This window comes from Niastella populi (assembly GCF_002078015.1).
In the GTDB taxonomy this organism is placed as follows: Bacteria; Bacteroidota; Bacteroidia; order Chitinophagales; family Chitinophagaceae; genus Niastella; species Niastella populi.
Window position 1 is genome coordinate 57,672 of the sequence record NZ_LWBP01000186.1, and the last position, 57,671, is coordinate 115,342.

A 57,671-nucleotide genomic window follows, 5' to 3' on the forward strand; every position below is an offset into this window, starting at 1 on the left:
GAAAGATTGATAAAGTTGATACAGGCAATTATAAGAATAAAAACTGCAATGGCGCCAAACAGCCATACGAATTTGATATCGCTTTTTTCAATATTATCATCATCGATGTTGGCAGAATAGAGATGTATGTCCGTCACAGGCTGAATAAGCACTTTCGCTTTCTGAATAAGTTCATCTGCTAATTTATCACCATCCCGTTTCAGCGCGGGTACGTAGTATTTGATTAGAATATCTTTCAGTTTGTTTTGGAATTGTGCCGGGTCGGTACCTGGTTTCAGCAATACATACGTATTATAATTGCTCGCCATCCATGTTAACTGCTCGCCTTCCCAAAGCTGGTGCCCCTTCAATGTTAAAAGAAAGTCGTAATGAACATGTGAAGTGATGGGAAAATCTTGTATTACACCACCGATCGTGTAAGGTTTTTTTACATCGTCATTGAGGAACATGATCTTCCCGACAGGATTTTCATTGGGGAAATATTTATCGGCTTTGCTTTTTGAAATTACCATGGTATGGGGTTCACTGAGCGCATTTTTCCTGTTGCCATATACCATAGTCGGCTGCAATATTTCGAGCATGTCGGGGTCTGCGTAACAAAAGCCTTTTTCGTAGGTATTTTGAGTTGCTTCGGCCCGTCTTATCTGGTTGCTGCCGGCACCTGAAAAAAGCGGTGCATCCAGAAAACGCCCTGCCTTTTCCACTTCAGGATAATCTTCTTTTAACACTTTGGCCATGGGCGCGGGCCATGAAGTACCGGTTTCAATTTTGCCATTATCATTAAATTCGTTCGTTATCCTGTATATACGGTCGGCATACGCCCAGTTACGGTCATAGCTTAACTCGTCTTTTATATACAGGGCGATCAGTAAACAGGCTGCAATGCTCAAAGCAAACCCGCCGATCTTTACGGCAGCATACATTTTTTGTTTTGAAAGTTGTCTTATAGCGATCCTGAGATAATTTTTAAACATAATAACAGTTTGAAGTCAGGTTTCGGAATGCACACGCATAGCTCACCTCAAAAGGTGTTCAACCGTTGTGCCAGATATAAAACGCTTTGCTGGTAAAGGTTTTATAAGCTGCCGGCTGCTGTAACTGTTCGAAAGCGGACGTTTTTTGTTCGTACCCGGACAGCCCCGCCTTTCCCAATAATTATATATTATTGGAGAAGGTCACCTGTTTTGTTCCTTAACCCCGCCCTCAGCCGGCTTCCGCTCAGTGGATTTATTCCTTTTCCGGTATTCTTTTGGCGACATGCCCATCAGACGCGAGAACATGCGCGAGAAATAATACTGATCTGAAAACCCTAGCTCGTCGGCGATCTCTTTTATGGGTTTCGATTTGAAGGCGAGTGTCTGGCAGGCCTGCTGCACTTTCAAATGATTGAAGTATTCTATCGGTGAAAAGCCGGTCTGCAATCTGAAAAGGTTACAGAAATGCGTTACCGACATATGCGCCGAACCGGCCAGGTGGCTCAGGGTAAGGTTGGTGTTGATCTTTTCTTTCATCTGCTCTATCGTAAGCGTTATCACATCTTTTGAAGGCGCTTTTCCCGCCTGGTTATATTTCTCCTCATATAAAAGTGACGATAGAAAATGATAAAAGATCATATTCACATACCGAAGTGTGTCGGCGCTGTACCCCTGTTCAAAATGAAAACAGATCTCTTCAAAAAGTTTTATCCGGCTCTCGTTATAAGAAAGATAGGGTAAATAATCCTCGCCGTGCCGGGTGATCAGGTTCATTACATAGGTAGCGATGTCGCCTTTGAAATGCACCCAGTAAATGGTCCATGGGTCCGGTTCCATGGCGCCGTATTTATGCGGGGTGTTGGCGGGCAGCACTATGAAATGTGATGGTGAAATGTCCATCTTTTGTTTATTGATGCTTACCCAGCCCCTTCCTTCCACACAATATATGATGATATGCTGGTTGATGCCGTGGGGGCGTTCAATATAGTGATGATCGGCCTTGGGGTAGTAGCCTATATCTGTAATGTATATCTGTTTTGTGATTGCGTCTTTCATCAAAAATCCGGTGGCGATCTTTTTGGGCACAACGATCAGCTTTTGTCCTTCGAAGCCCTGGCGTTTTCTTGATTTTTTTTGTGTCATATGGCAGCACTTAAAATACTGTTTAGTGTATAAAAGTCCATCAATTTCCTACAATTTCCTATTTCTTTAGAAAAACTTTAATGCGACTTTTGATATCGATCCACGTTGCTTCAGGCGAACAGAAGGTGTGCCACACCTGTCGGTATTTTTACAAAACGAAAAACGATTGCTATGCAGAAATTGACCCTTCTTCTTTTTTTATCCATTCTGGCCTGCACAGGCATACGGGCGCAAGACCGTGTACTTAAAGGAAAAGTGCTGGATGCTGATAATAAATCGCCGCTGGCCCTAGTTTCTGTGCGGGTCATTGGAGAAAATTCCTCCCAAATGACGGCGAATGACGGCACGTTCTCCATCTCTGTTAAAGGAAAACCTATTCTGGTACTAAGTTATACCGGTTACAAAACGCAAAGTATCAACATCGCCGAATCACAAACTACGCTCGATGTATTGCTGCAAAGAGAAACGGGGGCATTGGACGAAGTGGTTGTGATCGGTTACGGAAAACAGCAGAAAAAAGATGTTACCAGCGCTATCTCCAGCATTTCGGGAAAAGAGCTGAAAGAACTGCCGGTAACGAATATCAATGCGGCGCTGCAGGCCCGTATTCCCGGTATGCAGGTTACCAATGCCGGCCACCAGCCCGGCGCCGGTACCAATGTGCGCATCCGCGGCATCAATACCATAACACAGGGCACCGGGCCAATTTATGTGGTGGATGGAGTTGTGGTTACCTACGATCTGCGCGAAATAAATCCCAATGACGTGGAGTCGATCGATGTATTGAAAGACGCTTCCGCCGCAGCCATCTATGGCTCGCGTGCCGCCGAAGGTGTAGTGATTATCACTACCAAAAAAGCAGGCTCGGGTAGAACAACCATCAATTACGATGGGTACTACGGTATTCAAAAAATGATAAAGACCTATGACTTCGTTGATAATATCGATGATTATGTAAACCTGCGCCGCCAGGGGCTTAGTGATGAAGACCCTGTGGCATGGCCAATGGGACCGGGGATCGACACTTTGTTGTTCAATGGCGATGAACGGCGCAATATGGCCGCCGGTAAATGGACCGATTGGGTTGGTATGGTAACGCAGACCGCACCACAGCAAAGCCATACGCTCAGCATTTCGAATGGCGTGGGAAAAAATAAATTGTACCTGAGCGGCAATTACCTGAACCAGGATGGTATTATCAAAGGTTCCAGCTTTACCCGCTATTCAGTGAAAGTGAATGTGGAATCGGAGATCAATGCCAAATTGAAAATGGGTGTGAACTCCAACTTCTCCCATATAAAGAACGATGTTACAAGTAATGAGGTTTTTTACAATGCGGTAACCATCAGCCCCCTGATGTCGGCCTATGATTCGCTGGGCAATCCCTCGGCCAACTTCGATCCTTCGAGCGGTAACCTTTTATTCAATAACCCGGTAACCCTTACCCAATCACCGGTACGTAATACCGATGACCGTTTTTTGGGGAACGTCTTTGGCGAATACAAGATCATCAAAGGACTTACCTTCCGCAGCAGTTTTGGGCTCGACGTTTATAAAAATCAGCGCTTTGAATATTATCCGCGAACCACCAGTACGGGTTTTGCCAAAAAAGGCATTGCCAGAATACAGAATTTCGGCTGGCGCGATTATTTATGGGAGAATACGCTTGCTTACAGTTTTACCCCTTCCGCCAACCATGTATTCGATCTCCTCGCGGGCGCCACTTATCAGCAAAGAAGACAGGAATGGAATTATGAAGAAGCCTCAGGCTTTCCAACCGATGATCTCACGTACAAGAACATGAGCCTTGCCAGCAACCGCGACAATATTTCCAGCGATTATTTCAACTGGTCGGTTGCCTCATTGCTCGGTCGTGTTATTTATAAATTCAGGAACAGGTACATTATTAACGGAACTATCCGCCGCGATGGTTCATCACGCTTTGGTTCCGATAACAAGTATGGCTATTTCCCCTCGGTAAGCGCCGCATGGCGGGTGATAGAAGAACCGTTCATGGGATTGAAACTACGGTCGGTAATAACCGATTTCAAGATCCGTGCAGGGTATGGTGTGGTGGGTAACCAGGAAATACCCATCGATGCGATCTATACCCGGATGAACCCCGCCGCCTATCCCTTTACCGGAACCACGCCGCAAACCACCGGTTTTCAGTTAGGAACGGGTACACAGGGCAACCCTGCACTGAAATGGGAAAGCCAGAACCAGTTCAATGCCGGTTTCGACCTGGCATTCATGAAATCGAGGGTCAGATTAACCTTCGACTATTATGATAAAAATATCAACGACCTGTTGCTGAACAATCCTTTAGCGCCATCGCAGGGTTTCGACAGCAAATGGATCAATATATCGCAGATGAACACCCGCGGGATTGATATCGGTCTGAAACTGCACCTTATTCAAAACCAGAATTTCGACTGGCAGATGGACCTCAACTGGTCGAAGTTCAAATCGAAGGTGACTGAACTGCTGCCGGGTGTAGATTCATTGAGCCCCTGGCTTAAAGTGGGTGAAGCGCCCAACAGCCTCATCGTTGATTATGTATATGATGGTCTGTACCAGAAAGGTGATGATTTTTCGCTCGACTCCAATGCAAGGCCCGGCGATGTGCGGGTAAAAGACCTCGATGGCAACGGAAAGATCAATCAGTACGACCGCACCATTGTGGGGCGCACCGTTCCTAAAGGCTGGGGCGGCATCTGGAGCTATTGGCGGTATAAACAATTCGCCATGACCATTTTTGCCAATTATACGTATGGGCACGACATCGCTAACAAAGCCTACCAGGATTATTTGTATTACTCCAGCAAAACAGCTACCCGCACCATCAAAGACGGTTTGAATTACTGGACACCCGATAATACCAATACCGATGTGCCGCGGCCTAACCAGTTTGGCCGTTCGTTAAGAGCGTTGCAATCGGGCACCTCGAGCTTTATGGTGCAAAAAGGCGATTTTATCAGGATAAGAAATATCACACTTTCATATGATTTGCCATCGAAGCTGTTGTCGAAGGCAAAGATCAATTCATTAAGAACTTATGTGCAGGTAACAGAACCATTCCTGTTTACAAAATACAAAGGGGTCGATCCGGAAATAGGCGTTGGGCAGTATGATGTATATCCCAGGTACCGTACGTTCCTTTTTGGTATGCAATTGAGTTTTTAAAAATTAAATAATGATATCATGTTTGCTATAAAATATTTAATTAAACAAGGCCTTACGGCATCCCTGCTGTTTATGTTGCTGGTGGCCGCAGGGTGCAGCAAAAAGCTGGATATTACCCCTGAAACCTTTGTATCGCCCGAAGACCTGTACAAAGATGAACAGGGGGCCATTGCCGGTGTTACCGGTATTTACCGCAAAATGCTGGAGTTGAATAGCGGCGATTATTATTTCCTGGGCATTGTAGGTACCGATGAAGGTAAAACAACATCATTCGTTCCTACCTGGGGCGGGTACTGGCAGCACTATGATGGTGTTAACAGTTACAATGGGTTGTTAAGCGCGCAGAACCAGTTGGTGCAGGGCGCCTGGAATTCGCTTTATAAAGGGGTGGTGAACGCCAATAACGCCATAAAATATATTCCATCATCAACCGCTTCACAGGCGGTAAAAGACCGGTTGCTTGCAGAATCGAAGTTTTTGCGGGCCGTGTTCTATTTCAAACTGGTGCAGTTGTGGGGCGCCATACCCCTGCCTACAGAGGAAGAAGATGCGGTGGCAAATGCCAGTGGCGGCAAACCCAGAAGCAGCGAAGACGAGGTGTATGTCCTTATCATTAGCGATCTGAGTTTTGCAGCTTCCAATTTGCCGGCAAAAGGTACCGCGGATGTGGGGCGTGCAAACCAAGAAGCGGCTCAAACCCTGTTGGGCAAAGTGCACCTTACCCGTAAGGATTATGCGAACGCCAAAGCAACACTGCAGCCATTGATGTCGCTTACCAATGTGGCCCTGATGAGTAAATATGCCGATCTGTTCAATGAAAGTAATGAGAACAATATAGAATCGCTTTTCGAGATCCAATATTCCAATGAGAACGGCAATACAAACGGGCAGGCCAATACGCTCGGTGGCTGGCATATTTCGAATGTCGATTCGGGCGGGGGCGGCCATGTAGTGATACCTACCGATTATTACAGCAATAGTTTCGATGATGGCGATGACCGCAAGAACGCATCTATCCGGTATAAATTTTACGATGCCAGCGGGAATGAGGTTGATTACTGGTGGTGGGCCGATGTTACCAAACCGCATGTGAAGAAGTTTGATATCACCAAAGGTAAATCGCTGAACGGCGGTCTTTCATCGCGCAACCTGTATTATTTGCGTTATGCCGATGCCATTCTTATGTATGCAGAAACGTTGAATGAGCTGAACGATGGCAATGCCCTCACCTACCTGAATAAGATCCGTACCCGTGCAAAGCTGGCCAATTGGGAAACCGTATTGGGCCATACGCCTACGCAGCAGGAGTTACGCGATGAGTTGTTGAAAGAACGGATGCGTGAACTGGGTTTTGAAGGCTGGCGCTGGTGCGATCTGAAAAGAACGGGTAAACTCATCAGCCAGGTAAAAGCGAACAACCCCGATGCCGCACCTTATGTGTCGAATAAAAATTTATTATTCCCTGTGCCTGCCCGTGAGTTTGAACTGAACCGTGCGTTGAAACCCGGCGATCAGAACCCGGGTTTCTGAGGGCGGACGGCCAAATGTGAAACCCCCGACTCCATCGGGGCAGGCTGTGAAACGGCAAACCTCAGCACGGCGTTCGTCGGCAAACGGCAATTCGCCTTCGCCAGACTACGGCGAACAAGTCGGCATCCGAAGCGTAAGCGAAGGCGGAGGCAACCGGCTCGAATTTCGGGCGGCGCAAGGTCGTAAACAAATTCCAAATTTCGCGAGCCCATTCACGTTTCACGTTTGCCGTTTCACGTTTCGCGAGCCCATTCACGATTCACGGCACAACAAGACGATTTTAATTTCTAATGATGACCAGCAAAAAGAATATACCACACAAAACCCTGTCGCTATCGCTCCTGTGTTTACTACTTGTGCCATGTTTGGCTGTTTCCCGGCAAAAACTGGTAGCAGCCGACAGTATAGTAATAAGTAATGACTATGTAAAGGTTGTCGCGGATCTTCAAACCGGCAAAGTGCATTACCGGTTTACTTCCGGTACGCAATTTGAAAACACGGTGGCCTATGTGCAGGATGTAAAAACCGGTATGTTGACGTCAACTGCTTTTGGCGGTCACCAGGGTTCTGCCGATGAACTCAGCGATCCCCTCGGAAAAGCCATTTGTCTCAACCTGGTACATGAAGATGCTGCACAGCCGCTTCGCCTTACACAGTATATAACAGTTTACGAAAAGCAGCCGTTTATCTTACTAAGCGCTATAGCAACAGCCAAAGCCGGAGGCGCAATGGTTGAAACGCGGAATATTTCTCCATTAACTGTTCTGCCTGCGGCACAGGGAAAAATTACAACCCCTGGTAAAAGGGTATTATTTACCGATTACCCGTTCGATAACGACAACTGGGTAGATGTGATCTCGCGCCCCTGGGGAGAGGCCCCGGTTTCCGGCATCAGCTACGAACTGGCATCAGCATATGATCAACAAACAAGGAATGGGTTTACTGTCGGCAGCCTGGTGCATGATTTCTGGAAGACCGGTATCAGGTATGGTACAGGTGCGGTTAGTAACCGGATAGATTCTTTTATCGTCTATGGCGGCGCCGCTACGAAAGACGATCCATCATTACCTGATTCCTATGGCGGTAAAGATGGCACGCATGATTATATACAGCATGGCACCCAAATGGGTGGAGCAGTTGCTTCGCCGCTTATCTATTTCTCTGCATCGGAAGATGTGCGCAACGACCTGCTGCAGTTTGGGAAAACAGTAAAACGAATAGCCGGCAGCCGAAACTGGACGAAGGCCGTGCCATTTTACTGGAACAGCTTCGGGGTAGAAGGGGTGTTGGGTTATGAAAAAGTAATGATGCCCGGCGATGTGGCCAAAGTGTGCGACTTTCTTCATTCACTGAACAATTTCAATAAGAGCACGCAGCCGGTATTGAGCATCGACTCTTACGACCAGGGTATTTATTCTACGGAAGTATTACAGTCGGTAGGCCGTTATGGAAAGAAGAAAGGCCAGCAAATGGGTTTTTATTTTATTCCCTTTGCCTTGTGGACCTGGAAAAACAATATCAACAATGCCACGCTCACTAATACCAGCCATGCATTGAAAGATGTGATACTGCTCGATGATAATAATAATTACGTTCCGTATAAGGATGGAGAATGGGGCGCCTTCCCGCTCGATCCCACGCATCCCGCTACAAGAGATTATATCATAGGGCAACTGCAAAAGGCCAAAGCCATTGGTGCGAAATTTATAAAGATCGATTTTCTCTCCGCCGGTGCATTGGAATCTTCCAGGCGATACCACCCGCAGGTTCGTTCAGGCATCCAGGCCTATAACTATGGAATGAAAATGCTTAAACAACTGGTAGATTCGATAATGGGACCTGATATTTTTATTACGCAGGCTATCTCGCCCCTGTTCCCACACCAGTACGCGCATACGCGTTTTTTATCAACCGATGTGTATTCGCATCTGCGCAATGATCAGTCGGGGTTTCCCCATTATGGCAGTACCTGCGCCTCTATGATCAGCGCAACGCATTTCTGGTGGACGCAAGGCACTCTATGGCCCTATACAAATATGGATGTGGTGGTAATGAAGAACTTTCAGAAGAATAAAGACCTCACCGAAACGGAAGTGAAAGTGCGGCTCTTCTCTATGATGGCACTGGGAAGTATTTTGGGCGATGGCACCGATTTCAGAAATAAGGAATCGGCAGCAAGGGCCCGTCGATACTTAAACAATGCGGCCATCTGTGATTTTTTCAGCACGCCAAAAGCGTTTACCCCACTTCATTTTCCTGTAGGAAACGGCCAAAGCCAGCAGTTGAGTTTTTATTTGCCCGGCGATACCCTGCTCGTTGCGGCATTCAATTTCGATGATGCGAAGCCGTTCACGGAAACCTTTGAACGCACTGAACTGCAATGGCCCGATAAAGCATATAGCTTACGCGATCTGTTAACAGGGCATGAAGTAGGGAAGATCGCCAAAGGCCAGACCGCCTTTACGCTAAGTGTGCCGGTAAAAGACGCCCTGATGATACAACTTGTTCCGGCTGAAAGATAAACCAGTTTTGAAGACGATAAATTCGTACATGCTAATAACCAAACCAACAGTAACGGGCACAACCGTATGGCAGCATGCCGGTAAGAAAAGCGAACCACCTGCAACCGTTATTTTGCAGAACAGGGAAATTACTATTGAACTTACAAATATCGGTTGCGCCATTACCGCCATATATACGCCCGACCGGTATCATATAATAAAGAATATTGTAGCGGGATTTACCGGTCATGAATTATATACAGTAAACAAAGACTACCTGGGTTGCGTTGTTGGCCGGTATGCCAACCGCATCGACCAGGGAACATTTAACCTGAATGGAACCACCTGGCAGCTCAGTGTGAACGATGCGCCCAACCATTTACACGGCGGCTGGAGCGGGTTCAGCCACAAAATATGGCAGCTGGCTGAAACGGTTGAAAACGAGACCGAATGCGGGGTGGTGTTTACGTATGTAAGTCCCGATGGGGAAGAAGGATATCCCGGCAGGGTTATGGTATCGGTGCAGTACATTTTAAACAACGATAACCAGCTGCATATGGTGTACCGGGCCACCACCGATAAAAGCACACCGCTTAACCTCACCAATCACAGTTATTTTAATTTGACGGGTTTTGCAGATCATAATATTCATAATCATCACCTGCAGATACTGGCCGGTGAGTACACTGAAAAATCATTGCGTAATACCCCAACAGGAGTATTGAAAAAAGTGCACAACACTTCGTTGGATTTTACAAGTCCCCGCCTTATCGGAAATGACATTCATAGTTTTCCCGTCGATATGGGGTACGATCACAATTTTATCTTAAGCCATACCGCTGCAAACAAAATAAAAAAGGCTGCTGTATTAAGTGAAGGAACAACCGGGCGTACGCTTACAGTTTATACCAGCAAGCCGGCCATACAATTGTATACGGCCAATCACTGGGATGGCAGCATTATTGGCCGCCAGGGTATAGCGTATAAGAAACATGGCGGTGTTGCCCTTGAAACACAATCATGGCCCGATAGTGTCAATCACGCTCATTTCCCCAATACCATTTTACATCCCGGCGAAGAGTATAATTCTACCACGGTTTTTGAATTTGGGGTGATGGATTAAACCGGATCAACAGGCATTTCAATTTTGGAACAGATCAATTTTGTTTTGAACCGGCCATTTCGAATTGAAAAGGTGATCTGTGCGACAAAATTGGGGCTGTTTTATGCAACAAATAGTTTATAGCAGACATACAGCATGGCCCCGGCAGGCAAACCCGGGCCACAAAAAAAGGATCGCGTAAGCGGTCCTTTTTTTGTGGTTTGTACAGGTGTTGCCGTTATTTTACAAACGTAAAAGTGATCGTTTTTGAATTTCCGGCAGTGCCTTTTGCATCATCTTCGGTGTAAGGCGTGGCTTTTAACGTATAAGTGCCGAGTGCCGGCGGGTTCCAGTTGCCATAGTAATAATTGCCATCGTCATCGTCGCCATGTAACGCATAGGGCGATTCACTGTCTGTATATTTCCTGCTTTGTTCACCGCTTAATTCCATCTTTACACTGGCGCTGGGGGTAGTGGTAGTTACCCTGATATTCACTTTGGTTAGTCCCAGCGCGCTCAGGCTGATGGTTTGTCCGTTGGCGATCGACATTACTTCTTTTTCTGTGTCGGAGTTGACGAGCCTGAAATCGGTAATGCTCATAGTGGAGGCCGATATGGCAGGCGATGTAGGTGCGGAAACCGGATCGGTGGTGGAGGAAACAGGTGTATTATAGTTCGGCTTCGGCGCCATATCTTCATAGGTTGCCCATTCATTACCTATTTTGATGTCATCATAATAAAGTACCCGCAGGCTGGTTTCCGTTGTGCTGCTGCCGTTCCAGTCAGATTTATAAATGCCCATTTTCAGGTAGGGATAATGAAAATCATCATCTTTGAGGCTATACATGTTGGGGCCACTCCGGTTCAGGATCTTTACACCATTGCGCCAGAACTCGATCAATCCGTCGGAGCCGGAGGAATGTTTAACATGCATAACATAGGCCTGCCATTTATCCTTTTCAAAAACACCCAGGTCGACCCAACTGCCCAGTATTCTTATATACAACCGGTCTTTCCTTACCCTCAGGCAAAGTGCAGGGGTTTCGCCGCCGCCCTGGTGCCACTGGGAAAGTACTTCATCGTCTTCATCGTACTTATATTGAGCCGATGGTGCGTACAAGGCATAAGAATACCAACGGTTAAGGCCTGTAATAGGGGGGAAACTTAGTTCGGCTCTCGTGCCGCCATTGGTTTCACGGTCGCCCGACCTTAACTCAAAGCGCGCACATCTGGAGCCCTGAAAAACAGGGTCAGTTACAGCTGTGATTCCATAGGAGGTGGATGTTTGCCTGCTTACCCCAATGCTTAGCCAGGTGAGCAATTCGATATTGTCGGCCCAGTCAAGGCTTTGTAACGAACTGATCCGTGCCGTTGATTTGCTGTTCACCAGCATTGCATCGTCGGCTGGGTCGGTTATTTCTTTTTTACAGGATACGAGCAATGCTACGATCAAAGAGGTGGCCAGCAACCGCCGGTTGAAACGGAAGGAATTGTGTGATTTGTACATTAGTTTTTCATTTGAGGTTATCAATTAGAAAATATATCCCACTCGCATCATCAGTGTATTTTAAGACTGTGATACGTTAAATAATTTTTCTCCCGGGCTAAACAGGTGTTGTTTCCATAACCTGCCTGCCCGGCCAATATGTATTGATTTTTGCCGGTGCCGTGGGAAACTCAATAAAAATACCAGGAATGAAATCAGTCGGCCGTTTACCTGGACTTTACATGTTTCTGTGAAAAACAAAAACTGTTGGGATGCGTCAGTTTTGACGCTCCTGTTACTGTTATACTTACGGTGTAGGGGGAGGGGTAATTGTAGTTTGGTTTGGTTACACGGAAAAGGTAAGAATGATCAAATATAGGGGAACAGGAATTGAAAAGAAAAAGAAAAAGCCTTTACAGGTTGGAAAAGGCCCGCTGTGAGGAATACGTATGCTTGCATAAACTGGCAAAAACACCTGCACCCCTTAGTTATTTGTTGTAAATAATCAATTTTTTTTAACTGCTATCAGTGATTAAGCGCGCTTACATGGCTACTTTCCAAAACGTATTTTGCTTCATATGTAAACTATATCGCATGTTTAGCCGATGCATACGACAACATAAAAAAAGCTGGATAGACATCCAGCTTCGTGTAAATCAGACCTATGAAAGCGTTATGAAAAGTTATTTATTTAATAACTGCGAGTTTTTATCTTATAAGGTTTAAGCTGCCTTTTTTAGTGATTGTTCTATTATCGTTCAATCGCAATGTGGCTACGTACACATAGATGCCAACCGGTTGCGGTTTCCCATTGTAGGCGCCATCCCAGCCGGCGCCCGGGTCGCTGGTTTCAAATACTTTTTGTCCCCATTGATTAAAGATCATCAGCCGCATGGTCTTCACTACATTGCTGTATACTTTGAACACGTCATCCTGTCCGTTGCCATTTGGTGTGAACATGTTGGGGAAGAATACCTGGTCGTCGAGCGTCTGGCTTCTCAGGCGCTGGGAGAATACCGGCGGGCAATCATATCTTGTACCCAGGGCCTGTACAATGAGGCCTGTGGTATCGAGGCCCGATAAACCGGTTACGATATGGGTAGTGCCCGTTTTGCCGGAGGAAGGAACATCCCAGTTTGTGCCATTACGCGAAACCAGATAACCGGTGGCGTTAGTGACCGCATTCCATTTAAAACGAAGGGTATTTCCGCTTACTGAGTCAACTGTAAGCTCCAGCGCACCGAGCGGGTAGCAAATGGTGAATTCATATGCACCGATATCGGGTCGTATCACACTTCGGGTACTGTCGTTGATATCGCGTGGAATAGTTGTTACCGGCATACCGCGGTTTTCGAAAGGTACCAGACCTGGCGTAAGATCGCCGCCGGGTGCATTGATATAGCCGGGATCGATGCTTACCGAGTTGGTATCTTTTTTAACCGCAAGCCAGTCGCTCAGCTGTGCATAGCTTTTTCCGGCCATGATGCCGGTATTATTGATACCGGTTGAAGCAGCTATGAAGTAGTTGTTGTAATCAGCTTTAAGGTCGTTATCGGTTCCGTTTATAAAAATGCCTGTTTTTGTTCCGGCGCCGCCTCTCCTGATGGTAATACAATTATTCCTGAACTCTGAGCCAACGGTGGGGTTACCCATTAAAGCAATACCACCCGTCATAATACCGGCATTGGTAGTACCGGTTGAATCGTCGAGCGAAACGGTGTTGTGATATATTTTCAGGTGGTTCGAGTTCCTTGTGTAAATACCGTACTGACGGCCTACGCCGTAAAAGTTATACATCGCATTGTTGCTGACGATACCGGGTGAGGCAGCCATACCGGCCACTGTTTCAAAGTGAATACCGTGTGCTTCTACCGTAGCCACTTTGCCGTTATAGATCAGGTCATGCACTTTGTTCCTTGAGATCTGCATGCCATGCGACGTAACCCCAAAGGAATACGATTGCCGTACATAAATGCCATTGAAGTTGGTAAATACAGTTCGGGTAGGCTGGCTGATGTCATTACTGTCAACCACACATTTTGAAACGCCATCGAGGTAAATACCGGCGGCGCAAACATCCTGTATGGTATTTCCAACAAAAACGTTGCCTGCAGGGATATACGAAGGCGGCAGATAAGTGCGGGATGTATTGGTTATACCATAGTATCCGCCGGTGATCCTGTTGTTGATAAAACAATTGCTGTCGCTAAGAGAAGCATTGGCAATGTCGATCGCATTGGTTGCGCTGTTATTTATAACAATACCTGCAAAACCCGAAGTGGTTACATTGGTACCCATGGTTATGCTGCAATGTTTTATGGTATTGTGGTCGGCATCGCCCATCAGGTGTACGCCATAACCATATGATGCGCCGGTTACTTTTATATTCAGGCTGTCGATGGTAATGTAGTCGGTGCCATTTAGTTTTATTGCCGCCCGGTTATCATTGCTGGTTGCTGCATATGCCATGGTATCGCCGTTGCATTTAAAAGTAACCGTTTGGGTAGGCGAGGTGTTCATGGCCGGCAGCGATAACTGCTCATTATAGGGCCCGGTATTGGGTGCTACATTGAATACTACAGGGCCGGTTACACCGCATTGCATAGCCAGTGCGGCATCGCTGAACGAGGTGAAATTGATACCGCCGGTGGGCTGGGTTGAATTGATGGTATATACGCCGCCGGGTAATTTGGTGTGAATGATAACTCTGATAGGCGCTGAATACATGGTATGGCCAAGACAGGTTACTGCCGCGCGGTAGTAAGTTGTTGTAGCCGGTAAGATATCCATAGCAGGGTAGGCGAGGCCGGTGCTGATATCGTTATACGTGCCATTTGCCGTGCTTGCGCTTTGCCACGTATACGTTTGTCCCACACCCCAGGAATTGCCTTTCAATCCCAATGCGATGGTAGGGCCAAAACATAAAACCGAATCGGGCAATACGGTGGATACGCCGGGTTTAACCGGTGTTTGGCACAGTGGGGTTACAAACTCGTAACAACCGGGATCGGGATTCAGCGTACTGCGGGTGGCATTGATGATATCTGTAGTTATGTTCACGAAAAACGCCATGTTATCTATCGGCTGCGCCCTTGGTACAAAATTGAAAGCCGCGAGGTCGGTATACATGGGGTCTTCATATACCGAGGAGAAATCGAGGCCGGTTACCTGTTGCCAAAGGGGTAACGAGTCCAGCACCTGGTTGGCAAGCGAACCTACCGCATTGATAAAATCTGAACCGGTGACATTATAAACATTCCGGTTACAGTTAAAGCGGGTCATCGTTTTCTCCAGCGTAATACCATAGTTCCAGTCGCTGGTTAATCTTGAAATGGTAATGATATTGTTCAACACATTCACATCGCTTACATTTTCGAAGTATAGTCCATCGCTTTCCTGGCCATAGATGGTCTGATCGTCGATTGAAATGGTGTTGTGGTAAACATTGAAGAAGGAAGCAGCCGCAAAACGCGAAGCTATTCCATACTGTATACCGTTTGAACTGAAATCGTAAATAAGATTGCTGGCAAACAGGTTTACATTACCGGCCGCTCCCTGTGCAGAATTAAGGATGCCATATATGAAACTTCCCCAAATGGCATTACTGATATGGAAGTTGTGAATTTTATTATTGATGATCTTTACGTTCTGGTCGAATAAGTTGAGATAAACGCCCGAGACCTTTGAATTGGCATGGGGCCCGCCCTGCAGATCGTTCCCGTTTGCCACCGTGCCGTCGTTATAGCTCAATTGAATGCAGGTGGTATATGAATCGGAAATAGTATTGTTTGAAATTATGTTGTTCTGCATCAGTACGGGTGAACCCGACACCGGCACGCTGCTTAGCGTAATCCCCGTGTTCCCGCCCGAAATAGTGTTGTTCCTGATCTGGTTGTTATCGCAATTGCTGTTACCTGCCGCGGTAGCAAAACCATGGTTGCCGTTGATCACGATGCCTTCATTGTTGGCAGGTGTGGTAGCGTTGGTGGGCAGAACGATCTGGCAATTCTGAATAGTATTATTGTCTGCGTTATTCAGCAGGTGAAATCCATAACCGTATTGGCCGGCCGCCTGTGGTGTTATGCGAAGGTTGTTAAAAGTTACATAACTGGTGTTCTCCAGTTTTATACCGGCCCGGCTATTGGTATTGTTTGAGGTGAAGGAAAGTGTAACACCGTTACAATTGAAGGTGATGGTATTGGCAGCGGATGTACCCGTCAGGCTGTTGAGATGAACCTGCTCATTGTACGGGCCCGTTCCTGCCGCTACGTTAAATACGATGGGGCCGCTTAGCCCGCTTTGCATGTAAGCAACTGCATCATTGAACGTCTGGAAATTGGCGCCGCCTGTGGGTAATGTTGAGTTGATGGTGTAGGTGCCCGAAACCTGGGCTTTTGCGACATTGTAGGCGCAGAGTTGAGCGCAAAAGAGAATTGGGATTACCTTTCTGAATAGTTGCTCATGCAAAATCGCTGGCATAGCAGAGAATGGTTTAAAATAGGTTATGGGATGATTTAGGTAAAGGATAAGGGTCAGTTAGTTGCGAAACAATTACAATTACATCAAAGAAAGGGATGGAGCACCTGTTCGTGAGTCCATCCCCTGTTAAGTTTATTTGGTCAAAAGCATCCTGTTCACAAAGATCTCATTACCCGATAACACTTTTATCGTATACACCCCCCTTGCCCATGATTCAAAGCCGTTCATTTTAATAGTTGAATAACCTTTCTGAACATGGGTATTGGTGGTTCTCATCAGTTTGCCGGTAACATCGTATATAAGCACCTGCACCTCTTTATCGGTATTTGATGCGATGTTGATCTGCATAAAGTTGTTAACCGGGTTAGGTACAACCGTAACAGCGGAGAAACCATTTGTAGATAATGAAAGTTTAACCGTTTTACTGTACAGTACCTCGCCACTGGCGCCGTTTATTTTGATGCGGTAATATACATTGGCGGCTTTTATTCCGAACAACTCATCGGTTGATTGATACTTGCTGAACGTGGAGGACGTATTGGCGGCCTCTACTTTTCCTGCATAGGTAAAATGCACGCCGTCGAAACTTTTTTCAATGGTGAAGTATTTTACTGTGTTGTTTGCCGTAACCGACCAGTCGAGGCTGGCCAGCCCGTTATTGAGTACGCCGTTAAGGCTGATCCTGTTGCTGGTAAGTACGGTACAGCTTGGATCGTATGTAATAACTGCCGTATCGGTCGAAAAGATGGGGCAGCCATTGTCAAGCGTTTGTACTACAATGTAAGTGCCGGGCGAATCAACGGTGATAGAGGTACTGTCGGTGTCGGATGTTACAATATGCCCATCGGCTGTTTGCCATGAATACCTCGATGTGGAATAAGGATCGGTAACCCAGATATTGCTGATACCTGTTGCACCGCAAAATACGGGTACATCGGCTGCGAGGTCTGCCGTAGGTGGCAGGAACAGATCGAATGGAGCAATAAAGTCTTTTAACTCCGAAGTGAACGAAGTAGATGAGCGGGTCTTTACCATTACTTTACTGAAGGGGATACCGCAGGGAGTGGTTCCCATCAGGCTGGTAGGGTTTAAGCCGAGTGCGGTTAAGTTCACGGCAAATTCCATAAACTGACCGGCTGCATACTGCGTAACGATAGAATTATTGGCGCGCGCTACCCTGAATGGCCCTCCCCATGTAGGTCCGCTGTTTTCCGTACCATAATAAAAAGGGTCGCCGAATTTCGGCTGAATGCCGGCATATCCATATTGCGCACCGGGTGTGGCGCCGTCAAAAGTACCGGTCCAGTCGAACGTAGCCGGCGTTGACAAAAGAGCGTTCCGGTTTACCCATATACGGGCCTCGATGTCGCTGAGGCTCCCGCCGCTGTAATTGGCGGCAAAAATGATATCGCCGGCCTGGGTGATATTACCTGAACCATCGAATACCCAGGAGGTATGCCCGGCATCGGGACCGTAACCGGTAAAACGGGTAGTGCCGCGTGTATAAAAGATATCTGTCTGGTACATTTCAAAATCGAAATACCGGTCGCCGGTAGTGCCTTCCACGGCAACGGCGCCAAACAGCCATAGCGGATCCGAAGTATTACCGTTAGGCCCCTGCCGTCTTAAATGGCAGTACACATCGAGAATGTCATTTTTTGCAAGGATGTTTTTTGTATCGCCCCGCCAGTTATCGGGGCTGTCGCCGTTCTTATTTGAGCCATCGACAAACGCAGTTTGATCTGTGCCGTGATAGTCACGTACAAAGATCGCGTCTATTAATGTTCTTTCACCAGTTTGATAAAAAGCGGGATATCGCATCTTGCGGTAAAAGGGAACGTTTGCTGTAGCCGCGGGATTCGCCAGGTAACCGGCAACGATATCGCTGGCGCCGGTTGTGTCAATTACAAACAGGCTGCTGCCGCCTGTAAGCATCTGGTCATACCACCAGTCGTCGCAATCGCTGCACGGATTTGAGGAAGCAATGAATATGTTCGACTGCGCATCGGCATCTACCCCAAATTTGCCTTCAATAGTCGGCGTTACTACCTGTGTAAACCCACCATAGGCATAAAAAGCCATCAATAGGATGAGTACAATTTTTTTCATAAATACGGATTTGTTACAAAAGACTAAATCATCAATATTCAATACTGCGGAATATTAAACCGGATAAGTATCTCATTGCCGGTTAAAAGCCCGGCCGCTTGCATATATTGAAAAAATGATTTTCGGCTGTAGTTTCGCCAGGAAGCAGATCGCTTGCACGCTGTTAACTTACTTTGCAGAGTGTTTCCTGGGTTACTGATTGATATGCCTTTCCCAAATTTAATATCAGGAATTACAACAAATTTATCTAAAAAATATAAGTATCAAAATATATATGAATAAATAAATATTGCTTAATTGTTGTGAGCAAGTACCGTATATATGTTATTTATAAGCGTTATCACTTATGGGCCCGGTGAGGGATGCAATTAGTCAGATTCATGCAAATGATTGCATTTCAGGTAACTGGGTAAAATTGCCGGCGCTTTGGCGGCAGTTGCGGCAGGGAGGTTTATGTTGAAAAACGGGGTGGGATTGTGCATAAAAAGACCGCCGGCCGGGGTGGTGCAGGCGATAAAAAAAGCCCTGAAATCCGTAGATCTCAAGGCATTTGTTTTTCAGGGTTTTCCAGGGATACTTAATCTGGTGTCATAAAAACGATCAGAAAAAGGAACGGGGGTACAGGATATTGGATCAGAGCAATATGTTTACTTTATATAAGCGGATAGTTTTTCGGTAAGCCCTTCGCCCCTTAGGTTCTTGGCTATGATAACGCCCTCGGGATTGATGAGCAGGTTTTGGGGTACGGCATTGATACCATATTTTACCGCTACCTCATTTTGCCAGCCCTTTAGATCACTCACATGGATCCACGGCATACCGTCTTTTTTTACCGCACCTTCCCAGGATGATTTACCCTGATCGAGCGATACGGCTACTACTTCGAAGTTTTTGTTTTGCGCTTTCAGTTCTGTATACGCTTTCAGCAGGTTGGGGTTCTCTGCGCGACAGGGTGCGCACCAGCTTGCCCAGAAATCGACCAGCACATATTTTCCCTTCAGCGACGATAACGTAAAAGGTTTATCGTTGAGATCGTTTTGGGTGAAGTCGGTGGCCTTTACACCGGTAGCTCTTCTGCTGCCCGCTTCAAGCCTTTCAACAATACGCTGGCCCAGTTCCGATTTTTGCAATTCGGGCGAGAAGCGGCGGAACAGCGGTTCTACTTTGGCGGTTTCGAATTTACTGTCGAGCACGTAAACGTTGTACGCGTACAAGCCCATGAAGGAATTCAGGTGCGTTTCTACAAATTGCACGTGCAGGTCTTTAATGGTCTTTACCAGTTTGGTAACGCTGTCGCCGGCCCATTTGCGCCATACCGTATCATTTTTCTTCGTATCGAATTCGTTGTTCAGTTTAAGGATGATATCAGTGAGTGGCCTCACGGGCGCCTGCATTTCCTGGTTCTCCTTTTCTGCTAAAGAACCTTTGATGGTCGCTTTTTTTATAGAATCGGTTGCCGTTACAGCGATCTTTGAATTCTCGAGGAAGAACACTACATAATCTGAATTTCTTTTTTTCGATGCATCACTGCTGCGTTTCACCGCTACAAATGCCTGAACGGGCTCCTTTACCCTTCCTTTGAACATAAACCGGCCGTTCTTTATTTCGGCTGAATCTTTAAATGCATCATTACCCCGGCCATAATCGAGGTAGGCCTTTGCCGGTTCTTTCAGGTTGGTTAGCTTACCTGTTATAACATAACCTTTCTGCGCAGCCGCCAGCAGGGGCAGCGCCAGGAACATAGAAATAACTGTCTTCTTCATATTGTGGTATTAGTAATTATTATGGATTAATAATCTGAAATGAAGTGTGCCACATTTGACATTTGCGCCGGTATCAAATGTGGCACCCCTGTTAGTTGTTGATGTTGGGATTTTCTCCAACGATCTTCGGCGGAATGGGGAAAGCCATTTGATCGGTATTGGTGAGGGTGAATGTTTCTTTTATGTCGCCCGTTGCATCGTACACGTTATGTTTAAAGTTGATGGTATTGCCGAACAATGGGTCAACCGAAAGCCGGCGCATATCGAACCAGCGGTAGCCAGTAACCGCAAATTCGCGAATGCGTTCTTCCATTATGAATTGAAGCAATGCCATTTTGGATGCCTGGGCGGCGGCAGGTACAACGGCATCTGCGGCCGGCATGCGGTTCTTGCGTAAGTATTCCAGGTCGCTAACGGCGCCGGCGAGGTCTTCATCCCTTGCTTTTACTTCAGCCCTGAATAAATACAGCTCAGGCACGCGCAGGCCCCAGAAGCTTACGGAAGTGGAGCCTCTTCTATAGAGCTTCAAACCATTGGGGAATGTGAATGAATTGGCGAAATACCTGGTGAACCGCAGATCTGTAGGGCCATATAAGGCGGCGGTTTCAGGGGTAATGTATACCAGTGTTTGTGATGCGGTGATATAGCCATTCGTCATGTTTTTGGAATACACATTCTCTATATCGTTTACTGTAGTGGGATACCCTGGATTGGTGGTGTTAAAATTATAAAAGGTGGTTGACAGGGTCGATTGCCCCAGGTTGCTGATCGACTCGTTTAACAAGGGGAGGGCTTCTGCATACTTACCCATGAAGATGTATACTTTGGCCAGCAAACCCTGTGCTGTGGCTTTCGACACGCGAATGCGGTGTTGAACACCTGTATTTATGAGGTTGGGTATCGCCGTTGTAAGGTCGCTCACAATTTGATCATAAATGGCCTGTACGCTGGCTCTCCTGTAATCACCGGCGTTTACATCGGCTTTGGTGATCAGCGGAAAGCCGGGGTCGGTTGCCGCGGTAGCCGGGTTGTAGGGTTTGCCGTAATAATTAATGAGCAGGAGGTACGTCCAGGCGCGGCCGGTCAATGCTTCGGCCTGTAATGACCTTTTAACCGTTTCACTGCCTTCGGTCGATGTCATCACTTCCTCAATGATCTTGTTATAAATGTATAACCCTTTTACCGGTATCAGTGTTTCTGTGGCATCTACCTCGGGGGTATAAATGTCATAGTCCCACCTGAACAACTGCTTCTCCCTGAAGCTGGCGCCGCTCCAGGCGGGGTCTTTCATTACTACCTCATCGCCGAGGATGTGTTGGGCATTGGTGCCTATGTTTATCAGGTCGAGGTTGTTCAGCAACAGATCATAATCGCTGGTTTTCGTGGCTATAACTATTCCCTTGGGTTTTATTTCGAGGAACGATTTTTTACAGGATGCAGTAACCGCCAGTATCAATATGATCGTGGTATATTTATAAATTCTTCGCATGATAGTTCAAATTGATGATTAAAAGGAAAGGTTGGCGCCTAATGTCAATGTCTTTTGATTTACAGGAATTATCAGGTCCTGGAACTCGGGATCGATGCCATATTTGTTGGCCTTCCATACCAGTATATTGCTCATTTGCACCCTGAGTGTGATGCCCTGCGCATGCACCTTGTTTATAAGGTTCCTGGGCAGATCGTAAAACAGGGTGATGTCCCTGAGCTTTACAAAAGAAGCATCCACGAAATTGATATCGCCCCGGGTAAAGTATTCAAGATTGGTCAGGCCGCTATTGGGACTGGCATTTGTGAGGTAAGGGGGAATATCGGTAAACGCTTCATCACCGGGGTTTCTCCACCTGTTCAGAAAATCGGGTGAGACGTTGCTTGTCAGTCTGCCGCCAAAGGACAGGTTACGGAACCTTTGCATTACATGGCCCATCTGGTATACCAGATTAGCAGCCAGCCTGAAGTTTCCGTACCGGAAATTGTTGCTGAGGCCGCCGTTCCAGATGGGTTGGTAGGAGCCCATAAATACAATGTCTTCAGGTTTGGTGATGGATCTATCACTTGTTTCTTTACCATCAGCCAGCCTTACCAGCGGCGCGCCGGTATTATCAAGTCCGGCATAGTCATAGGCAAATGCGGCTCCGGCTGCGTAGCCTTCTACATAGGTCTGTGCTACCTGTGCGGCGCCTGTTGTTATAGGAGAGGCTGCGGTAAGTTTTGTTATTCTGTTCCGGTTGTAGGCAAACGTCAGGAATGTTTCCCAGGTGAAATCGCGGGTTTTGATATTCACCGAATTCAGGCTCACCTCAATTCCTTTGTTGCTGATGCTGCCCTGGTTACCTACAATGGCCGGCCAGCCATTTAAACTGTTGGGATAGATCAGCCCAAGCAGGTTATCCGTTTCCTTATCATACGCATCGATGCTTCCCGTGAGGCGGTAACTGAATAATGAGAAGTCGAGGCCAAGGTTAAGGGTGCGCGTGCTTTCCCAGGTTAATTTGGGATTGCCGGGTGTGGTTATGCGTATACCCACATTGTTGGGGAAGAAGGCGCTTCCCAATGGGCCGGTGATATCTTCGGAAGCGGCTGTGCCCGGGCCCGGCGAGTTACCAGTAATGCCATAAGTTAACCGCAACGCCAGTTGTTTTACCCAGTTCACGGGTTGCATGAACTCTTCATTACCGGCCGCCCATTTACCGCCGATACTCCATACCGGTTTGTTCTGGGCGCTTTTGTCTTTACCAAACAGGTTGCTCTGGTCAATACGCCAACTGGCGTTCAGCGTGTATTTCCTGTTGTACGTATATGCGGCATTGGCGTAATAAGAAGTAAAACGCGATGTGGTTTCGTTGGTGCTGAAAGCGTCATAGCCGAGCGTACTGGCCACGCCGCCATAATTGGGCCATACGGGGCTCATTATAAAACCACCCAAAGCTTTATAGTCAACCGCCTGCGATGTTAGCAGGTCTTCATCGAAACCTCTCACGCGGTTGGTGGCGCTGGTAACGAACTGTTCCTGCGCTTCCTGACCGGCCAGTGCGGTGAACTGGTGCTTGTTCCATGAACGGTCATACATCAACTGGTTCCTGATGGTCCAGTTGCGGTTGTCGCCGTTGATGGAGGTAAGCCGGCCGCCATTGGTTGGCAAATAATAAGTTGGTACTGTTGCCGGGGTCGGCGCTACTGTAAAGCTTACGATCTCTTTTCTTACCGTATAACTTTGCAGGCTTTCAAAATCGCGTTGTTTCCTGTTGCCTTTTATATATCCGTAGTTGCCTACAAAGCGCAAACCTTTAAAAATGTCCACTTCAACGCCGGCGTTCACCCGCGCCTGCATGAATTCGAATTTGGTATATCCGCGGTTGAATTCATCGAGCGGGTTATACTGTAAACTGATCCGGCTGCGTGCCTCCCACGACGCAAGTACAGAGTCTGATACGCCGTTGAGGTAATTGATATTCATATTTTTCCCGTCTGCATCCCGAAACAACTGGTAGGGGAGGAAGGAGTAGTTGGTTGAATAATTTCTTTTAGATGAACTGTTGTTGCTGCTGAGATCGGTAATAAGATTGAACCTTATGAATTTGGCAGGTTTAAAGTCCTGGCGGAAGTTGATCTTAAAATTCCTGTTCTTTTCGCCGGGCTGATCGGTTTTTGTATTGGTATAACTGAAGGAACCGTAGTAGGAATATTTGTCGCTGCCGCCGCTCAGCGACAGGGTATGGTTGCTGAGAACGGCTGAACGATAAAAGAGATCGCTGATCTGGCCATGGTTGCTGATATTGGCCAGGCTGTCGAGGCTGGCATTGGCCTGATCGTCGCTGATTAAACCACGCGCCTGATTGTATAGAATGATTTCATGGGGAGGAAGAATGCCGCCGCCATTGGGATACGAGTGCACGGTGCTCCAGGGGTATTGTGCCTGGTAACCCGGAGTATTGAATATTTCTTTGGCTGCATCGATGAACTGCCGGCTGCTCAGCACAGGCCTGTAATCAAGATCGGGCCGGCCCTGTATATTGGTGAACCCGCTATAGTTTACGCGCGTTTTGCTGTTGAATGCGCCTTTTTTAGTGGTTATTACAATTACGCCATTGGCTGCGCGGGCGCCCCAGATGGAAGCGGCGGTGGCATCTTTCAGCACCACGATGCTTTCAATATCCTGCGGGTTGATGGAGCTGAGACCGGGCATCAGCAATGGATCATCCTGCGGGTTAGGGCTTGCGAGGTCGGCCATTACCAGACCGTCAACAACAAACAAAGGCTGGTTGTTGGAGCCGCTGCGGCCCGCCGTACCGTTTGGATTCGGCGCACCGGTGGTGGCCAGACCGCGAATCAACAGCGGGGCCCTTGCCGGCGTCTGGTTCACTACGAGGCCGGGCACCAGCCCGTCGAGGCTTTGCAATACGTTCATAGATGTAGTACGGTTGCCTACCACGGCCATATCTACTTTGGTAAATGAACCGGCGCTTCTTTCCTTTGCAATGGTTTGGTAACCTGTATTGATCGTTACCTGTACTTCGTCTATGGTGGTGATCTTCGGCGCGGCGGTCAATACGGCGAGATCATTTCTTTTGTTCACTTTTACTTCAAAGGTTTCGATACTCACTCCGCTGAAGATCAGGGTGGCTTTTTCATCTATGCCCCTGAGCTCGAATGAACCGTCTTCTTTTGTGATCGTGCTCCTTTCCCTGCTGCCTTTTATTTCCACGGTTACCCCAAATACCGGTTTGCCATCGGGGCCTACCACTTTTCCTCTTACATCGATAGGCGGCTGCGGTGTTTCCGTTTGTTTGGGTGCGGCAGGCGCAGGTTTTACGATAATGGTTTTGTCTTCCATTTCCCAGGTGAGGGGCTGATTGGCGAAGCAGATTGCCAATACATTTTTGAGTGGAACATTGCGCACTTCAATATCTACCGTGCGCGATTGTTTCAATACTTCGCTGGAGTATACAAAGACATATCCGGTTTGCCGTTTTATTTCCCGGAAGATCTTTACCAACGGGGCATTTTTCTCCTGAAGTGTAACTTGCTGCGCATTCACCCCTGCGCTTGCATGCAGGCAGGCTACCAGTAGCATAACTGCAGTTAATTTCATCGTCATGAGCAGTTGTTTGGTTAACAGGGCAGGGCGTACAATTCCCATACCCCCACAAAGAGCAATTTTCATACTTTTGTCTTGTTTGGGTTTTACGTTAAAAAGCAGTCTTGAACCGATTGTATATAACAGGTTAAATCCAGGCTACTCACCGCTTCGGCTCCTAACCCGAGGCGGTTTTTGTTTTGGCTAACCCCTGATAAGGCTAATATTTTTTAACGGTCACTTTTTTGCCCTCGATAGAGAAACGCAGTCCGCCCGTTTTTTCAAGCATGTTCAGCACCTTCGATACATTCACCTGCCGCTTTATAGTTCCGTTGAAGTGTTGGGTAAATGCGCCGTCAAAAACCACCTGCACATCATACCATCTTTCTAATTGTTTCATCACGGATTGAATATCAGTTTCGTTGAACTCGAAAAATCCGTTCTTCCAGGCCATTACCTGGTCCATATCAGGTGAATGGTCAATGGTGAATGGTGAATTGTCAAGAGCAATTGCCTGTTCACCCGGTTTTAACATTGACCATTTACCATTGACCATTGACGCCACCCGAACGCTTCCTTCAAGCAAAGCCACTTTTGTTTCCCTGTCATCATCATAAGCACTCACATTAAAGTGTGTGCCCAGCACCTTCACCTGGGCCCCCCCTTGCCCCCCCGGCCGGGGGGGAACAGTAACTATGAAGGGCATTTTCTTTGCCTCCCCTCCTCCGGAGGGGGTTGGGGGGAGGCTTTCGTGCGCCACTTCAAAATAAGCTTCCCCGTTCATGTTCACTTTTCTTTCCCTGCCAACAAATGCAATGGGGTAAGTGATCGAACTGCCTGCGTTCAGCCATACTTTGCTACCATCGGCCAATGTGATATCGATTACCTGGCTGCCCCTCGGGTTGGTAAGCGTATTATAGGCAACTGTATTGGCGGCCCCAGAATAAACGAGTTTGCCATCGGCCGTTTTTGTGAGCTGCACATTGTTCTGTGCCAGGGCGGTAACACTGTCGAGCGCAATTGTTTGGCCGTTGGCCAGGGTAATGGTGGCCCTGGTTGCCTGCGGCGCAGGAACATCGTTCTCCACCGGTTGTACAGCGGTCACTTCGCCGGCTGGTTTTTTACCGGTCTTGAAAAAGAACAGGTAACCGCCTACACTTACAGCGGCGATAACAGCGGCGGCTACAGCTATTCGCTCCCATTTACGCGAAGGGTTCATGGGAATAACAGGGGTGCTGCCGCTTTGCGGCTTTATGGCCGCATACAATCTTTCCGATTGTTCGCTGTTGAGCCGAACGCTTCGGTCAACACCCTGGCGTATTGTTTCAAGTGCCTGTTCTACAGCGGTTTTTTGGTCGTCGGCCTCAATGATCTCCATCAATTCTTCCAGTTCTTCGGGCGTTTCCGTACGGTCAAGGTATCGTTGAAACAGGTATTCAATTCTTTCCTGATTAAGCATAGTTGGTTTGATTAGATATAAGCAAAGGTTTAGTGCGGCAATACATACCTATAGTACTGACGCATGGGAGAAAATACAGGGCGACACGCCCGTAATATTTTTTTATTAATTTTTTAAAAGGAAGGAGAGCAAAATGGTGGCAATGGCGAGGCGCATTTCAAGATAGGTCCTGATGCCTGTCACCGCGCGGCGAAGATGTTCTTTAACGGTGTTGCGGCTAATGTTCAGTTCGGCGGCTATTTCTTCGTAGGTTAAACCGGCTTCGCGGCTGAGTTTATAAATGCGGCGTTGCTGCTCAGGCAGTTGATTGATGGCGGCATTCACCAGGTCGCGGTTTTCGCGGGTGATGAGGATGTCTTCGGCAGTGGCCACCTGCTGGCCGGTTTGTAATTCGTGCGCGGTTTTCGCTTTGCGGTCGAGCGCTATTTTGCGCAGTGCGGTATAACAAAGATTGCGGGTAATGGTAAAGAACCAGTTTTCAAATTTCAGGATCTCAGGCAGTTCGTCACGATGCTGCCAAAGTTTCATAAAACTGTCCTGCACAATTTCTTCGGCCAGTGGAACCAGCCGGGTAATGCCAAGGGCAAAAGCGTACACTTCATCTTTGTGGTGGTCATATAACTGCCTGAAGGCGCTTTCGTCACCGCCGGCCAGCCGGTGAAGCAGTTCCCTTTCATTATATGTTGTGTTTTGTTGCAAAAGCTTATATGCCGACAATATAATAAATATGCATAAAAATATGTAAAATCAATATTTGACCAATGTATTTGATGCTTATTGTATAAAAGCTAAAAGGCTGCCTCTTTTCAGAGACAGCCTTTCGTCCTTGTTATGAAAACACCTGTTCTACTTTACAATTGTGAATGTGATGGTTTTTGCTGTACCTGCCGTAGTACCAGCAGAAGGGGTAGCCTTCAGGGTATAGGTTCCGGTTGCAGGCGGGTTCCAGTTACCATAATAAAAGTTACCAGATCCATTATCGCCATGCAGGGCGAACGGAGCAGCATCGTCTGTAAATGTTTTGCTTTGTTTGCCGCTCAATTGAAACTTCACATTTTTTACATCTGTTGTAACAACCGCACGGATGTTCACTTTCTTCAGCTTCAATTTGCTCAGGCTGATGGTTTGTCCGTTTACGATCGACTGTACATCTTTTTCCGTTTCTGAGTTAACCAGTTTGAAGTCAGTTACGCTCATAGTTTTCGATGGCGTTAATGTCGTGGTGGTTTGGGTAGTTGTATCTGTTGCCGGCGGCGGAGGTACAGTACCGCCTGGTGTGGGCGCCATATCGGCATAAGTAGCATTCTCGTTGCCAATTTTGATATCATCAAAATAAAGTACCCTTATATTTGTTTGAGTGGTGCCGGTGCCATTCCAGTTTGATTTATACACACCCATTTTTATATTGGGATTGTGAATATCACCGCTTATCGCATACATGTTGGCGCCTGAGCGGTTCATGATCTTAACACCATCGCGCCAGATCTCAATTAAACCGTCAGAACCCGAAGCGTGTTTAATGTGCATAACATAAGCATGCCATTTGTCTTTATCGAAAACACCCAGATCGAACCAAGTGCCCAGGATCCTTATATATAATTTGTCTGCTTTTACCCGTAAGCAAAGAGCCGGTGTTTTGCCACCGCCCTGGTGCCATTGGGTAATAACATCGTCATCGGTGTCATATTTATATTGAGCCGCAGGCGCATACATCGCATAGGAATACCAGCGGTTCAGGTTGGCTGTTTCAGGAAAACTGATCTCTGTTCTTGTACCATTCTTAATTTCAGGATCGGTATCCCTTAATTCGAAACGAGCCGATTTTACGCCCTGGTAGGCGGGGTTTGAAACAGTGGTGATACCGTAAGAAGTAGCTACCTGTTTGCTTACACCGGTACTAAAGAAAGAGGCGCCTTCAAGGTTGTCGGCCCAAAGAAGGTTGCCAATGGCTTTGGTTGAAACAGGCGCATTTAACGCACGCTCATCATAGGTTTGTTCTATTGTCGCTTTTTTGCACGATACGATAGAAGCCATTAACAGGGAAGCAGCCAGTAAGCGTTGGTTGGAACGGATAAAATTGGTTGTTGTACGCATTGAAGTTTTCATTTGAGGTTATTGATTGAATTTTTCTAAGGATACGTGATGATTTTTTTATTTCGTCACTACAGCATAATAACTCACCATGCGAGGGGATTGTTATGTGGCGTTTTATTCGATTCCGCGAATTATGCAGTAATTCTTACTGCCCGCAGGGAAAATGCTTAACGTTTTTGCCGAAGGATTTCTTAGTTCCCGTTTAAGAGTGGAAAAGACAATTTTACGCAGGGTCGCAATATTCATCTTTCAACGGAGTGGTTTACCCTGACAGGTGAGAGAAAAATAAGGCCAAATACCGCATAAATCAGGGGTTACTGCTTAGTGCGTTCATCGGCTTATGCACGGTATAAAATAATTTGAATTTTCTGTGACGTTTTTTTCTGCAGGCAGGTTCTTAAAGTACTATAATAAATAATAAACAACGATGAAAATTGTAAAGGTAACTTACACAGTTAATCCGGGTGTTGTAGCAGCCAACCGGGAAAATGTAAAAAAGTTTGTAAATGACATCAGGGCGCTGAACAATTCCGCCATCAGGTATATCGGTTACCTCGCCGGCGATGGCAAAACATTTATCCATATCGGTGCATTCGATAATGACGAGGCGCAAAAACAATTGCCCGACCTGCCTTCTTTTAAATCATTTTAACAACAACGAAATGCAGTGGGCCGGAGGCGCCGGAAAATCTGGAGATCATTCAGGTGGTAGCAGCATCGTACCATCTTTTTGAGTAACAGGCAAATGCAAAAAACGGGCTACTACTATAAAGGTTACTTTTGTGGCATGGAACGGGTTTTTTAATAGTTTACCTGAGCTGGAAACTGCCCATTCAGCATTCAGCTGGCCTAAAACCAATTTTATGTCAAAAAGAGAAGCTATATTTCTGATCACCATTGTAGTAGTCGTTATCGGCGGGTTCTATTATTATATGAAATATGTTTTTGAGCCGGCGCCGAAACAGCCTGCCGATGTGCTGGTAGCGAACACGGATGCAAAACCTGCCCCAAAGCCGAACAATAATGAATGGCGCTTGCCGGGTGTACTGAAAGAGATCTCGGCAAACGTTTTCAGTGATAATGATCACATGGCCTGTATACAGGACAATGATGGAATAATTTTTATATATAACCTGCAAAGCAGGCGCATAGATGGTAAAATTCCTTTTGCCGGAAATGGTGATTATGAAGGGCTGGCCAAAGTGCAAAACAGCTGGTATGTATTGCGGTCAGATGGTTTTTTGTTCGAGGTGCAGGAGCAGTCCGGCGCAAAACCGATAGTTACAACCTATGATCTGCCCCTTACTGTAGAAAATGAAACCGAGGCTTTATGTTACGATAGTGCGAATAACAGGCTGCTCGTTGGGGTTAAAGAAAAGGACCTGACGGAAAAAGATAAAAAAGGCGTTTATGGTTTCGATCTCAAAACAAAGAAAATGAGCACCGACGCGGTTTTTTATCTTGAATCGCCAAAAAAGGAGAATGATAAGGACGGGAAGAAAGACAGGGACGACGATGATAAAGGAAAAGAAAAGAAAAAGAAAAAAGACAGGTCGGGCATCAAACCGTCGGGTATTGCCATCGAGCCCGGCACCGGCGACCTGTATATCCTCGATGGTCCGTCATCGCGGCTGATTACAGCCGATTCAAAAGGCAGGATCAAATCCAACGTTCAACTCGATAAACACACATTTCCACAACCCGAAGGCTTGTGTTTCAGCCCGGGCGGCGACCTGTATATTTCAAGCGAAGGCGGCAAGAACGGGCAGGGGGTAATTGTAAAATTCAAACCGGAGGTTACGCCATAAGTAATACTGAATGGTGTTTTTATACCCATACAACACGGGCAAAGGCGTACATCTTTGCCTGCACAAAAAGCAAAATGGCGTACCGCCCCGGAATTCGAAGTATTGAGAAAGCGGATAAAAAGCGGGTTGCCGCCGGTAAACTGACCGGTTATTTTATAATGCCTTCAGCCCGTTTCCGGATATACTCCCAGTTGATCACGCTCCACCAGGCAGTGATATAGTCGGGCCGTTTGTTCTGGTATTTCAGGTAATAGGCGTGTTCCCATACATCGAGTCCCAATACGGGAATACCTTTTATGGGTGCTACATCCATCAGCGGGTTGTCCTGGTTGGGAGTAGAGGTAACCGCCAGTTTTTTATCGTTGGTATATATCAACCAGGCCCAGCCGCTGCCGAACCGGTCTTTGGCGGCATTGTTGAACTGGGTTTTAAATGCTTCGGGCGAGCCAAAATCCCGCGTTATCATGTCAGCCAGCTTACCCGAAGGCGCATTGCTGCCGCCCGGCGCTTTCAGCGATTTCCAGAATAATTCATGATTATAATGGCCGCCGGCGTTGTTACGCATTTTATCGGTGTATCTCGAAACGTTGTTCAGTAACTTTTCTATGGATGTTGAGGCCGTATTCACCTGTTCCGCTTTTACCGCATCGGCCAGGTTTTTGGCATACGTAGCTGCATGTTTGGTATAATGAATTTCCATGGTAAGGGCATCTATGGCCGGTTCAAGCGCCTTATATGAATAACCCAACGGCGTTTGCTGCCAGCCGATATCGTTCATGTCGGCTGCGAAGTTTACCCGAGCGTTCTCCCCGGCCAGTGAGGCCAGGGCAGGCATAGCCAGCACACAGCCCAAACCGGCTTTTCCGGTATTCATTAAAAAGCGGCGCCGGCTGAAAGTATTTTCATTTTTCATAATGCTATATGGGTTTGAAGTAGAACCAAATGCAAAATTCAGGCCCCGGGTTGCTGTTCGTAAAAAAATAAACCTTGAAATTATTCTGTAGAATGCTGAACAGTTATATTGCCTGTTTATGACAGCAACCGGAATAAATAAGAACGTGTTTAAGGTAGCGCTGGTACTGGGCTGGCTGCTGGTATCGGTGGTGGGGTTTATGGTAAAACTTCCCCGCGGCTTCAGGCATTACGACAAAGAATTACATGCCGCTTTTTATTTTATGGCTGCCGCCTTTCTGAACATCCTGTTCACGAATGGAAAGTTCACCAGGCACATTCTTATTTTCGGATTGCTATACCTGTTCAGTATTTCAATAGAATACGCACAGGAATATTCGAACAAACTGTTGCATAAACGGATCCACGGCCGGTTCGACCCGGAAGACGTTAAATACAATCTTCGCGGGTTGATCGCCTTTTCCATATTATGGGCGCCTTACCGGCTTGTTATGTCGGTTTACAACAGGTTTAAACTGAAGGATACCCCTGAACCCGGCGCGCGGGAATGACCGGTTCATTGCGAGTTCACTTCCCCGGTATTTCCTGGGCTTATTTCTTCCTGCTGACATAAGGTTGTCACTGCGATGGCCTTACTTTGTACCATTCAAACTCAAAAAGTATGTTGCCGTTAAAAGAGCTGTATTCTCCTGCATTTTACGACCAGGTAGGGGATGTTTTTTCAGAGATAGTTCCGGGGTTCAACAAAGCGGTTTTTATAAAAAAGATCTATTCTTCCGGCTTTAAAAAAATGGAATTGAAGGAGCGGATGCGCCATACCACTTCGGTATTGCACGAATTTCTGCCGGCTAAATTTCCCGCTGCCGCCAGGATCATAAAAAAAGCCATCGTGCAATTCAGGAAGCGGGGTTGGGGTGAAGGCCGGCTTGAGTATATGTTCCTGCCCGATTATATTGAGGTATATGGTATCGATGATCTTGATGCGGCAACGGATGTTATTGAGTATACAACACAATTTGTAAGCTGTGAGTTTGCCGTACGGCCATTTCTTTTGAAATATGAAAAACCCATGATCGCTCAAATGCAGCGCTGGGCAAAACATGAAAATCATAAAGTGCGCAGGCTGGCCAGTGAAGGCATGCGGCCCCGGCTGCCATGGGGCATGGCGGTACCCGCGCTCAAAAAACAACCGGCGGAAGTACTGATCGTACTGGAGCAGTTAAAAACGGATCCTTCTGAATGGGTGCGCAAAAGTGTGGCCAATTGTTTAAACGACATTGCAAAAGACCACCCCGTGCTGGCTGTAAGCACAGCAAAGCGCTGGATGGGAATCAGCCGGGAAACCGACGCCATTGTAAAACATGGCTGCAGAACGCTTTTAAAACAGGGACATGTGGAAGTGCTGGGCCTGTTCAGCCTTGCACATAGCCCCAATATAAAATTGCTGAGTTATAATTTGTCTACCACGAAGGTGCGCATTGGAGAGAACCTGCAGTTTACGGTAAGCATACATAACAAAGATGATCGTGCGCTCACCGTACGTTTGGAATATGGCATCTATTACCTGCGAAAGAACGGAACGCATTCAAAGAAGGTGTTCAAGATCAGCGAACGGCAGTTTATGGCCGGTGAAAAAGCCACCATCACACGCAAACAAAGTTTTAAAATAATTACCACCCGCAAATATTATCCGGGTAAACATAAAGTATCGATCATTATCAACGGGCGCGAACAAAAGACGGAATTTTTTGAAGTGCTTTCATAAACATAACTGTTACACTTCGGCAGCAACTTTCGCATATTTATTACGGTATTCAATGGGTGTTAAACCGGTTACCCGTTTGAAGATATCGCGGAATGCCTTGGTATCGGTATAACCCACATCGAGCATTACTTCCAGCACGTTCTTCTGCGATCCTTCAAAATATTGCTTGGCGGCTTCAACCCGAACGCGTTGAATATATTCCTTCACGGTGTTGTTGGTAGCCTGTTTGAACCTGCGTTCAAAAGTGCGGTGACCGGCATTGATCTTTTCGGCCAGTACTTCTATCGTCAGCTTTTCGGTATAATTCTTTTCAATAAAATCCTGCACGCCGAGAATATCGGAATCGTTATGGTTTCGCTGGCCTTTGAAAATGGCAAATACATCCTGGCTGTTCCTGTCAATATCCAGTGCAAAATGTTTTGAGATCAGTACCGCAAGATCGCGGTTGGCGAATTTTTCTACCAGGTAAAGAACCAGGTTCCAGAGGCTGGTGGCGCCGCCGCTGCTATAAATGTTATCAATCGCGGTTATGATAGCGCCATCCACTACTTCTATTTGCGGGTATCGTTGTTTGAATTGATCTATAAAGTTCCAGTGTGTTGAACATTTTTTACCATTCAGTATGCCCGATTCAGCCAGTATAAATGCGCCCAGGCATAAACTTGCCACGCTGCTTCCCTGGTTATATAGCCTTTGAATATACGGGATGGCGGCTGCATTGGCATTGATACCGGCAACGATATCGCCATAGGCCGGCGGAATTACCAGCAGATCGGTTTTGGTAACATCCTTCAGCAGCCTGTCTGTTTTTATAGAGTACTCCCCGTCATTGGCAGATACATATTCGTTGAGGCCAACGTATTCTACCTCGAAGGCCGGTTGTTTACCAAATGATACAAGGAATTCATTGGCAGTTTTGAATGTGCGGTAGGCGGGAGTAAGCGCCTCTATGACTGCGGTTTCCGGAACAAAAACAGATACTTGCATATCGGGTAAAATGTTTAATGTCAAATATAATAAACGATTTGTCACGAACAACCCCTGAACTTGTCGTTTTTGCCCTCATTATCCTGTAAGGGGAAGACTAATTTTGGGTATTCTACTATTGAGTAATAAAACTAATTGGTGATGACGGAAGTAAAACGGTCGTTTATCGTATTTCTTACCTTCAGTGGTCAGTGCCGGCAGGCATTGGAGCACTACCAGAAATGTTTTGGCGGCGACCTGGAACTGCAAACGTTAGGCGATGCGGCCGGTTGCTGGAAAATGGATAAGCGCATTCGTGATGTGGTAGTATGTGCCACCCTTACCAATGATTATTTTAAACTGGCGGCATCCGACCTGCCCGACGATGCTGGTGTTGTTATCGGGAATAACATCAGTATATTGATCGAATGTGGCTCAAACAGTGAGCGCGACAGGTTACATGCGCTTTTGTCTGAAACGAAAAGCGTGCGTAAAAAGGGCAGCAATAAAATGATAACTGTGGTTGACAAATATCATGTGAACTGGATATTAAGCGTTGATTGATGTTGCTTTTTGCAGCTTAGGCGCCATGCCACGCAACTATGCAGATCGAATAAGCAGTTCCTTTTTTATTGGCCATTGACCACTCGCCATTCTCCGCTGCATCCCTTATACAGTCATATTAATGTAAAAATGACGTATATTTATTGCCATGAAACGATTTGCCATTACCGCCATGATGGGGCTGCCTTTATTTACAGCCGCCCAGGGCCCTGTTGCCACATTCAAACCCACGCAAATTCAACTGCAACCCGGCATATTCAAAGAGGCAGAAAATACAGACCTTAAATATATTATGTCGCTAAACCCCGACCGGCTGCTGGCGCCTTTTCTCCGCGAGGCGGGCCTGACGCCCAAAGCGGCCAGTTATCCCAACTGGGAGAACACGGGGTTAGATGGCCATATCGGCGGCCATTATCTATCAGCCCTTTCTTTAATGTATGCTTCCACCGGTGATAAAAAAGTGCTGGAGCGATTGAACTACATGCTTACGGAATTAAAAAAATGCCAGGATAAAAACGGCGACGGGTATATTGGCGGTGTGCCCGGCAGCAAAACGTTCTGGGCCGAACTGGCAGCCAATAAAGTAACAGTAGGCAGTTTTGATATCAATAAGAAATGGGTACCTTTTTATAATATTCATAAAACCTTTGCCGGTTTAAAGGATGCCTGGCTGCATGCCAACAGCGGGCTGGCTAAAAAAATGCTTATTGCTTATTCCAACTGGCTGCTGAATACAACAAAAGGGCTCAGCGACAGCGATATCCAGCATTTGCTGAGGTCGGAACATGGCGGTATGAATGAAGTGCTGGCAGAAGTATCGGTCATAACCGGCGATAAAAAATACCTTGAACTGGCACGCAGGTTTTCCCATCAAATTATAAAAGAACCGCTTGCTAACCGGCAGGATAAACTTACCGGCATGCACGCCAATACGCAGATCCCGAAGATCATCGGGTTCGAACGCATTGCCGGTTTAAGCGGTGACAGCACATATCATATAGCTGCCCGCTTTTTCTGGGAAACGGTAGTAAACAACCGAACTGTGGCTATTGGCGGACATGGCGTGCGCGAACATTTTCACCCACCAGATAATTTCTCATCGATGACCACCAGCGAGCAGGGACCGGAAACCTGCAATTCATATAATATGCTAAAGCTGTCGAAAGCATTGTATGAGTCGGAAGGGTTGGCAAAGTATATCGACTATTACGAAAGAACGCAGTACAATCATATTCTCTCAAGCCAGCATCCGGAAAAAGGTGGTTTTGTTTATTTCACGCCCATGCGGCCCGGTCATTACCGTGTTTATTCGCAGCCGGAAACCAGTTTCTGGTGCTGTGTAGGGTCGGGATTGGAGAACCACGCCAAATACAACGAACTTATTTATGCGCATACCGCCAATGCGTTGTATGTAAACCTTTTTATTCCGTCAAAAGTGAACTGGCAGCAGCAGGGGGTAGTGCTTTCCCAGCAAACCCGCTTCCCCGATGAAGAAACGACAACCCTCACGATCGATGCAGTTAAGAAACCTGATTTTACATTGAAGGTTCGTTACCCGGTTTGGGTAGCGCCCAATGCAATGGTAGTTACCGTGAACGGAGAGAAAGTGAACTATAATGCCCAGCCGGCTTCCTTCATAGCTATAAAAAGAAAATGGAAAAAAGGCGATAAGATCACGGTTACGTTGCCAATGCGTACTACAACGGAGCAAATGCCCGGCGGCTCAGATTATGTGGCCGTATTGCATGGGCCCATTGTACTCGCGGCTAAAACCGGTACCAGTGATCTTACCGGCATATACGCCGATGACAGCCGCGGCGGACATATTGCCAATGGTAAAAAATACCCGGTACAACAAATGCCGATGTTTGTAAGCCCCAATGCAAATATCGCACAGCAGATCAAAGCCGTTCCCGGAAAGAACTTTACCTACACCGCATCGGAGCTCATCTATCCGGAAAACGCAAAAGCATTGGAGTTGATTCCTTTCTTTCGTTTGCACGATGCGCGTTATGTGATCTACTGGCGGCAGTTAAGTCCGGAAAAGTTACAGGTAGAACAACAAAGGATAGCCGAAGAGGAAGCGGCAAAACAAAAACTGGATGCCATAACGCTCGATATGGTAACAGCAGGGGAGCAGCAGCCAGAATCGGACCACTTCATTGAAAGCGAGCACTCCGGCACCGGAAGCTTTAATGATCGTCACTGGCGCGATGCCAAAGGCTGGTTCAGTTATAAATTGACAGACAAAGAAAAAAAGGCCGACCGCTTACAGGTAACTTATGCCGGCCGGGATAAAGACCGCAGGTTTACCATCCTTGTGAATAACCAGCCGGTACAGGAGGTTACATTAACCGGTAACAACGACAATTCTTTCTATACGGTAGATTACCCCCTGCCGCCCGCCCTTGTGCAGCAGGGCAACGGAACGCTCACTGTAAAGTTTCAGGCAGCCGCCGGTTCGGTAGCGGGCGGGGTGTATGAAGTAAGGTTGTTGAAAAAGTGATCTTTTCAAAATAACGCGGTAAAACATTGAACGGCCTTTCGGAGTGAAAACCGAAAGGCCGTTTTTTCCTGTACGATCCTGAACTATCTTCTAAAGTGATTGTTTAAAACTAATAGGCCAACCTGCCTGTTCCTGCCTCTTTCCTGCCGTTCGAGCCTTTATCCAAACACCTCAGTTCTGTACCGGATGTAAATCAAACTTTTAAAAATAACATCTATGCGCTCGATGTGGAAAGGGTCGATCGGGTTCGGCCTGGTTAACATTCCTGTGAGAATGTATGTGGCAACGGATGAAAGCTCCATTTCCTTTGTACAGCTCGACAAAAAAACGCATTCCCGCGTCAAGTATAAAAAAGTGAGCGAGCTTTCGGGAAAGGAGTTGCACCAGGAAGATATTGTAAAAGGTTACCAGGTAGGGGACGATTTTGTGATCGTTGACGATGCCGATTTTGAAAAGGCCGCCCCCGAAAAGATCGATCACCTTGAAATTACCCAGTTCATCGATGAAAAGGAAATCGACGCGGTATATTATGAGAAGCCGTATTACCTTGAACCCGATAAAATGGGCGCAAAAGCCTATGTGTTATTGCGCGATGCATTAAAGAAAGAAGGGAAGGCGGCGCTGGGTCCATTGGTGTATCATAATAAAGAATGGGTTTGTTTAATAAAACCGCTTCGCAAGGTGCTGGTCCTGCACCGGCTTCGTTTTTCCGATGAGATCAGGAGCGAAGCGGGACTGGTGGTGCCCGACACCCCGGCAAAACCTGAAGAGCTGAAAATGGCCAGCATGCTAATTGCCCAGCTTACCAGGCCGTTCAAACCTGAAGATTACCGCGATACCTATTCTGAAAAACTGATGAAGGTGATCGAGGCGAAGGCAAAAGGAAAATCTACCGGCAAACCGCTTAAAGTGGTGCACAATGCTACCACCAGCGATCTGATGGATAAACTGAAAGCAAGTCTTAAATCAAAACCGGCCAGTAAAAAGGCCTCATAACCAGGTTCCACAAAAAAATAGTACCGTGTTGCCACGGTACTTATTTAATAGAAAACAACCAAAAACGGCATTTACGGCTGCGTTAAAGCAACAATGATCTTTTTGCTGATAAACGTCGATGATTTATGTAAGTTGATGGTGTAAGACCCCGAAGGTATTGACCCCGGAATTGAAATATACACCTGCGTATTTGTTCTCAGGTTCACTTTGCCGCGTTGCACCACTTTGCCATGCATATCATAGATGCTGTAATCAAAATCACCCGATAAATTTCCTTTTGCGGTAAGCGCAATCCTGTCTCGCACCGGGTTGTTTACAAGCACCTGGTTGCCATTTTCAGTTTCAGTTACCCGCACAATGTGCGATAAACCGGAAGAGCCATCCTGGTCGGTACTTTTTAACCGGTAATACGCTATGGAAAGAAGCGGCTTGTCATCAAATAACGAGTAGAGTTCCGTACGGCCGGCGTTCCTTGCGCTCACTTTTCCAATAGCATAAAAGTTTGTTCCGTTCTCGCTTCGTTCTACGGTGAAATGGCTTACGTGTTGTTCTTCAGCGGTTTTCCAGGTTATTTCGGTAATGGCATTTTTTCTTTTTGCATCAAATTGCAGCAGGGTCAATGGCAATGTGGCTGAAATGCTGCCGAATGTAAACAGGTTAAAAGACGAAAGTATATCGGAAGTAATTGTACCTGTGGTGGCCACGCTGCCGCTTGCGGTACCGCCCTGCGAGGCCCATACGCTTCCCTCATAAGCGGCTACCCTGATGTCGGGTTCAATCCACGATGGCATTGCCACTTTGCTATTGTCCCAGTTTAGCGTAACGCGGGCGGTTCCGCCCGACACCCTGTTAACCTCCCAGAATTCGTTGGGGTCAACCGTCACAAGGGGCGATTGCATTTGAGTTGTATTTGGAGTTGCCGCGTGGTATTTCACCGCAAACACACTGCTCTCCGACAGGTTATTTATATTGATCGGTCTTTGCATGGCGCCATTGCCAACAGGATAAATAAATCCGGTAGTGCCGGTTTTTCTTACCCAACCGTTTACATGCCGCGTGTCGGCGCTTCCTGAATACGATGCGCCCGCTTCATACGCCAGGTAAGCCGGCGTAGCCGCGGTAGTGATCACCCCGCTGTTGAAGCTGTGGGCGCCGCTGACGTAGAGGTCGGTATTAAGATATATGCCTGCACTATTGCCGGTTACCAGGTTGTACGTTTTAAATGGCTGGCCGCCAATGAGCGTTTGCAATACAGCGCCATCCAGGTATAAGGTGCCTGATCCGCTGCTCATCGCCGCCTGGTTTGAGGTCAGGTCTCTTTTGATATACAGGTTGCCGTCATTGACGAGGCTGGCAGAGGCCGCATTATTGAAATGGCCATGTACGGCCAGGTTGCCACCACTATGGATCGTTAAATTGCCGTTATTGGTAACAGTGTGTTGTGCTACCAGGCTTTCGGCAACCGGAAGCAGCAACATACCAAACAGTAATCGTTTCATATAACCAGTTTTTTTGAGGTAGAGGATTATTTCATGTAAAGCGTCGTGGTGCATGCGCTTCATACGTGTTTTCTACGGCACACCCGAAGATGCGAAGATCAGCTCCTGTACACTGCTTCCAAAATCTATGCGTCCCAATATGGTAATTGTAAGTGATTTTCTGTAATACTGTAAGGAAAACACGTTAAGGTGCTTCGCTGTAAATACCAGTGAGTATTTCTTTTGGAGCCTTGCCGCTGTTACACCATTATATTTTACGGCGGGGAAGTGTAAATAAATTTCCCAAAAAGAAGTGTCATTCTCTACACTTCTGCTGGGGTATTGCCTGTATGTATAAGAGTACAGGCTGGCATAACAAATGAAGTTTTTATTTTGAACTAACACTTAATGTTATGAAAGTAATAAACACCAGAACCCATGCATATCTCGACTACATCATGGGTGCATTGCTTATCGCTTCGCCATGGATCTTTGATTTTGCAGGGAACGGTGCTGAAACATGGGTACCGGTTAGCCTTGGTGTTGCAACCATTGTTTACAGTATGGTGACGAGGTATGAACTGGGGGCATTTCCAACCATTTCCATGCGTACGCATTTAATGCTCGACACAATAAGCGGTATCTTCCTTGCGGTTTCGCCGTGGCTTTTTGGCTTTGCCGAATTTGTATGGCAACCACACTTGATTTTGGGTGTACTTGAATTGTGCGCAGTATTGATGACGAAGACCGAGCCCCGACGCACGCCTGTAGAAAGAAATATGGGCCGTACCTTCACTGCACATTAGCAATTGGGATAAAACAACAATGAAGAAACCGGCCGCAGTTATTGCGCGCCGGCTTTTTGCTTTGCTTATAATGTTTATGTATAAATACAGCTTAAACCGATTTCGAAGGCATCCTGCTTTTTAACCAATAATTAATAATGGTCATAAACGTGCTTTTTAACTGATCGAAACTGGAGTCTTTGATAAACAGCCCATGCGCTGAGAGGTTATACGCTTTTTCAACCTGTTGTTCTGAAGCCTGGGTCGTCCAGAAAATAAAAGGAACGCTGGTGAATCTTTTTTGATGTTTTTCCAGCATGAGCCGGCGTAATTCAAATCCATCTATTCCGGGAAGGTTCAGTTCGCATATGATGATAAAAGGAGCATGATCCACATGTTCAAGAGTCTTTATCACCTGATCTGCGCTTTCGAGAAAGACCAGCTCATTTGAAAGCTTCAATTCCTGCCAAACATGTTTGACTACTTCCTGATCGTCCAAATCGCCATCGATGATCCATACGGCCTGGGATTGCATGCGAAAATTTAAAATATCTGCTCATAAAAATCATGCCAGCTATTTTGGGAAAAAAGCTTTGTTTTTTGACGGGCTAAGTGTTCCTAATAAGTTAATACAACGTAATTTACATATCGCATGAAACAGGATAATCCCTTTGCAAACAGGTATGGAGAAACCCAACACGATAGCATGGCGCAACCGGCTTCATAATACCATCTACGAATCAAATACAACTGCCGGCAGGGCCTTCGACGTGGCCCTGTTGGTATTGATCATTTCGAGCATCATTGTGGTAATGCTCGATAGCATCAAGGAGTACCACCAACGCTACGGCAACCTTTTTTATATCCTGGAATGGATTTTTACCGGGTTGTTTACGCTCGAATACCTGCTGCGTTTGATAAGCATCAAAAGCCCTTTGAAATATGTGTTCTCATTCTTTGGCCTTATCGACCTGCTGGCCATCATTCCCTCTTACCTGAGTATCCTGTTTACAGGCGCGCAATCGTTGCTGGTGCTGCGGGCGCTGCGGTTATTGCGGGTGTTCCGCATTTTCAAACTTACCCACTTCTTAACTGAAATGGAATTCCTGAAGGCGGCGCTCTTTACCAGCCTGAAAAAGATCACGATCTTTATGCTGGTGGTGCTCACACTCGTTATCATCCTCGGTTCCGTTATGTATTTGGTAGAAAATGGAGAGAATGGTTTTATAAGTATTCCCGACAGCATCTATTGGGCTATTGTTACCATTACCACCGTGGGGTATGGCGATATAGCGCCGGTAACGCCCACCGGTAAATTCATTGCCTCTGTAATGATGTTCATTGGGTATGGTATCATTGCAGTACCTACCGGCATCATTACAACCGAAATGGCCAATGCGGCGCGCCTGAGGAAACATGGCCATGAAACCTGCCCCGGCTGCGGCCGGGAAGGGCACGACAAAAATGCCGTGTATTGTAAGTATTGCGGAACGTTGTTGTAGTAAGCAAATTATTTCGCAAGCCCTGCAATGATCAGCAACGGCGGCCTGGGTTTGCCATTTACGATCTTATAAGAGAACATATTGGTGCGTTTAGCGGCTATTTCCTGTTGCAACGCAACCGGAATGCTCGATACCTTATCATAGTAAACTACCTGAACCGTGAGTTTTTGCGATGCTTTCTGGCTGCCGTCATTCAGCTTGTACCTGATCTGCACTTTTTTTGTATCGCCGTTCTTCGGGTTTTTACCAAAAAGACCGTCATCGAACGATTTTTTCATATTGATAAAGCCGCTTTTAGTGCGCACCCGCAGTTTCTGGTCGTTGGCGCGTTGCCCCGGTACATCGTCATCGAATACACATTTGTTGTTGCCATTACCATTGTTATCGGGATAATCGGTATCGTCACTGTCATCACAGATGGAAGAAGAGGAGGGGTTGGCGTTAAACACCGGTTTGGCCAGCGTGTCGTTCTGTTCCAGCACATAAATTGCATCCATATAGGTTAAACCGCCTACGATCAACTGGCTTACGCAGGTATCGGTAGTACCTTTCTTTACAAATGCAATATTATACCGTACGCCGGTTTCACTTTGCGAAAGATTGATAGTTCCTGAGTTCTTATTGATCTTAAGCCCTTCGGGCCAGCTTAAATAAGTTCCCTGTACACCAATATTGTTAAGCGGGTCTAAAAAGAAATCGCCGCCGTTCTTTGGCTTTAAATAAACAACGCTGTCGCCATAATTAGGCGCAGTGGGGCAGAAGGCTGCATTCACCGACAGGTTATTGCCGTTGAAGGTTGAATCGGTTGTGTTGGTTGAATCGATTGTGTCAGTGTCATCGCCTGCCTGATCGCCTTTGTTACAGGCAAAAAATACCAGCAACAATACGAACGGCAACAGCAGAATACGAGTGCAGGGTTTGCTTTTCATGTAATTTTCGGTATTTAACACGGGAATTCATGTGCAGAACAAGGTTGGTTACATGCTACATACCAGCGTGTTTTCACCGTAATACAAACGGGGTACGAACGACAAATATTCAGTTTTTGATTCCGCTTGTACAAATATTAATAAAGCAGAAATTTATTCGGTTGATATTCAGTGTGGATATCCCTGTAAACATCCATAGGCCACAGGCTAAAAGCTATATTGAGGAAAGTTATTGCGCCCAAATCAGCGGTTATGGTACCCGGTTGTATCAGTGTTGAAGCAGTTGTATTTGAAAATTACTATATGTTATTTCAATCCGGTCGTTATTGTTCAATATTGTGCCCGGTACAGGCAGGGTGAGCAGGCGGTCATCGATAAGTACAATGGCGTTACCCTTTTCATCTAATGAAATAACGTTTCCGGTTAATTTCGAGGCTTCGTTGCCATTGCCGAAAAACCTGGCGGGGCTGGTTTGTTCGCGGAAACTGCCCTGTTCAAGATGAATAACGGTATCGGAAAGTTTGATGATCTCGTTCGCATTATGGCTTACCAGGATGGTGGTTAATGCATAACGCTTGTGAATTTCCAGTAAAGTGTACTGCAGTTGATCACGCATAACATTGTCGATGGCCGACAATGGTTCATCAAGCAGCAGCATGGAAGGTTTTTTGGCAATGGCCCTTGCCAGCGCTACCCGTTGCTGCTGGCCGCCCGACAGCGTTTGTATTTTCCGGGTTGCGAGGTTGCTTAAACCGGTAACCTCCAGCAGTTCGGTCACTATCTGCCGCGGTTCATGCTTATCAAGTGCAAATGATATATTATCCCTTACGTTCATATTTGGGAAAAGGGCATAATCCTGGAATACAAAACCTATTTTTCTTTGCTGCGGTTCAAGATGGCTTTTCCGTCGGCTGTCGAACCAAACCGCGTCGTTTACTTTTATAAAACCGCTATCGGGTTTCATAAACCCTGCCAGCATCCGTAAAATGGAAGTTTTGCCGGCGCCCGATGCACCATACAGGCTCACGAACTGCCCGCTTTCAATTTTGGCGGTTACATCCAACTGCATTTCGCCTTCTGCGGTATGTAAAACTTTTTGTAATGAAAGATCGATCATAACCGGTAACTATTTTACGGTATCAATAAAACTTCGCCTGCTGCATTTTACGGTTATACGTATAAAGCACCAGTAATATGATGAACGATACGGCCAGTAAAATGCCCGCATACACATTTGCCGTATGATAATGGAATGCATCCACCTCATCATAAATGGCAATGGAAGCAGTGCGTGTTTTGCCGGGCATATTGCCGCCGATCATCAGCACCACGCCGAACTCACCAACGGTATGGGCAAATGTAAGCACGATGCCGGTAAGCAGTGAAGGTTTTATATTTGGCAGCAACACCTTTGTAAGTGTTTGCCATTTGGTTTTTCCCAGCGACCAGGATGCTTCTTTTAAACTCGGCGATAAGGAAGAAAGACCCGACAGAATGGGGTGTACCATAAACGGCAGACTATAGATCACCGAAGCGATCAGCAACCCCGTGAACGAGAACACCAGGCGGATATTCAGCCATTCTTCGAGCCAGCTGCCAAAAGCATTGGCCGGACTGAATGCCAGCAATAAATAAAAGCCGATCACAGTTGGCGGCAGCACAAGCGGCATGCTTACAATAGCCTGAACGATTATTTTAAAGATGTCTTTCCCCCCGGCCAGCCAGTTTGCCAGCGGTATGGAAATAACAAACAGGATAAGGGTAGTGCTCAGTGACAGTTTCAATGTAAGCCATAAAGGCGACAGATCGATCATTTTACTATATACCCGAATTTGTTATAAATGGCTTTTGCCTTTGCAGAATACAGGAAGTTATAAAATTTTCTGGCTGTGGTGATATTATTTTGCCGGGCGAATTTCAAAAGCGCCGCTGATTGTTCAATGGGTGGATAATCCGCTGCATTCAATTCAACCCAATTTCCTCTGCCTTTCATTGCACCGGCGATCACAATTGATTTTGCCGTAAAACCGATATCCGCATTTCGGGTGCCAATGAACTGGCTGGTTTGCGAAATGCTTTCACCGGTTACCAGTTTGGAAGCCACCTTATCGTACAATGCATATTTCTTCAGAATAAATTCCGCAGCGCTTCCATAGGGTGCGGTTTTCGGATTGGCGATGGCAATGCTTTTTATGTTGGCCCCCAACAGCAGTTTCAGGTCGCGCGAGGGCTGAATGTTCGGCTTCGCACTCCACAATACCAGCAAACCCTGTGCATATACTTTCGGCGGTTCAAGGGTGAACTTATTGCCGGCCAGCTTTTGCGGGTATTCTTTATCTGCAGAGATGAAAATGTCGAATGGAGCGCCGTTCTGGATCTGCTGGGTGAGTTTACCCGATGCGCCAGGCACTATATCGATCCGGGTCTTATCTGTTTTGTTGAACTCGGCCACCAGTTCCTGCATGGCGTATTGCATATTGGCAGCAACCGCAACGGTTAGTTTTAACTGGGCCTGTAATAGTAGAGTATGCAGTGCCAGTAAAACCACTAAACAGATTTTTTTCATCGTCTACTTTCAGTTGGTAATTGGCAAAGCTACCTAAAATAAAAAAGAAAGGCTGCGCAATCAGCACAGCCTTTCTATCCAATTTTACTTATGTGACTATTGATATCCCGGGTTCTGGTAGGCAGCTTTTTCTTCTGCAGTCAGTGCCATACGGTCCATCTGGTCCTGCGGTATGGGCCGCAGGTAATGGGTTGGGTTAATGGTTCTGTTAAACGTTTGCGGTGTATGGTTGCCGTAAGCTGCGCCGGCAATTTCATATGAACCGGCGAGCTCATTCCACTTTTGGGTACGCACCAGGTCGAACCAGCGATGGCCTTCCCCAAAGTATTCGCGTGAACGTTCTGCAAGAATATAATTGATATCTATGGCGGCCGGCGTGGCAGCAGTCATGGCAGCGCTGTTATCGGCAACGAATGCAGCATTGTCCCTGTTACTGAACTTCCACTTCCCGGCTCTTGCACGAATTACATTGATGAGGTCGCGGGCGCTTTTACCGGCTACAGTTGTGGCGCCTTTTACAGCTGCTTCGGCAGCTATAAAATACAGTTCAGAGAACTTGGCGATCTTGAACGGCCGTGTGCTCGTAGCGTTTGGCTGGCCAAGACCTGAACCATTATCGGTTCTGTAAACCCCCAGTTTCCATAAATTGGGAAATACGATCCGGCTGATAGCGCGGGGAGTGATCACAAAATCGGCCCTGCCCGGTATTTCACCGGCGCCGATATTATTGACGGCAGGCCGGCCGGGGAAAGTGGCGCCTGAAGGATAAGTAATAGTGGGGGCAAGCGTTTCATCGGGCAGGAACGTGAGTATAGGCTGCCCGGGCGTTACCGGTAAACCGTTCGCGTTATAAAGGGTGGCGTTGGCAGTTCCGCCCTTAGGCCAGTTACCCCTGAAAACGGAGGTGAAAGTACCATCGTACCTTGAGTCGAGCGTTTTATCGGCAAAGGTGTTCGTAAAAGCACCGATTGTTGGGGCCATACGCGTATACGGACGGCCTAAAGCCTGGGCCGCTTCGCGTTGTACTGAGCTTATACCGGCCCCGGTACCGGTGGCATCGGGTGAACTTCTGATAACGGTGTAGTTGAAGGTCACCATCCAGGAGGCGCCGTTCCTGCCATTGCCGCTCTCCGAATCGAAGCAGGCCAAACAGGCGCCATTATAAAACTCGCTTTCCTGGGTATGATCTGCATAAAGCAGCATTTCCCTGTTGCGGTCATTGCCGCCCACATGCAGGTCGTAAAAGGTATTTTCAAGACCAAAATTACCGGGGTTGTCGATAGCCTCAACAGCTATGTCATACGCCTTTTGAAAGTACCATTGCGCATCGTGGCCATCGGGGTCGGTTCTGGCCGTTTGCGGATAGGTAGGAATGTTGTTGGGGTTTTGCAGCCACCAGCCATACGTCAAGTACGCTTTCGCCAGGTAAAGGCGGGCAACCGTTTTTGTAACGCCGCCGGTTACCCTTGGTGCAACGGGCAGTTCATCGATCGCCTGCACCAGGTCGGGGAAAACCGCTTTTGTATATACTTCCGGTACCGTATTACGTACAGATAATCTTGAAGGAGCTGTGTTGAATTTCAATTCGCCTGCTCCAAGGTCCAACGGCACGCCGCCAAATGTTTGCACCAGCAGAAAATAATCGAAGGCGCGGAAGAACCTCGCTTCAGCGATCAGCGAAGCAGGGAAGGTACCCGCCAGGGCGGCATTTTCAATAATGCCGCTGGCTGTATTGATGTTTGAGAAAGCGGTTCCCCATAATACATCCGAACGGCTGCTGGCCGGTGTCAGATTACCTACGCCGCTCATGTCCGCATCCTTGAAGTTGGCATCGGCGCTCTGGGCCCAGGTATATTCATCGGTACCCGTTTCGAGTGAATTATAGAAATAGGGTTGCCCGTATATGAAACGTAAATGGGCATATTGTGATGTTATACCGCCCTGCACCCCTTTTTCGGTTTTGAAGAAGTTGGGGTCATAAAAACTGCGCGGCTCTTCTTCCAGAATTTTTTTACATCCTGAAGATACCAGCATGAAGCAGGCTGATACTACAATGGATTTTATAAACAGATGTTTCATATGCTGAATGATTTAAAATGTCAGGTTAACGCCAAGAATATAGTTGCGGGTCGCCGGGGTATTATACCCTACGATAAGGATGCGTCTCAACAGATTCTGGTTTGAACTGATGGCTCCGGTTGAGGACACATTTTCATTACCGAATGAATTGGTTTCAGGATCGAGGCCCGATTCTTTATGGAAGGGCGAAAACATGACAAACGGATTTTGAGCGGTAAAGTACATCCGCATTTTCAGATTCGAATTCTTCATCAGGCGCTGGTTGAAGTCGTAGCCCAATGTGATGGTGCGGATCTTCATGAACGACCCATCGAAGTAACTGAGCGTGCTGCCGTATTTCGGGTTGTCGCTGCTTACGATACCGCCGGGTTTGGGATATTTTGCATTGGTGTTTTCCGGCGTCCAGTAATCGACATTCAAATTGTTGCGCCGGCCGCTCAGCATATTCAGGTAACCGCTTGATCCGTGAATGGTACTGAAAAGAATGCCGCCTTTTCTGAAAAAGCCTACCACACTCAGGTCGAAACCTTTGTAAGCCACGCGGGTATTGAAACCACCCTGAAAATCGGGGTCTACATCTATAACCTGTCTGTCGGCAGGCCCTATTGCGCGCTCGGGCGTTCCATCGGGTTTATATCCGCCGGTATATTTCACTTTGATCATACCCACATTGCCACCCGGCTCCAGTGTACTCAAATACGGATCGTCTTTTTGCCATAAGCCCTGCCGCTCATAATCATAAATGGCGTTGATATTATGCCCCACAAACCACCAGTTCCCTTCATCGCGGGTTTGTCCGGATGCAAGTGATACCAGTTTGTTTTTGTTTACATAGAAGTTAACGCCCGCATCCCAGGTAAAGCCATTCAGGTTATCGAGAATGGTACCGTTCAAACCCAATTCGAATCCTTTATTTTCCGTTGCTCCGATGTTGGCTGTATAGCTGGTTACACCAGAGGTGGGGGGCAGGTCGAGCCCCAGCAGAATGTCTTCGGTCTTTGTAATATAATATTCGATAGTACCGGACAAACGGTTTTTGAGTATGCTGAAATCAATACCGAAATTCCAGGTCTTGGAGAACTCCCAGCCTAAATTGGCGTTTGGCAGCTGAGATACATACAGCCCGGTCGCATAGTTCGAGGGGCCGAAATTGTAAGGCCGGGTTGCCAGTTGTCCCAGCGTTGCATAAGGAGCGATAGCCTGGTTACTGGTTTGCCCGAACCCGGCACGCAGCTTCAGTTTGTTGATGATGGCCAGGTCCTGCATAAATGATTCATCACTGATGTTCCAGCCCACCGAAATGGCCGGATAGGTATGCCATTTATGGCCCGGCGCCAGTCTTGAGGAAGCATCGGAACGTACCGTGGCAGAGATCATATACCGGTTGTCGTAAGCGTACATAACACGGCCCATCACCGACTGAAGCCCCCATAACTGGTAGTCCTGGTTCGCCGGGTCTATGGTTATCTGGCCTGCAGCCTGCCCGAGGTTATAGAAGTGGAAGGCATCGGCCGGAATATCGCGTGCGGCCATGTTCGACCGGTTGTATTTATTCTGCTCTACTGAATACAATGCCACCGCATTGAAGGCGTGTTTGCCGAATGTGCGATCATAGGTCAACAGGTTTTCCAGCGTCCAGTGCACCGTATTCCTGTTATCTACCGAAGCAGATGACGGCGTATTCGGGTTGAGCGCGTCGCCAACGCCTGCGCCCGTATAGGCGCCGTTGTTAGTTTGTATATAATCGAGACCGAGGTTGACTCTATACTTTAAACCGGTGAGGAACGGGGCTTTCACTTCGCCATAAACGGCATTGTAGGTGGCAAAGCCGCGTGTTTCGTTCAGCCACTGGTCATTGTCGCGTAGGTTCTTCACCACATCTTTCGTATAAACATACTGGTTGTCTAATATCATTCGTATGCCCCTTCGTAATGTGCCGTCGGGGTTATAGGGTGAGGAAATAGGCGTCATGCTTAATGTGCTGTACAGGCCAACCTGGCTTCCTTCGGTCTGGTTGTAGTTGGTATTGGTAGTAAAGCCCAGCTTTACCAGTTTTCCCACCTGCTGGTCGATCGAACCGCGCAGTGAATACCGCTTGTATTGCTGCGTGGGTATAACGCCCTGGTTCAGGTAATAACCACCGCCGAAGTTGTAACTGCCGGTTTCACCACCGCCCGAAAGGCTGATGTTGTGGTCGGTTACGATGCCGGTTTGGTAGAACAGGTCCTGCCAGTCGGTATTGGTGCTGTCGTTCTCATCCTGGCCGTTTGCATATTGATTGGCGGCTTTACGCAGCGCTACGAACTGCGGCCCGTTCATCATGGGGTATTTGGCAAATACCTTTTGAGCGCCAACGTATCCGCTGTAGTTGATGCGGGGTGTTCTGTTCTTTCCCCCTTTTTCTGTTGTTATCAGTATAACGCCATTGGCGCCGCGGCTACCGTAAATGGCCGTAGCGGAAGCGTCTTTCAGCACATCGATGCTTTTTATATCGTTCGGGTTGATGTCGGCAAGCGATCCGATAAAAGGAATTCCATCGAGCACGATCAACGGGTTGTTGTCGGCGCTGAGCGAACGGGTACCACGGATCCTGATCTGCATGGTAGCTCCTGGCCGGGTTGAGGTTTGAGCAATATCTACCCCCGGCAGGCGGCCCTGAAGGGCCTGCGAAACGTTGGGCGAGGGCACTTCACGCATTTTTTCACCACCTATCGAAGCCACGGAACCGGTGACCGATTCTTTCCGCTGGGTTCCATAACCAACCACTACCACTTCACCGAGGTCGGTTGTCGAAGGCGTAAGCTGAACGTCGATGGTATTATCATCACCTACGGTAACTTCTTTGGTAGCGTAGGTAATGCTCGAAATAATCAGTACAGCTCCTTTGGCAGCCTGAATTGAATAACTGCCGTCAGTAGTAGTGTTGGTACCGGTACTGGTTCCTTTTACACTTACTGAAGCACCGGCCACAGGCTCGCCTGTATTGCTGGTTACTTTACCTCTTACAGTGTTTTGAGCAAATGCTGCGTTCCCTGCGGCACTACAAAGCAAAACAAGCAACGTCATCGCAAACACTTTTTCCCATAACAGCCTTTGCGGGCTACGTTTTTTGGGGCGTTCAATTTTAATCATATGGATCGTTTTGATGATGGACATTTTATTGTTTAGAGATCGTCCCTGCGCAGCAACCGGTAACCTGCCATTCATATGGCAGGGGAGCTTCGCAGGCGGAAAAAGGAGCTGATGTATTAACTGGCCCGAACCTGGTATGCGGGTAAAGTATAATAGATAAGTACGGTGGGTGAAAAGCAGTTAGATTGTTGCATATGGCGTTTTTAATGAAAGATTCAATCGTTGGGCCAAACCGGAATCACGGCTGACAGAACGAAATTAGGAAAAAAAGCAAAAAAATGAAACCGATTACATTTTTTTAATCAAAAAAGCTGCTGGTGGGGGTATCCGGGCGCTCGGGTAAGCTTTGTTTCCTATTGTTTTCTCATTGCAAATTATGCGGATGCTGATTTTTGCAAATTTTTCAACCGATTACAATAACTGGCCCGAAACGCATCCTGAAAGGCATGAGATTCCAGGGCGGGTTAAGGTTGAAACAACAACGTGTATGGTTGGAAGATCCTTTTGGCCTGCAGGCGCTATTATGGAAAGAAGCCCTGGCGAAGCGACTGCTGCAGTGGAAAAACATTATTGGTAAAAGATTATAATCTGTCAATGCTGCAAGCTGCCTGTGAGAAAAGTAATGAAGGAAGTTATATAATGCAGCAGCCGTTATAACAAAGGTCATTCATTCCAATTTTTAAACCGCTCCGTCTTTTGGATCATCAGGCTGCCTGATTCAATTTTGGGCCCCGGCATCAGTGATGCGAACGAATGCCATACTCATCTGTATCAATGTTATCCGGCACCGGCATGTATTTCACAATGATGCAGGTTAATAAAAAATATTAAGGTGTTGTGAGATACATCTTTTGCTTCGGTTTTTATGGCGATGGATATGCGATAAATTAATATGTTAAGACTTACACTTTCCTGAGTTTAATGTTATATTTGCTCTGCACTTTCAAAAAGAATTCCTGAAACCACCTCCTAAAATCATTCTACATGTTGATGACGATCAGGACGACCGTTTCCTGATTGGTTCCGCTATTAACAATATCGACTCCGCGATACAAATCCTGGAAGCAGAGAACGGATGGCGTGCCATTGATTATTTAAAAGAAGCCTACCTCGATGGGCAATTGCCGTCACTCATCATTCTCGACTTCAATATGCCATTGATCAATGGAATGGAAACATATAAAGAGATCAGAAAATATCCTGAGTTCTCTTCCATTCCTGTTGTTCTTTTTACAACGTTTCATAACAGGCGGGAAGATGATTACTGGGATTCGGAAAATGTTGCAACTTTCACCAAGCCGGCAACGTTCAAAGAGCTTACAAAAAGCATCAGGGAAATTTTAAATTATTGCCTGCCCCGATGATCTTCCAACTCCTTTACTTGGGCCACAGGGCAACACCGGCAAAGTATGCAGGCTGGCATATATTTCGCATCACATGTAATTCAAAAAAATATAGTTATGTCAGCAAAAGGATTGGCTGTTTCAGCCGCAGAGATGGTAGGTTCGAAAATAGTTGCCAAAAAGGCAAATAAAGCTATTGATTCCCTGCCGGTGCAAAAGCAAAATAAGATCAGGGGCATATTTATGATAGCGTCTGCTGTAATGCTGCTTGTGTCTGGCATCAGGTTATTGAAGAAGAGCAAACAACAGGTAACAAAAGCAGTGTTATAAAAGTATGCAACAGTTAAATGGCGTTGCAGGCTTCACCTCATACAATGTGCAACGATCGCCCCGGATGGCTGAACATGAGCTGATGGGAAAACCCGTTTCCGCATCAGGGCGCAGTGAAAAAAGGCATCGTGCGTTCTGATCACATACCGGTTGATTTAATTTGAATGCTGTTTAGAATAACCGGCCGGTTGACTGGAACGCTCTCCAGTCAAGCGAAAACAATTCTTTGAGCTTGTTCGACAGGTCTGTTATGCTGAATGGCTTGTAAATAAAATAGGAGGCGCCCAGCGCCTGGGCTTCTGCCCGGTAGGCCGGGTCGATACTGCCGGTAAAGATAACGACCGGCACCGCATGGTATTCGGGAAGCTTTCGTAGCCCCGACAGCATGGCGCTTCCGCTGATCAATGGCATATTCCAGTCGAGGAAAATGATATCCGGAATAATATGGCTGTCATCATCCGGCCGGGCAAACAGGGCCTGGCCGTTTTTTTCCTGCAACAGTTCAACGTTCTTGCAACACTCGTTTAATGCAGCCCTTAAAATGAGCAGTTCCTCTTCGTCATCATCAATAAGTAAAACCCTTTTCGGTAAGTTCATAAAGTCCGGTATTGTAAAGTTGACAATACGGCCTTAACCCAGGAAGAATTAACGTAAATCAGGTAGAAGCACTAAGATATACTAATGTAGGTATAAAGTTGCACCATTTTGTTATTCCGGCTAAAAATTCAGGCTTACCAGGTACCAATTACATGATCGCACGGCAAGATGCAGCCTTTAATATTGGCAATCGGGTGGCGCCCGCAAATATAAAAGCGAAAGCCATTGCTGAACTTTCGCCTCTGTGCATTCCCGGAGAGGGGGAATCAGTTACAGGGGGTCATGGCGTTTTTGTTTATAATTAACGCAAAAAGGGTATTGCTGCCCAAGTTGATTTAGTTTACAAATTGTTTCTTCCGTTGGCGGTAACACATTCACTGAAGTTCTCTTCACCCGCTTCACTTTTTCAAGTACAGTAACATCTTTAGTTAAGTAATCCATCGTGCCAGGCCTTTTCAAAGGCTGGTGTACATTTTTTACTGATACCTTCATTCTGCATCCATTTTAATTGTGAACAAACAAAAGTCGATCGTTAGGAGAATTTCATTTATCGACAACGCAGGTCGTCTTAAAATCAAATAGCTCCTTAGCACAGCTGTTTTGAATTTTAAATTTGCATGGCGGTTACCGGTACGCAATTATTCATTGCATACTTAAACGTAATATCAGTGACATTCACTGTAGTGCACCAACATTAATTATTAATCTCTGAAATAGGTATTTTGGGAAAACGGAAGATATGTATTATCAAATGGGAATAGGATGCCGTAAGCGATTTAAAGGTAGAAACTAATGGTGAAAATCCCAATTTTTTATAAAAGAAAATTTAACCTGTTGTTCGTTATGATGCAGCCAGGACGGCCCTTTGGCGGGAAGTATACACGAACTCCCGCCTGGCATACAAATTACTGCAGTAACTTTAAAACTGTGCAAACACTTCCTTTGACAGTCAGGCGTTCGATCGAGATCCTCGGGTTGGCGGTCGTTTTCTTTTTCATCGTTCATGCGGCTAATATTCTATCGCCCATATTGCTTTCCTTTTTTCTTACCATCCTGGTTTATCCTTTGTTTAAAAGGCTCATCAGCAAAAAGATGCCTGAGATGCTGGCTATTGTCATCGTGCTGCTCGTGCTGCTTGCCGCTATGGCGCTGCTCGTATGGTTCATTTCTACGAACGTTTCGCGGCTGATTGCAGATTTTCCCACGATCAAATCCAACTTAACGGTTCATTTGGAGAACCTGAGCAGCTGGATCAACCGGAAAACGAATTTCTCTACCGAGCGCCAACTGCAACTGATCAACCAGCAAAGTGAACAGCTGGTGAATTTTGCAAGCGGCTACCTTGGCGGTATTGCTTCTTCGCTATCGGGGCTGTTTATCTTTTTCGGGCTTGTTCCCATTTACATCTTCCTGTTATTATTTTACCGCAACCTGCTTTTGCGTTTTATTTTCCTCTGGTATAAAGAAAGTGAGCACGAACGGGTAAGGGAAACGGTGCAGGAAATGAAGGGCGTAATAAAAAGCTACCTGGGGGGACTGCTGATCCAGATAGCTTATATCACCGTGCTGTTAGGCGGTGTATTGATGCTGTTTGGTATCAAACATGCGCTGCTGATCGGTGTATTGTTCGCTATCCTTAACCTGATCCCTTATATAGGGGCGCTGATCGGCAACGTTATAGGCGTGCTGCTTACGCTTACTTCATCGGAAAGTTTATCGCCTATACTAACTGTGCTTATAGCTATTGCGGCGGTACAATTTCTCGATAATAATATCCTCATGCCAAAGATCGTTGGCTCAAAGATCCGCATTAACGCGCTAACCAGTATTGTGGCCGTTATTGCAGGCGGAACGCTGGCTGGTATCGCCGGCATGTTCCTTTCGCTGCCGGTCATTGCCGTGTTGAAGGTGGTGTTCGACAGAACAGACCACCTGAGGCAATGGGGTGTATTGTTGGGTGATGAGCGGCCGCCAGGAAGTCCGTTTACCTGGCCGCGTTATCGCAAAGCGTCGCCGGCCGTGCAGGACGAGATCAAACAGGCCAGCGGGGTTGATGTTAAGAAGCGGGGAGATAGTAAATAATCATTCCGGATTGTTTTAATAGTATAGGCAAACCCAATCGGTAGCATTTAAAACGATTTTATGCAGTCAAAAAAGATCATTACGGTATTTGGCGCCACCGGCGCACAGGGTGGGGGCCTTGCCCGCGCTATTCTGCAGGATGGTAACAGCGCTTTCGGAGTAAGGGCGGTAACCCGCGATCCCAATTCCGATAAAGCGAAAGAATTAGCTCAGCTGGGGGCTGAACTGGTGGCAGCCGATATCGATGATCCGCAGGCTGTCGAAAATGCGTTGAAGGATGCTTACGGCGCCTTCTTCGTTACTTTTTTCTGGGCACATTATTCGGCCGAAAAGGAAAAGGCCGAAGCCGCCATTTTTGCCGCGGCTGCAAAGCAAGCTGGTTTGAAGCATGTGATCTGGTCTACCCTCGAAGATACGCGCGATTACATTCCGCTTAACGACCAGCGAATGCCCACCCTTCAGGGGCAATATAAAGTGCCGCATTTCGATGGCAAAGGTGAATCGGATAAATTATTTATTGAAGCCGGGGTGCCCACTACCTTTTTGCTGGCATCCTTTTACTGGGACAATTTCATTTATTTCGGCGCCGGGCCCAAACGGGGCGAGGATGGCGTGCTGGCCCTAACGATGCCCATAGGCAATTCAAAGATGGCGGGTATTGCAGCGGAAGATATTGGCAAATGTGCGTATGGTATTTTCAAAAAGGGCCCCGGGATGGCGGGCCGCCGGGTTGGGATAGCCGGGGAACATTTAACCGGAAACCAGATGGCCGATGCAATGAGCAAAGCATTGGGCGAGCGGGTGGTTTACAATAATGTTCCTGCCGATGCATACCGGGGTTTTGGTTTTCCGGGAGCTGATGAGCTCGGAAATATGTTCCAGTTCTATGATGAGTTTGAAGAGGAATTAAACACGACCCGCGATGTAGGTTTTTCAAAACAACTGAACCCGGAGCTATTGAGTTTTGAGCAGTGGCTTGGTAAATACGCAAAGCAGATCCCGGTGTGAGTATCGATCACAATCCTTTAAAAAACTATTTCTTTCTCCCGATTGGTTTGTGCTGCCAAAAGTTACAGCCAGGGAGTGGGCTACAGCGCTTAATTTTGCTTTCATTTCTTTTTTTTATAGACGATAAGTCACTGCACTAAAAATTTAGATTGCTTTCATCGAGATCGCGCATTAGGTTCCTATCCTTTTCATTCAGCTGTAAGCGCTCTTCGGCAGCCTGCTCTTTTATATTTTTTATCTGTATTGATTTCCAAACCCATAATATCGTTATTAGCAATAGCCCTACAATGATTGTTATGACAATTCCTTTGACCCCTCCACTCTTAAAATCAATACCTGAATAAGATTTTGGATCATTGTCATTGCCGGTCGTTGTATTCATAATATATATTTGTTTTCTGGATCATAGATTATGGTTTATCTATAAGAACATATATTGTTGCCAATTGAATTTATATAAAAATATCTCACGCAGATACTATGAGTCCGAAGGAATATATTACAAAGGTTAAAAACAAAGAGATTTATGATCCCGTACTAACATTCCAGCTATCCAATGTTTTCCATGTGAAGAAAGTATTGCGGGCCCATGTCTTTCGCGGATGTTTTTGTTGAGCCACTCCAGGTTGCCAACAGGAGGGTTTTGCGCAAACATACCGCCGTAGGTTTTTTGTGATACGATGATGAACAATTCCGGGAAATTGTCGGGCAGCCACTGACCGGAACCGTCCTGCCCGGTTTGGGAACCGAGCCCGATCATGAAGATCCGCAGTTTGCCCAGGAATTTGTTCAATTGCTTTTTGCTTCTCGATTGCTTTACTTTCCAGATCGCCTGCGCTATCCTTCGGTCATTATAACGTTTTAAAAAAGGGTCCCGCCAAACGGCGGGACCCTTTTGCACAATACCCATCTGCTATACTTCTTCATTGAGCACCGCTGTTTGGCTTACGGCGCCCATTACGCTGCCGGCCACAGCCAGGTAACCTGCTATGTCGGTAACGAGGGTTGGCAGCGCTACAGGCGATGCGAACACCGCTGCGCTTACGGCTGCCAGGGTAAGGCCGATGTTGCGAAGTATTTTAAAAAACTTCGGCGTGGTGCCCTGCACCCTGTTGATGATATTGTTCATAGTGATTAATTTGAATGGTGAAAAAATGCCAACACTTCTACTAACCAGCCGCCATAACCGCATCTGCGCCGCTTACCGGCCGCAGCTCCTGCGCACAGAGCTGTGACTGGTAAGGTTTGCCCTTTGAACAGGCAGGGAAGCCCCGACGGTACCATCGGGACAGGCTTCTGTATATGCCTGCCTGTTTTCGGGACAAACACGCGCATAGGGTACGGCAGTTTTTCAAAGGTAAACGGGCACATAGGGTACGGTGGTTTTCATAGGAAACAAACGCATAGGGCAGGATGGTTT

The 57,671-nt window shown here is 46.8% G+C and carries 45 protein-coding genes (1 of these 45 only partly in view); 18 read left to right on the top strand and 27 right to left on the bottom strand.

Going from position 1 to position 57,671, the window contains the following annotated elements; all coding sequences use genetic code 11:
• On the bottom strand, positions 1 to 974 hold the beginning of the coding sequence (locus A4R26_RS16135) for an ABC transporter permease (protein ID WP_081164777.1). The gene continues 1,462 nt to the left of window position 1, outside the view; 974 of the gene's 2,436 nt are visible here — the first part of the coding sequence; it begins with the start codon at positions 972 to 974; the stop codon falls past the left edge of the window.
• 201 nt (positions 975 to 1,175) lie between these two features.
• On the bottom strand, positions 1,176 to 2,117 hold the full coding sequence (locus tag A4R26_RS16140; RefSeq protein ID WP_081164778.1) for an AraC family transcriptional regulator: 942 nt from the start codon (positions 2,115 to 2,117) through the stop codon (positions 1,176 to 1,178).
• A gap of 171 nt (positions 2,118 to 2,288) precedes the next feature.
• Between A4R26_RS16140 and A4R26_RS16145 the strand changes: the two genes are divergently transcribed.
• The 4 genes from A4R26_RS16145 to A4R26_RS16160 all read left to right on the top strand — a co-directional run bounded on the left by A4R26_RS16145 (position 2,289) and on the right by A4R26_RS16160 (position 10,457).
• Positions 2,289 to 5,303 (top strand): SusC/RagA family TonB-linked outer membrane protein, encoded by a 3,015-nt coding sequence (locus A4R26_RS16145; protein WP_081164779.1) that lies wholly within the window; start codon positions 2,289 to 2,291, stop codon positions 5,301 to 5,303.
• An 18-nt stretch (positions 5,304 to 5,321) separates the two neighbouring features.
• Positions 5,322 to 6,833 carry a RagB/SusD family nutrient uptake outer membrane protein gene (locus A4R26_RS16150; RefSeq protein WP_081164780.1) on the top strand — a complete coding sequence of 504 codons (1,512 nt, stop codon included), beginning with the start codon at positions 5,322 to 5,324 and terminating at the stop codon, positions 6,831 to 6,833.
• A 290-nt stretch (positions 6,834 to 7,123) separates the two neighbouring features.
• Positions 7,124 to 9,355 (top strand): alpha-amylase family protein, encoded by a 2,232-nt coding sequence (locus A4R26_RS16155; RefSeq protein WP_242674924.1) that lies wholly within the window; start codon positions 7,124 to 7,126, stop codon positions 9,353 to 9,355.
• Between the two features lie 28 nt (positions 9,356 to 9,383).
• Positions 9,384 to 10,457, top strand: a complete 1,074-nt coding sequence (locus A4R26_RS16160; protein WP_081164900.1) for an aldose epimerase family protein — start codon at positions 9,384 to 9,386, stop codon at positions 10,455 to 10,457.
• A 217-nt stretch (positions 10,458 to 10,674) separates the two neighbouring features.
• On the opposite strand, the gene A4R26_RS16165 is transcribed toward A4R26_RS16160, so the two are convergent.
• The 10 genes from A4R26_RS16165 to A4R26_RS16205 all read right to left on the bottom strand — a co-directional run bounded on the left by A4R26_RS16165 (position 10,675) and on the right by A4R26_RS16205 (position 28,903).
• Positions 10,675 to 11,943 (bottom strand): polysaccharide lyase family 20 protein, encoded by a 1,269-nt coding sequence (locus A4R26_RS16165; protein WP_081164782.1) that lies wholly within the window; start codon positions 11,941 to 11,943, stop codon positions 10,675 to 10,677.
• A gap of 687 nt (positions 11,944 to 12,630) precedes the next feature.
• On the bottom strand, positions 12,631 to 16,401 hold the full coding sequence (locus tag A4R26_RS16170; RefSeq protein ID WP_081164783.1) for a T9SS type B sorting domain-containing protein: 3,771 nt from the start codon (positions 16,399 to 16,401) through the stop codon (positions 12,631 to 12,633).
• A gap of 132 nt (positions 16,402 to 16,533) precedes the next feature.
• The gene (locus A4R26_RS16175) at positions 16,534 to 18,510 is read right to left on the bottom strand and encodes a T9SS type A sorting domain-containing protein (RefSeq protein ID WP_081164784.1); all 1,977 of its coding nucleotides are present in this window, start codon (positions 18,508 to 18,510) and stop codon (positions 16,534 to 16,536) included.
• A 368-nt stretch (positions 18,511 to 18,878) separates the two neighbouring features.
• Positions 18,879 to 19,055: a hypothetical protein gene (locus tag A4R26_RS35025; protein WP_165760299.1), complete on the bottom strand. Its 177-nt coding sequence runs from the start codon at positions 19,053 to 19,055 to the stop codon at positions 18,879 to 18,881.
• A 102-nt stretch (positions 19,056 to 19,157) separates the two neighbouring features.
• A complete protein-coding gene (locus A4R26_RS16180; RefSeq protein WP_081164785.1) occupies positions 19,158 to 20,273 on the bottom strand; it encodes a TlpA disulfide reductase family protein in 1,116 nt (371 codons plus the stop codon).
• Positions 20,274 to 20,364: 91 nt separating this feature from the next.
• The gene (locus A4R26_RS16185; protein WP_081164786.1) at positions 20,365 to 21,762 is read right to left on the bottom strand and encodes a RagB/SusD family nutrient uptake outer membrane protein; all 1,398 of its coding nucleotides are present in this window, start codon (positions 21,760 to 21,762) and stop codon (positions 20,365 to 20,367) included.
• 18 nt (positions 21,763 to 21,780) lie between these two features.
• Positions 21,781 to 25,437 carry a SusC/RagA family TonB-linked outer membrane protein gene (locus tag A4R26_RS16190; RefSeq protein ID WP_081164789.1) on the bottom strand — a complete coding sequence of 1,219 codons (3,657 nt, stop codon included), beginning with the start codon at positions 25,435 to 25,437 and terminating at the stop codon, positions 21,781 to 21,783.
• A gap of 133 nt (positions 25,438 to 25,570) precedes the next feature.
• The gene (locus tag A4R26_RS16195) at positions 25,571 to 26,809 is read right to left on the bottom strand and encodes a FecR family protein (RefSeq protein ID WP_081164792.1); all 1,239 of its coding nucleotides are present in this window, start codon (positions 26,807 to 26,809) and stop codon (positions 25,571 to 25,573) included.
• Positions 26,810 to 26,914: 105 nt separating this feature from the next.
• Positions 26,915 to 27,508 carry an RNA polymerase sigma factor gene (locus A4R26_RS16200; RefSeq protein ID WP_165760300.1) on the bottom strand — a complete coding sequence of 198 codons (594 nt, stop codon included), beginning with the start codon at positions 27,506 to 27,508 and terminating at the stop codon, positions 26,915 to 26,917.
• Between the two features lie 147 nt (positions 27,509 to 27,655).
• Entirely contained in the window at positions 27,656 to 28,903 is a 1,248-nt protein-coding gene (locus tag A4R26_RS16205; protein WP_165760301.1) for a polysaccharide lyase family 20 protein, read from the bottom strand.
• 427 nt (positions 28,904 to 29,330) lie between these two features.
• On the opposite strand from A4R26_RS16205, the gene A4R26_RS16210 reads away from it, so the two are divergent.
• Positions 29,331 to 29,555 (top strand): hypothetical protein, encoded by a 225-nt coding sequence (locus tag A4R26_RS16210; RefSeq protein WP_081164801.1) that lies wholly within the window; start codon positions 29,331 to 29,333, stop codon positions 29,553 to 29,555.
• Between the two features lie 211 nt (positions 29,556 to 29,766).
• Positions 29,767 to 30,711: an SdiA-regulated domain-containing protein gene (locus A4R26_RS16215; RefSeq protein ID WP_133054702.1), complete on the top strand. Its 945-nt coding sequence runs from the start codon at positions 29,767 to 29,769 to the stop codon at positions 30,709 to 30,711.
• A gap of 148 nt (positions 30,712 to 30,859) precedes the next feature.
• Here the strand turns inward: A4R26_RS16215 and A4R26_RS16220 are convergent, their stop codons facing one another.
• The gene (locus A4R26_RS16220) at positions 30,860 to 31,624 is read right to left on the bottom strand and encodes a superoxide dismutase (RefSeq protein WP_081164807.1); all 765 of its coding nucleotides are present in this window, start codon (positions 31,622 to 31,624) and stop codon (positions 30,860 to 30,862) included.
• Positions 31,625 to 31,742: 118 nt separating this feature from the next.
• On the opposite strand from A4R26_RS16220, the gene A4R26_RS16225 reads away from it, so the two are divergent.
• The gene (locus A4R26_RS16225; RefSeq protein WP_081164810.1) at positions 31,743 to 32,174 is read left to right on the top strand and encodes a hypothetical protein; all 432 of its coding nucleotides are present in this window, start codon (positions 31,743 to 31,745) and stop codon (positions 32,172 to 32,174) included.
• Between the two features lie 110 nt (positions 32,175 to 32,284).
• Positions 32,285 to 33,388, top strand: a complete 1,104-nt coding sequence (locus tag A4R26_RS16230; RefSeq protein WP_081164813.1) for a DNA alkylation repair protein — start codon at positions 32,285 to 32,287, stop codon at positions 33,386 to 33,388.
• Positions 33,389 to 33,397: 9 nt separating this feature from the next.
• Here A4R26_RS16230 and A4R26_RS16235 read toward each other — a convergent pair whose 3' ends face one another.
• Complete coding sequence (locus A4R26_RS16235; protein ID WP_081164816.1) at positions 33,398 to 34,375, bottom strand: GlxA family transcriptional regulator; 978 nt, start codon at positions 34,373 to 34,375, stop codon at positions 33,398 to 33,400.
• A 141-nt stretch (positions 34,376 to 34,516) separates the two neighbouring features.
• Between A4R26_RS16235 and A4R26_RS16240 the strand changes: the two genes are divergently transcribed.
• The 3 genes from A4R26_RS16240 (at position 34,517) to ku (ending at position 38,420) form a co-directional block, all read left to right on the top strand.
• A complete protein-coding gene (locus A4R26_RS16240; protein WP_081164819.1) occupies positions 34,517 to 34,918 on the top strand; it encodes a VOC family protein in 402 nt (133 codons plus the stop codon).
• A 148-nt stretch (positions 34,919 to 35,066) separates the two neighbouring features.
• Positions 35,067 to 37,424 carry a glycoside hydrolase family 127 protein gene (locus A4R26_RS16245; protein WP_081164822.1) on the top strand — a complete coding sequence of 786 codons (2,358 nt, stop codon included), beginning with the start codon at positions 35,067 to 35,069 and terminating at the stop codon, positions 37,422 to 37,424.
• Positions 37,425 to 37,640: 216 nt separating this feature from the next.
• The gene (gene ku, locus A4R26_RS16250; RefSeq protein ID WP_081164825.1) at positions 37,641 to 38,420 is read left to right on the top strand and encodes a non-homologous end joining protein Ku; all 780 of its coding nucleotides are present in this window, start codon (positions 37,641 to 37,643) and stop codon (positions 38,418 to 38,420) included.
• A 71-nt stretch (positions 38,421 to 38,491) separates the two neighbouring features.
• On the opposite strand, the gene A4R26_RS16255 is transcribed toward ku, so the two are convergent.
• Positions 38,492 to 39,919, bottom strand: a complete 1,428-nt coding sequence (locus tag A4R26_RS16255; protein WP_165760302.1) for a T9SS type A sorting domain-containing protein — start codon at positions 39,917 to 39,919, stop codon at positions 38,492 to 38,494.
• A 392-nt stretch (positions 39,920 to 40,311) separates the two neighbouring features.
• Here A4R26_RS16255 and A4R26_RS16265 point away from each other — a divergent pair, with 392 nt between their 5' ends.
• Positions 40,312 to 40,704: an SPW repeat protein gene (locus tag A4R26_RS16265; RefSeq protein ID WP_165760303.1), complete on the top strand. Its 393-nt coding sequence runs from the start codon at positions 40,312 to 40,314 to the stop codon at positions 40,702 to 40,704.
• 91 nt (positions 40,705 to 40,795) lie between these two features.
• Here A4R26_RS16265 and A4R26_RS16270 read toward each other — a convergent pair whose 3' ends face one another.
• Positions 40,796 to 41,218 carry a response regulator gene (locus tag A4R26_RS16270; protein ID WP_081164834.1) on the bottom strand — a complete coding sequence of 141 codons (423 nt, stop codon included), beginning with the start codon at positions 41,216 to 41,218 and terminating at the stop codon, positions 40,796 to 40,798.
• Positions 41,219 to 41,366: 148 nt separating this feature from the next.
• On the opposite strand from A4R26_RS16270, the gene A4R26_RS16275 reads away from it, so the two are divergent.
• Complete coding sequence (locus A4R26_RS16275; protein ID WP_081164837.1) at positions 41,367 to 42,185, top strand: ion transporter; 819 nt, start codon at positions 41,367 to 41,369, stop codon at positions 42,183 to 42,185.
• 8 nt (positions 42,186 to 42,193) lie between these two features.
• Here A4R26_RS16275 and A4R26_RS16280 read toward each other — a convergent pair whose 3' ends face one another.
• From A4R26_RS16280 to A4R26_RS16305, 6 genes are all read right to left on the bottom strand, one after another.
• Positions 42,194 to 43,114: a hypothetical protein gene (locus A4R26_RS16280; protein ID WP_081164840.1), complete on the bottom strand. Its 921-nt coding sequence runs from the start codon at positions 43,112 to 43,114 to the stop codon at positions 42,194 to 42,196.
• Between the two features lie 268 nt (positions 43,115 to 43,382).
• Entirely contained in the window at positions 43,383 to 44,231 is an 849-nt protein-coding gene (locus A4R26_RS16285) for an ABC transporter ATP-binding protein (RefSeq protein ID WP_081164843.1), read from the bottom strand.
• 22 nt (positions 44,232 to 44,253) lie between these two features.
• Positions 44,254 to 44,928 carry a molybdate ABC transporter permease subunit gene (modB, locus tag A4R26_RS16290; protein WP_081164846.1) on the bottom strand — a complete coding sequence of 225 codons (675 nt, stop codon included), beginning with the start codon at positions 44,926 to 44,928 and terminating at the stop codon, positions 44,254 to 44,256.
• Positions 44,925 to 45,680, bottom strand: coding sequence for a molybdate ABC transporter substrate-binding protein (gene modA / locus A4R26_RS16295; RefSeq protein WP_081164849.1), 756 nt, complete (start codon positions 45,678 to 45,680; stop codon positions 44,925 to 44,927). The genes modB and modA overlap by 4 nt, the downstream gene beginning before the upstream one ends.
• Positions 45,681 to 45,776: 96 nt before the next feature.
• Entirely contained in the window at positions 45,777 to 47,759 is a 1,983-nt protein-coding gene (locus A4R26_RS16300) for a RagB/SusD family nutrient uptake outer membrane protein (RefSeq protein ID WP_081164852.1), read from the bottom strand.
• A 12-nt stretch (positions 47,760 to 47,771) separates the two neighbouring features.
• Positions 47,772 to 50,891: a SusC/RagA family TonB-linked outer membrane protein gene (locus A4R26_RS16305; RefSeq protein ID WP_081164855.1), complete on the bottom strand. Its 3,120-nt coding sequence runs from the start codon at positions 50,889 to 50,891 to the stop codon at positions 47,772 to 47,774.
• Positions 50,892 to 51,337: 446 nt separating this feature from the next.
• On the opposite strand from A4R26_RS16305, the gene A4R26_RS35030 reads away from it, so the two are divergent.
• The 3 genes from A4R26_RS35030 to A4R26_RS16320 all read left to right on the top strand — a co-directional run bounded on the left by A4R26_RS35030 (position 51,338) and on the right by A4R26_RS16320 (position 52,564).
• Positions 51,338 to 51,478: a hypothetical protein gene (locus A4R26_RS35030; protein WP_165760304.1), complete on the top strand. Its 141-nt coding sequence runs from the start codon at positions 51,338 to 51,340 to the stop codon at positions 51,476 to 51,478.
• A 390-nt stretch (positions 51,479 to 51,868) separates the two neighbouring features.
• A complete protein-coding gene (locus tag A4R26_RS16315) occupies positions 51,869 to 52,255 on the top strand; it encodes a response regulator (protein ID WP_278248427.1) in 387 nt (128 codons plus the stop codon).
• A gap of 96 nt (positions 52,256 to 52,351) precedes the next feature.
• Positions 52,352 to 52,564 carry a hypothetical protein gene (locus A4R26_RS16320; protein ID WP_133054703.1) on the top strand — a complete coding sequence of 71 codons (213 nt, stop codon included), beginning with the start codon at positions 52,352 to 52,354 and terminating at the stop codon, positions 52,562 to 52,564.
• A 171-nt stretch (positions 52,565 to 52,735) separates the two neighbouring features.
• Here the strand turns inward: A4R26_RS16320 and A4R26_RS16325 are convergent, their stop codons facing one another.
• Both A4R26_RS16325 and A4R26_RS16330 read right to left on the bottom strand, forming a co-directional pair.
• On the bottom strand, positions 52,736 to 53,161 hold the full coding sequence (locus tag A4R26_RS16325) for a response regulator (RefSeq protein ID WP_081164867.1): 426 nt from the start codon (positions 53,159 to 53,161) through the stop codon (positions 52,736 to 52,738).
• Positions 53,162 to 53,431: 270 nt separating this feature from the next.
• Positions 53,432 to 53,653 (bottom strand): hypothetical protein, encoded by a 222-nt coding sequence (locus tag A4R26_RS16330; RefSeq protein ID WP_081164870.1) that lies wholly within the window; start codon positions 53,651 to 53,653, stop codon positions 53,432 to 53,434.
• 450 nt (positions 53,654 to 54,103) lie between these two features.
• Between A4R26_RS16330 and A4R26_RS16335 the strand changes: the two genes are divergently transcribed.
• Positions 54,104 to 55,243 (top strand): AI-2E family transporter, encoded by a 1,140-nt coding sequence (locus A4R26_RS16335; RefSeq protein ID WP_242674925.1) that lies wholly within the window; start codon positions 54,104 to 54,106, stop codon positions 55,241 to 55,243.
• 60 nt (positions 55,244 to 55,303) lie between these two features.
• Positions 55,304 to 56,251, top strand: coding sequence for an NmrA/HSCARG family protein (locus A4R26_RS16340; RefSeq protein WP_081164873.1), 948 nt, complete (start codon positions 55,304 to 55,306; stop codon positions 56,249 to 56,251).
• 136 nt (positions 56,252 to 56,387) lie between these two features.
• Here A4R26_RS16340 and A4R26_RS16345 read toward each other — a convergent pair whose 3' ends face one another.
• The 3 genes from A4R26_RS16345 to A4R26_RS16350 form a co-directional block, all read right to left on the bottom strand.
• Positions 56,388 to 56,633, bottom strand: a complete 246-nt coding sequence (locus tag A4R26_RS16345) for a hypothetical protein (protein WP_081164876.1) — start codon at positions 56,631 to 56,633, stop codon at positions 56,388 to 56,390.
• Positions 56,634 to 56,759: 126 nt separating this feature from the next.
• A complete protein-coding gene (locus tag A4R26_RS34465) occupies positions 56,760 to 57,161 on the bottom strand; it encodes a nucleoside hydrolase-like domain-containing protein (RefSeq protein WP_107685848.1) in 402 nt (133 codons plus the stop codon).
• 3 nt (positions 57,162 to 57,164) lie between these two features.
• Positions 57,165 to 57,380, bottom strand: coding sequence for a hypothetical protein (locus A4R26_RS16350; RefSeq protein WP_081164879.1), 216 nt, complete (start codon positions 57,378 to 57,380; stop codon positions 57,165 to 57,167).
• Positions 57,381 to 57,671: the final 291 nt, after the last annotated feature.

Bases quoted from the DNA above. Each gene is read 5' to 3' on its own strand.
- A4R26_RS16140 (WP_081164778.1), bottom strand. From the start codon at position 2,117: ATGACACAAAAAAAATCAAGAAAACGCCAGGGCTTCGAAGGACAAAAG.
- A4R26_RS16145 (WP_081164779.1), top strand. From the start codon at position 2,289: ATGCAGAAATTGACCCTTCTTCTTTTTTTATCCATTCTGGCCTGCACA.
- A4R26_RS16150 (WP_081164780.1), top strand. From the start codon at position 5,322: ATGTTTGCTATAAAATATTTAATTAAACAAGGCCTTACGGCATCCCTG.
- A4R26_RS16155 (WP_242674924.1), top strand. From the start codon at position 7,124: ATGATGACCAGCAAAAAGAATATACCACACAAAACCCTGTCGCTATCG.
- A4R26_RS16160 (WP_081164900.1), top strand. From the start codon at position 9,384: ATGCTAATAACCAAACCAACAGTAACGGGCACAACCGTATGGCAGCAT.
- A4R26_RS16165 (WP_081164782.1), bottom strand. From the start codon at position 11,943: ATGTACAAATCACACAATTCCTTCCGTTTCAACCGGCGGTTGCTGGCC.
- A4R26_RS16170 (WP_081164783.1), bottom strand. From the start codon at position 16,401: ATGCCAGCGATTTTGCATGAGCAACTATTCAGAAAGGTAATCCCAATT.
- A4R26_RS16175 (WP_081164784.1), bottom strand. From the start codon at position 18,510: ATGAAAAAAATTGTACTCATCCTATTGATGGCTTTTTATGCCTATGGT.
- A4R26_RS16180 (WP_081164785.1), bottom strand. From the start codon at position 20,273: ATGAAGAAGACAGTTATTTCTATGTTCCTGGCGCTGCCCCTGCTGGCG.
- A4R26_RS16185 (WP_081164786.1), bottom strand. From the start codon at position 21,762: ATGCGAAGAATTTATAAATATACCACGATCATATTGATACTGGCGGTT.
- A4R26_RS16190 (WP_081164789.1), bottom strand. From the start codon at position 25,437: ATGAAAATTGCTCTTTGTGGGGGTATGGGAATTGTACGCCCTGCCCTG.
- A4R26_RS16195 (WP_081164792.1), bottom strand. From the start codon at position 26,809: ATGCTTAATCAGGAAAGAATTGAATACCTGTTTCAACGATACCTTGAC.
- A4R26_RS16205 (WP_165760301.1), bottom strand. From the start codon at position 28,903: ATGCGTACAACAACCAATTTTATCCGTTCCAACCAACGCTTACTGGCT.
- A4R26_RS16210 (WP_081164801.1), top strand. From the start codon at position 29,331: ATGAAAATTGTAAAGGTAACTTACACAGTTAATCCGGGTGTTGTAGCA.
- A4R26_RS16215 (WP_133054702.1), top strand. From the start codon at position 29,767: ATGTCAAAAAGAGAAGCTATATTTCTGATCACCATTGTAGTAGTCGTT.
- A4R26_RS16220 (WP_081164807.1), bottom strand. From the start codon at position 31,624: ATGAAAAATGAAAATACTTTCAGCCGGCGCCGCTTTTTAATGAATACC.
- A4R26_RS16225 (WP_081164810.1), top strand. From the start codon at position 31,743: ATGACAGCAACCGGAATAAATAAGAACGTGTTTAAGGTAGCGCTGGTA.
- A4R26_RS16230 (WP_081164813.1), top strand. From the start codon at position 32,285: ATGTTGCCGTTAAAAGAGCTGTATTCTCCTGCATTTTACGACCAGGTA.
- A4R26_RS16235 (WP_081164816.1), bottom strand. From the start codon at position 34,375: ATGCAAGTATCTGTTTTTGTTCCGGAAACCGCAGTCATAGAGGCGCTT.
- A4R26_RS16240 (WP_081164819.1), top strand. From the start codon at position 34,517: ATGACGGAAGTAAAACGGTCGTTTATCGTATTTCTTACCTTCAGTGGT.
- A4R26_RS16245 (WP_081164822.1), top strand. From the start codon at position 35,067: ATGAAACGATTTGCCATTACCGCCATGATGGGGCTGCCTTTATTTACA.
- ku (WP_081164825.1), top strand. From the start codon at position 37,641: ATGCGCTCGATGTGGAAAGGGTCGATCGGGTTCGGCCTGGTTAACATT.
- A4R26_RS16255 (WP_165760302.1), bottom strand. From the start codon at position 39,919: ATGAAACGATTACTGTTTGGTATGTTGCTGCTTCCGGTTGCCGAAAGC.
- A4R26_RS16265 (WP_165760303.1), top strand. From the start codon at position 40,312: ATGAAAGTAATAAACACCAGAACCCATGCATATCTCGACTACATCATG.
- A4R26_RS16270 (WP_081164834.1), bottom strand. From the start codon at position 41,218: ATGCAATCCCAGGCCGTATGGATCATCGATGGCGATTTGGACGATCAG.
- A4R26_RS16275 (WP_081164837.1), top strand. From the start codon at position 41,367: ATGGAGAAACCCAACACGATAGCATGGCGCAACCGGCTTCATAATACC.
- A4R26_RS16280 (WP_081164840.1), bottom strand. From the start codon at position 43,114: ATGAAAAGCAAACCCTGCACTCGTATTCTGCTGTTGCCGTTCGTATTG.
- A4R26_RS16285 (WP_081164843.1), bottom strand. From the start codon at position 44,231: ATGATCGATCTTTCATTACAAAAAGTTTTACATACCGCAGAAGGCGAA.
- modB (WP_081164846.1), bottom strand. From the start codon at position 44,928: ATGATCGATCTGTCGCCTTTATGGCTTACATTGAAACTGTCACTGAGC.
- modA (WP_081164849.1), bottom strand. From the start codon at position 45,680: ATGAAAAAAATCTGTTTAGTGGTTTTACTGGCACTGCATACTCTACTA.
- A4R26_RS16300 (WP_081164852.1), bottom strand. From the start codon at position 47,759: ATGAAACATCTGTTTATAAAATCCATTGTAGTATCAGCCTGCTTCATG.
- A4R26_RS16305 (WP_081164855.1), bottom strand. From the start codon at position 50,891: ATGATTAAAATTGAACGCCCCAAAAAACGTAGCCCGCAAAGGCTGTTA.
- A4R26_RS35030 (WP_165760304.1), top strand. From the start codon at position 51,338: ATGAGATTCCAGGGCGGGTTAAGGTTGAAACAACAACGTGTATGGTTG.
- A4R26_RS16320 (WP_133054703.1), top strand. From the start codon at position 52,352: ATGTCAGCAAAAGGATTGGCTGTTTCAGCCGCAGAGATGGTAGGTTCG.
- A4R26_RS16325 (WP_081164867.1), bottom strand. From the start codon at position 53,161: ATGAACTTACCGAAAAGGGTTTTACTTATTGATGATGACGAAGAGGAA.
- A4R26_RS16330 (WP_081164870.1), bottom strand. From the start codon at position 53,653: ATGAAGGTATCAGTAAAAAATGTACACCAGCCTTTGAAAAGGCCTGGC.
- A4R26_RS16340 (WP_081164873.1), top strand. From the start codon at position 55,304: ATGCAGTCAAAAAAGATCATTACGGTATTTGGCGCCACCGGCGCACAG.
- A4R26_RS16345 (WP_081164876.1), bottom strand. From the start codon at position 56,633: ATGAATACAACGACCGGCAATGACAATGATCCAAAATCTTATTCAGGT.
- A4R26_RS34465 (WP_107685848.1), bottom strand. From the start codon at position 57,161: ATGGGTATTGTGCAAAAGGGTCCCGCCGTTTGGCGGGACCCTTTTTTA.
- A4R26_RS16350 (WP_081164879.1), bottom strand. From the start codon at position 57,380: ATGAACAATATCATCAACAGGGTGCAGGGCACCACGCCGAAGTTTTTT.